The sequence below is a fragment of the Halomonas sp. LES1 genome (assembly GCF_031846005.1).
Taxonomy (GTDB): domain Bacteria; phylum Pseudomonadota; class Gammaproteobacteria; order Pseudomonadales; family Halomonadaceae; genus Halomonas.
The window spans coordinates 169,929-227,066 of record NZ_JAVRGC010000005.1 but is presented as its reverse complement, the minus strand read 5'-3'; the positions used below and the strand labels follow the sequence as shown (position 1 = coordinate 227,066).

Below are 57,138 nucleotides of genomic sequence, written 5' to 3'. Positions count from 1 at the left end.
AGGTCTCCCCATGCGACTGCACAGCTCTCTTTCCTCTCTCACCCTTACCTTCACCACGATCGCGCTCGTTACCCTAACAGCCTCGACAGGCAGCGTGGCCATGGCGGACGAACAGGTGCCGGATGAAAGACTCATGGCCGAGGACCTGCGCGCCCCGACGCGGGTGGTCACCCTGGGCACCGGCACCCCCAACATCGTCGAGGGGCGTGCCGGCACCGCCACCGCGGTCATCGTCAACCAGGATGAGGTCTATCTGTTCGATGCCGGCTCCGGTTTCATGGAAACCCTGGCCGGCTTCCTCGACGAGGAAAGTCGTGACATTTTCCCGATGTCGCCCTCCTACCCGGAGTTCATGTATCCAACTTTCCTCAATAAATTGTTTCTGACCCATCTTGATTCCGATCATATCCTCGGCATCCCCGAGCTGCTGCTGCGTGGCTGGGTACTCGAGCGTAACGAGCCGGTACGCATCTGGGGGCCTGCCGGCACACGCACCGTGGTCGATGGCGCAGTAGCGGCCTATCAGCCAGACATCCAGCACCGCCTGGGAAGCTTGCCGATCGGCAAGGAAGCACCCTACTCCGGTCTCGTAGAGGAGCTCGCCTCGGAACCGGGCCTCGTCTATCAGGATCGCTATGTCACCATCACCGCTTTCGACGTGGACCACGGTACCTGGGAGTCGGGTGAAGCCTTCGGCTATCGCATCGAGGCGCCGGATAAAACCATTGTCATCTCAGGTGATACCCGCCCGACACCAAACTTGATCGAACATGCTCAGGGCGCCGACATCCTGCTACACGAAGTGATGTCAACGACCGGCCTAGAAACTCTGCCACAAGAGTGGCAAGAGTATATGCAGGATGCGCACACCACTACCCAGCAGCTCGCCAATATTGCTGATGAAATCGATCCAGAGCTTCTGGTGATGATCCACCCCCTCTTCCTCGGCGCATCGGAGGCGACTCTCACTCAGGAGATGACGGATGCTTACGAGGGGAACTTCGCGCTGGCTAACGACGGCGACGTCTTCGAGTGATGAAGAGAGCGACAACCATGACACGACATATTTCTCTAGCTGGATGGCTCGGCAAGCGCGCGATGGTCACGCTACTTGTCGGTCTCTCCGCCTCACCGGTCTTCGCCGAGGAAGGTGTGGAGATTCTGCGCGAACGCTGCGCGGCCTGTCACACCGAAACCACCACCGCCGAGGAGTCGGCATACTTCTCACGCATCTCCGATCAGCGCAAGACGCCGGAAGGCTGGCAAATGACGATCAATCGCATGATCCATCTGCGCGGCATAGAAATTCCTGAGGAGGAGAAGCGATCCCTGGTTCAGTACCTGGCGGACACCCAGGGCCTGGCCCCCGATGAAACCGAAGGCTTCCGCTACCTGCTCGAGCAGGACAATAACCGGGTGGAGGCCGGCATCGACCCTGACCTGGAGCAGATGTGCGCCCGCTGCCACTCGGCGGCGCGGGTCGGCCTGCAGCGCCGTACCGAGCAGGAGTGGCAGTATCTGGTCAATTTTCATATGGGCCAGTTCCCCACCACCGAGTTACATGCCATGGCTCGCGATCGCGAGTGGTATCGACTGGCCCATGACGAGCTAGCCCCCGAACTGGCTGAGCGCTACGGGCTGAAGAGCGAAGCTTGGGAGGAGTGGCTGAGCCAGGAAAAGCCCCTGTTGAACGGCAGCTGGCGTGTGCTCGGTTTCATCCCTGGCAAGGGCGAATATGATGGCCGCATGACTGCCACTCCCGATGAAGACGGCAACGGATTTATGCTGCAGATGAAGGGCCGCTACGCAGACGGTTCGCCGCTCGAGGGCGAAGGCCATGCACGCGTCTTTACCGGTTACGAGTGGCGCGGCACGCTGATGCTGGACGATGTCGAGATGCGTCAGGTGCTGGCGGCCGATGCCGAAGGAGAAACGCTGCGTGGCCGAATGTTCCTGGCCGACAGCCGTCGACTGGGCGGTGAAATGAATGCTTACAAGGATCATGGTGGCGCCGAAATACTGGGGATTCAGCCGGGATACCTGCGCCTCGGTGATAGCGGCGAGGTGACCCTGATCGGCCAGCACCTGAGCGGTGAGGTCTCTCTAGGTGAGGGTGTTCGCGTCGAGGAGGTGCTTGAGCGCAGCGATGATCGTATTCGGATGCGGATCAGCGCAGCACCCGAGGGCTCACCTGGAGCGCGCGACGTGACCGTGGGTGAGGCGACAGGCGACAGCATCTTGGCGGTCTATGATTGTCTGGCGCGGCTGGAGGTCGAGCCGACCAATGCACTGGCACGCGTCGGCGGCAACGGCGGCCAGCTCGACAAGATGCGCGTAGCCTTCCGAGCGGTGGGCTATGCCGCCGGTGCGGATGGCGAGGTAGGCACCGATGACGACCTACGCCTGGGCTATATGCCGGCCGACTGGTCGATCATCCCCGCCGACGAGGCGGCCGCACATGAACAGGATGCCGAGTATGCCGGTACCATCGATGCCCACGGCATCTTCACCCCCGGCGATGCCGGCCCCAACCCGGAACGCCCCAAGTCGGCCAACAATGTCGGACGCCTGAAAGCTGTAGCGACGGTGGATGACGGAACGGACCAGCTCTCCGGAGAAAGTCGGCTGCTGGTAGCAGTGCAGGACTACGTGCAGCGCGTGCTCGACTGAACCTCCTGTATTCAGGCCTTGAAGTGGTGCCACTCCGGGTGGCACCTAGGCGACAACCGACATTCGATAATAACGAGGTGAATATGGGTGCCATGCAACTTGTCGAACCCAACCTGCATCGGGTCGACGTTCAGTCGAGACAGATGCTCTTCCATGTGCCCAGCAGCAGCCTTTTCGAACTGGATGCTCTCAGCCGCGACCTGCTGGCACTCTTCGACCAGCATGACAAGGTCGATCGATCCACTCTCGCCACTCTGGAGGCCTACCACCAAGCCGAAGCCATCGAAGAGACCTTGGACGAGTTGAAGTTGCTTGAGGTCATTCAGGAACCCGGAACACCGGTACAGATCAACCCCAAGCCGCAGAAAGTGACCCGCTTTCCCCTGACCACCGTAGTGCTCAACGTCAACACTGGTTGTAACCTGAGCTGTACCTACTGCTACAAGGAGGACCTGACGACTCCTTCTCAGGGTCAAAAGATGGGCTATGACACCGCCATACGCTCCATCGAAATGCTACTGAGCGAATCGCCGGACCAGCCTCGCTACAACGTGGTCTTCTTCGGCGGTGAACCACTCTCCAACATGCCACTGATTCGCGACGTAGTGGCCTACTGCGAGCAGCGCTTCGCCGAGCTCGATGCCGAAGTGGATTTTACCCTGACCACTAACGCGACCATGCTTAACGAAACGCTGGTGGACTGGCTGGATGCTCACCGCTTCGGACTGACCATCTCCATGGACGGTCCCAAGGCATTGCATGACAAGAACCGCATTACCGTGGGTGGCCAGGGCACCTACGATGTAGTCCGCGGCAAGGTAGAGATGCTGCTGTCCCGCTATCGTTCCCGGCCAGTGGGTTGTCGCGTCACCCTGACCCGTGGGGTTACCGACGTGGAGCGCATCTTCGAACACCTTCATCACGAGCTGGGCTTCGCCGAGGTCGGCTTCGGCCCGGTGACCTCCGGCGATATCGCTGCCTACAACCTTACCGAAGAAGAGCTGGCCAAGGTCTTTACAGGCATGAAGCGCCTCGGTGAGCGCTATTACGAAGCCGCTCGCGAGGGTCGCAGCCTGGGTTTCGGCAATATGCACCAGCTGCTGAGCGACATGCATGAGGGCAACAAGAAGCTACTGCCCTGCGGTGCTGGAGTGGGCCTTCTTGCGGTTGACCATGAAGGGGGACTAAATCTCTGCCACCGCTTCACCGGATCGGACCTGCCACTTTTCGGCGACGTCAACCAGGGTATCGACAAGCCGCGACTGGCGGAGTTTGTCGAACAGCGTCTCGATCGCAGCGGCACAGGCTGCGAGACCTGTCATATACGTAACCTCTGTTCTGGCGGTTGCTATCACGAGAGCTATGCCAAGTACGGAGACCCGACACGTCCTACCTATCATTACTGCGACCTGATGCGAGACTGGGTGGACTTCGGCATTCATACCTATTCCCGCATCATGATCGATAACCCGGGTTTCTTCGATTCGCACGTGTCGCCCAGAAGGAGTGCCTGACCCATGAAGCACCTCAAATCGTTCAACAAGAAGGCCGTGCAACTTCAGAGGGCAGTATCACCCGAAGAGGTTGAGGACGTGGTGGCCATGCAGACCATCGTCGGCTGTACCGCGACGGCTGACCCGGGTTGGGAAATCGACGCCTTCGGCGGCCTGAGCTCTCTCTGCCAGCCGATGGAGTCGGACCTCTACGGCTGTGCCGATGCCTGTTGGTGGCCGGCGCAGGTACCGGACACGATGAGTACTTATCCGGATTGGGGTAACGGTGTCGACAAGGCCAACGAGGATTGGCGCAAGATCGACGGCATCTTCGAAGACGAACAATAACGGAGCAACGTCACGATGAGATCCTCACTCCTGCTTTCTTCCCTGGCAACGATCGGGGGGCTAATGCTGGCCGGCATCGGTGCGAGCGCTGCCGCGGACACGACATCCTCGAAAGACCCAGCGGCACGGGACTATCGGGAATACTTGCTGACCGTCACCCGGCCCAATCAGCTGCAGGTCATCGACATGGCCAGCAACAGCTTGCTGCGGAGCTGCGACATTCCCGGTCCATTCGGCTCAGGCATCATGGTGCCCGCTACGGACGGCAAGACCGCCTACGTGATCACCAATATCTGGGAGGATGTCGTCGGCATCGATATCCGCAACTGCGAGATCACCTTTCATGCCGCACAGTCCAGCGGCAATGAAACCGTCAAGTCTTTCCAGTCGGTGGCCGTCAGCCAGGACGGCCAGGAGCTCTATACCGTGCAGAATCCGGTCCGGCTGATGAGCGATCATTATGAGGTGCTCGAACCGCGCCTGGCTGTCTTCGAGATCGCCGACGGGATCGGCGCCCAGCCGGTACGCACCTTCCCCGTGGACCGCCGCATCACCAAGATCGCCGCCACCGGCACGGGAGAGGTGATTCTCGGTGGCGGCGACCTCCAGGCCATCAACCCCGAGACCGGCGAGATTCGCCTGCTCGAGCCGCTACAGAACTGGGATCGCGGTGAACAATGGATGACGCCGGATGCCTTCGCCATGCACACCCAAGGCAGCCAGGCCAATGAATACATCATGCCTTACAGTACTGCCCGCTTCACCGACGATGAGCAGGATATGGCAACCGCCGAGTGGTGGTGGGGCATCAGCCGGGTCGACCTGGAAACCGCGGAGTCCGAACGCATGGAAATCGCGCCACTTACGGAGGTGATCATGAACTTCGTCACCGACCCGACCGATGACAACACCCTCTATGGTGTTTTTAATTCCGTATCGAAAATCGATATTGCGGCCAAGACCATCGTCAAGGAACAGCCGCTCGATCACACCTACTACACGGTCAACGTCTCACGAGATGGCAATACCGTCTACGCGGGGGGTACCAGCAGTGATATCTCCGTGCACGATGCTGAGACTCTCGAGCAGATAGCCAGCATTCAATTACCCGGAGATATGTCCACTTCCGACATGCGAGTGGCAATAATCCACGATACAGCCCCATAATCAATCCAGCCAAGAAAAGCAGTATGTCACAGGGCACAACCATGGTGGGCCCAGCGGCCAAATGTAGAGGAAATCATTAGTGCTACACTGGTTGACCCGAGCCATCCACAGCCACGATCGCCCTGCCCTGGAGCAGGGCTTTCGCTGGCTATACGGCTTTATTTCGCCGCATCGACTGGCGATCGCCGGGCTGCTGACGCTGTCGCTGCTGGCCTCGCTTCTGGTGCTACTGCAGCCCTGGTTGACCAAGCTGTTGATCGATGCCGGCCTGCTGGCCGGAAGCTACCACACCCTGGTGATGATGGCCGGCCTGATGATTCTCACCGGTGTGGCCAGCACGCTGCTCTCGGGTATCAACCGCTACCTGCACACACGACTCTCCGGGCGTATCCTGTTCACACTGCGCAGCGATCTCTACCGCCATCTGCTTACGCTATCACCGCGCTTCTTCGGTGAGCGCCGCACCGGCGATCTGTTGTCGCGCCTGGACGGCGATGTGGCCGAGATCCAGCGTTTCGCGGTGAACAGCCTATTCTCGGCGCTCAGCAGCCTGCTCGGCCTTATCGGTGCCGTCACGTTGATGATATTGCTCTCCTGGAAGCTGGCACTGCTGATTTTGATACTGGTGCCGCTGGAAGGGATCTGGCTGCACTGGATGCGGCGCAAGGTCGAGCACCAGACGCGCGGCCTGCGCGAGCGCTCGGCCGACCTGTCGAGCTTTCTGGTCGAAACCCTGCCCGCCGCCAAGTTCATCCAGGCAAGCGGCCAGTCGGAGCGCGAGCGTCATCGCCTGGATGGCCTCAACGACCGCTATCTGGGCCAACTGCTGGGCCTGCAGATCACCGAGTTTTTCACGCAGGCCATTCCCTCCACCCTGACCTCGCTGACACGCGCGGCGGCCTTCTTGATCGGTGGCTGGTGGGTAATCGAGGGCCAGTGGCAGCTTGGCTCGCTGATCGCCTTCTCGACGTATCTGGGCATGGCCACCGGGCCGGTCAATAGCCTGATGGGATTATACGTGGCCATCCAGCGCATGAGCGTCAGCCTGACCCGGGTCAACGAGGTCCGCCAGCAGCATCCCGATGTGCGATCGCCGTTACAGCCACGCCCTCTGCCGTCTCCGCTGCGAGGCGAGATCACGCTGGATGCCGTGCGCTTTGGCTATCCCGACCGCTCGCGGCCGGTGCTTGACGGTGTCAGCGCCGTGCTACCCGCCGGCACCAAGATCGCCATCAGTGGTGCCTCGGGAGCGGGGAAATCGACACTGATCGATCTGTTGCAGCGTCATTTTGATCCTCAAGCCGGGCGGCTATGCCTGGACGGCACCGATATCGCCACCCTGGATTTGTCCGCCCTGCGTCGCACCATCGCCGTGGTCAGTCAGGATATCGTGCTGTTTCGCGGCTCTCTGGCCGACAATCTGCGCTACGCCTCACCCGAGGCCAGCTATGATGATATTGCGCAGGCCGCCCACGCCGCCCGTCTAGATGAACTGGTCGAACGTCTACCGGCAGGGCTTGATTCTCCGCTTGGCGAACGCGGCCAACAGCTCTCCGGCGGCCAGCGTCAGCGCATTGCCATTGCCCGAGCCCTTTTACAGGATCCCGCCATCCTGGTGCTCGACGAGGCGACCTCGGCGGTGGACGCGGCCACCGAGGCAGAAGTGATCGCCGCCGTCGACCAACTCTTCGCCGGACGCACCCAGATCCTGATCAGCCATCATGCCAGCGCACTGGCCGGTGCCGACTGGCACTTCCGGCTTGCCGAAGGCCAGCTTACGCCGTGCCACGTCACAGAGGTGCTGGATGCGAGCTGACGGCTGCGTGCATATCGGTGTTATCGACAGCGGCCTGGCAACTGCGTTGGGGGCACACTGCGAGGGCTGCGCTGGCTTCGAGATCCATGATCACGCCCTGTGGCAAACCGCGCCCGGAGAAGATCTTCTGGGGCACGGCACCCGGGTCGCCGAGATTCTTGTCGATCAGGTGCCCAGCGTCAGGCTCTGGATGGCTCAGGTTTTCCAGACACGAGCCATCACCACACCCACCCAGGTGGCCGCCGCTATCGACTGGCTGGTGGCACAGCGGGTCGAGCTGATCAACCTCAGCCTCGGCCTGCACCGTGATAGCGAAGTGCTGCGCCAGGCCTGCTATCGAGCGCTACGCGCAGGGACCCTGCTGTGTGCCGCCAGTCCAGCCCGCGGTGAGCCCACATTTCCCGCCTGCTACCCTGGGGTGTTTCGCATGACCGGTGACGCGCGATGCGCTCGGGATGAAATCTCTCACCTGGACACCGCCTACGCCGACTTTGGCGCCTGTGTGCTGCCGATCAATGGCGAGCGTCGCCATGCCGGTGCCAGCCTGGGCTGTGCCCATCTCAGCGCTCGAATAGCCAACTACCTGAGCGCAGGCGGCGAGCGTCGACCGAGCCGGGTGCGCGACTGGCTGATGGCCGAAGCCAGCTACCGAGGCCCCGAACAGCGGCGAGCGGGAGAAGGCCAATGACGGCACATGTTGCCATTTTGGGGGGTGGACCGGCGGGAAGCACGGTCGCGCTGGGGCTGGTTGGCTTGGGTTATAGCGTCACACTGATTCAGCGCCCGCGCCCCTTCGACGCCATCGAGGGCATTTCCGAACGGGCCCTGCAAGGCCTTGCACATGCCGGCTTCGATAAAGCCTTGACGGTGCCTGAAGCACCTTCGCCGCGCCAGGTAGCCTGGAACTCGGCGACCAGTAGCGCCAATGTTGAGCGACTAGTGGAGCGCAGGGCCTTCGACCGGGCCCTACTTCAGGACGCCGCGACCCAGGGGGTTAGCGTGATCGACGCCCAGGTCAAGGAACTACAGCCGACCGCGAACGGTTATCGGATATCGTGGTTAACCCATCGCGGGATAGCGAGTCTCAATGCCGACTTCCTGGTAGAGGCTCGAGGACGAACCGCTCCGGGGGCAGGGGCCGTAGCAGCGCGTGGGCCGAACAGCGTGACTCTTCTACAACGCCTCCAGGGTGCAAGCGGCCCGGCCGCCTCGGCGGCCCTCAGCCTACCCGACGGCTGGGCCTGGCTGGCGCGACGCCCCGGTGGCGAGTGCCATGTGCAGATCACCCTGGACCCAACCGTCACACGCCTGCCGCCTCGGCACGCCATGGCGGATTGGATGAGTACCCGACTGACCAGCCTGGCCCAACAAGCCCCGGCACTGACCGAACCCTTCCTAGGCCTCACGAAGCCCTCCGACACACCCCGGGCAAGAGGCAGCACCTCGATCCTGCAGGGTGACTGCGTCGGATCGCGCTATCTGCGAGTGGGAGACGCCGCCATGGCGGTGGATCCGCTCTCCGGCAACGGTATCTTCCAGTCACTGTCGTCGGCGCTGCAGGCGCCGGCGGTAATCAATACGCTGCTGCGATATCCCTCCCGTGAGCCCCTGGCGCGTGAGTTTCATCAGTCACGCCTAGACGGGCTCTTCTATCGCTTTGCGCGCATCGGCCGCGACTTCTATGCCCAGGAACATCAGTGGGCCGAACAGCCCTTCTGGCAGGCCCGGTGCCACTGGCCGGATGCCGAGCCCTTGCATCGGGAAGTCACTCCCGATCAGGTATACATCGCACGACGACCGGTGGTGGCAGAGGGAGAGATTCATGAGGCCGAAGTCGTCGTCACCCCCGATCAGCCCCTGGGCCTATGGCACCTCAATGGCGTATACCTGGCCCCGCTGCTGCGGCGACTAAGAGCGACGCCCGACCTTCCTGCCGAACGAGTCATCGCAGACGCCCTGGGCGACCGTATCCCCGATGACGCTCCACGCAAGCTGGCGCTGTGGATGCGGTCGCAAGGGTGGCTAACCTATAGGTAAGGCGTCCGGGTACACATGAGCCGAGCCATGCCCACGAACTGGTGCACTTTTCGCACCCGCTCACCGTTGGACATCAACACGAACTGGTGCACTTTTCGCACCCGCTCACCGTTGGACATCAACTCGTATTTGCAAGCCTGGAGGCGATCAGTCGTGGTCTGCGGGCATCATGAATTGCGCGGTCCCGTCGGGCCGTAGTCGAAATCAGCGACAGCCGGGCCGAAAGCCTTCAACCCCTCCGGAGCGTCTTTCGGGTCGAGGTGCAGAACCAGAAAAGCGCCGTGCTCGGAAGATTCGATATGCGCGAGCGCATCGTCGAGTTCTTCATGAGTGGATGCGTGGTATGAACGCATCGTTGTCTGCGCGTCGAAGATCTTCGGCAGGTGTCCGTAGTCCCAGGCGGCGACATCGTTATAGGTGCGATCCATCCCGAGTATCCAGCGTTCGATCGTGTAACCGGCGTTGTCGATCAACACGATAATCGGCCGCTGATCGTGGCGCAGAATTGTCGACAGTTCCTGTGCGGTGAACTGGAACGAACCGTCGCCGATGAACAGCAGATGTCGACGGTTAGGCTCCGCGAGCATGCTGCCGAACAGCGCGGGGAGCGTGTAGCCGATAGCACCCCAGATATTCGACGCCACGAACGCCGTGTTTGCGGGCAGGCGCTGGCCGGAAAGCCCGATATTCGACGTTCCGGCCTCGGCGATCACAATGTCGTCAGGACGCAGAAACTGGGCCATGCGCGGCCATAGCCATGAGTGGGTCAACGGATCGCTTGCGTTGCCCGGCTCCTGCTGGGGCGATACGGCGGTTGATGTATCGGCAAGAGTGTTTGTCTCTGAGTGCTCAGGAAAGGTGTCGACGAGGTGCGCGAGTAGTTCGGAACCGACGACGCCTTCGTAGTAGTCGGGGCCGACCGTCACGCGGTGATTGCGAATATCCACGACCGACTCGAACGGCAGCTGCGCGGTAAAGTTACCAGAATTACTCTCGATGAACCGCGGCGATGTCGTGATGAGAAAATCCGAAGACTCAATCCGCTCACGCACATCGGCGGAAGAGGCCTCACCCGCGTAGGTGCCAAGAAACAAGGGGCTGTTCTCATCGAGCAGCGCCTTGGCCGTCGGCAACTGCGCATACGGGATGTTGGCGCGACCAGCGAGTATACGCAGACCCTCGATCAGGTCGTGACGATCTGCGTCCATGTCGGTAAGGATCGCGGGACGTTTTGCAGACGCGAGTTTATCCTGCACATGAGCAAGCGCCGCCGCGAGCCGCTCGGGATCGCTGGCCGGCATGCGCACGTCAAAGGGCGTGTCTGGCGCCTCGATCTTTAGGTGCGATACGTCGGACGGGATCTGGATATGCACCGGGCGCTGCTTGCGCAGGCACAAATGCAGTGCCCGGTCGATTTCCTCGACCGCATTTATCGAATCGATATGGACAGCGGTCGCGGTGAACGGCGCCATGCTCAAAAGCATGTTGTCGAAGTTGCCGTCCGCCAACGAATGATGGAGCCGAAATCGATTCTGAGTCGCAAACAAGGGCGGCGCGCCACTGATCGAGAAAACCGGCAGGTGCTCGGAGTTCGCTCCGGCAATACCGCATAGCGCGCTGAGCTCTCCGACGCCATAGGTTGTCATCAACGCGCCGATTCCGCGGCGCCGAGCATAACCGTCCGCGGCATAGGCAGCATTCAGTTCATTGCATACCCCGACGAACCGGATGCCGTCCATATCTTCGAGTTGTTCCAGCAGATTGAGGTTGAAATCGCCAGGCACCCCAATCACTTCGGTCACTCCAGCCTGACGCAACCGTGTAAAAAGAAATTCTCCGACTGTGGTTTGCATATCCCGCTCCTATGACGTTAGGTGGTCTAGCTGTAGGGTCCCGCAAATCGTCAACGAGAACCAGGTGATCTGCGGTCGATTCTCTCACGGTTAAGAACATGCATAAGCGACTATTCCACGGCCGCCTGGGCCACTTCAAGAACCTGAACGAACAGGCCAGTCAGCTCGTCGGGAAAGCACCGGCGAAAGGTGGCAAAGACCAACAGGCTGCTAGAGCCCACCCGGGGGGTCGATGGTGGCACCTTCTTTAGCCTCCTCGATGGCCGCCATCACCCGATCGACTTCCGGCACCCGATGGGCCAGCGCCAGTGCCAGCTGGGCCAGGAAGTGACTCTCCTCGCCTTCCGGCAGTTCGTCCAGGGTGGTTGCCAGGTGCTCGTAGACCCGCTCGAGGTCGGCGAAGGGCAGTGTGGTATCAGTCATGATCATTCTCCTCCCAGGGCAGTGGTCACGGCGGCGTCAAGCTCGGCGGGGTCGAGGGATATCCAGCGGGCCACCACATGACGGTCGGGACGAACCAGATAGGCGCTGCCTGGCCTGGCGCCATAGCCGGCAAACAGGCTGCCATCCACATCGACCAGAGTCTGCTCATCACCCGGTGAGCGTGTGAGTCGCAGCAGGGTAATATCGATGCCGCGTGACCTGAGGCACTCCAGCTGTTGCTGCAGCGCCGGCTCCACCCGCCCCTCTTCACTGAAGTGAAGCAGATTGAAGCCGCTGCCCAGGTGATCGAGCATAAAGTCGTTATCACCCAGGCGGCGATTGATCAGCGGCGCGCCAGGAATGGGGCCGGCCTCGAAGGCGGGATCATCGGCCAGGGTCAGCGGGCTCTCCGCGTAGGTATAGGGTGTCACCTGACGCGGGTTGGCGAAGCCGCTGGCGTAGTCGTTGTGGTAGGCCAGCGCCAGGGCGGCATCGCGCATCAGCGCATAGCCGCGCGTCGGAGGCGTCATGAAGCGCGTGCTCTTGCCGGCATTGGCGAACACGTCCAGGGTCGCGCCACGGCGCTCCGGGCTATAGCTGTCGAGCAGGGCCTCCGGGGCCTGCCCCTTGAGCACAGAGGCCAGCTTCCAGCCGGCATTGGCGGCATCCGCCAGGCCATTGTTAAGGCCGCGCACGCCGAAGATCGGCACCAAGTGAGCACTGTCGCCGATGAACAGCACGCGCCCATGCCGATAGTCATCCAGAGCCAGGGTGTAGGCCTTGTAGAGGCTCCACCACTCCAGCTCCCAGTCCCCCTCCTCGTCCATCACGTCACACACGATCAACTCGACCTTCTCCCGAATCCGTTCCTCGCGAACCGCATCGTCGGAGTCCTCCCCCGGCGCCAACTGGTAGTCGATGCGCCAGATATCATCGGGTTGCTTGTGGACCAGGATGGTGGTGTCGGGCATCGCCCTGGAGTGGAAGAAGGCGCGACGCTCGGTCGGAAAGTCGGACTTCAGACGCACGTCGGCGATGACATAGCGGCCCTCGTAGGCCTGGCCATGCAGGGAGAGACCGAGGGACTCGCGAATCCGGCTGCGTCCGCCATCGGCCGCCAATAGATAGTCACACTGCAGCCGATAGGTACCCTCGGGCGTGGTCACCTCCAGAGTGACACCATCATCACCCTGACTCACGTAGGTCAGCCTGCTCTGCCAGCGCATCTCGATCAGCTCGCTGGCGTGAGCCTCGTCGATCAGAAACTGCTCGATGTACTGCTGCTGCAGATTGACCATCGGGTAGTAACGCTCCTGATCGGAGTGCGGCATGCGGAAGCGATAGATCTCGCGGTCGCGGAAGTAGGTGCGCCCCTGGGTCCAGCCCAGCCCCTTCCGCTCGAAGGGTGCATCGACGCCAAGCTGCTGCAGGATCTCGAGGCTGTGGCGAGAGATGCAGATGGCGCGAGAGCCGTCGTTGACGGTGTCCTTGTCATCCAGCACCACGGAGGCGATACCGTGGCGGGCCAGCTCCAGGGCGGCGGTCACACCCACCGGCCCGGCACCAACGATGGCCACCGGGTGGCGCACGGCCTCGCCCTCCAGTTCGGGTGGGCATACAAAGGGAAAATGCGGGTAGTCGAAGTAGAGCGAGTCGGTTTCTAAGCGTCCGGCGGGGCGCATGGACATCTCCTTTGGGGCTTCGGGTTCTTGTGGTCTGATCTGGACGCAGCTTATCCCCGTGCTACCCTCTGCTCATGTCCCAAAAAAAAGGGGACAATCGACGCCTTTACTTCGACCAAGGTAGAAGCCGACATGCCCACTGGCTTGCTCGACAACCGGGACTCGGACTGGCCGGAGCTCATGGCCATCCTGGCCGACTGCGTGGCCCGGCTTGGCGATGAAGCATTCGGTGATCATCTGACCACCCTGCTCCGCAGGAGCCTGGGCGTGGAGCAGTGCATCCTGTTCGCCTATACCCGCAACGACACCATGTCGTATCTGCTGGTGGATAACAGCCGTTATCCCAAGGTAGCCGGGCGGCTGGCCCGCCTCTATGCCGGCGGGCTGTTTCGTCAGGACCCCAACTACCCTCGGCTTCGCCAGCTGCTTCGGGCAGGCGACGGACAAGCGAATGCCGAACTGATCAGCATGCCCGAGGAGATGTCGCCAGCCTACCGGAGCCACCTGTTCGCCTTCCCGGACCTGGCCGACAAGGCCTCCATCATGATCCCTGCCCTCGATACCCTCTACTACCTGAACCTCTACCGAGACCTGGCCCGCGGGCCCTTCAGCCGCCAGGAGCTGGAGGACTTGCAGAGCCTGACGCCGCTGATTGCCAGCCTGATCCGGCGCCACTACCGCCAGGCCCGCCCGGCTACTCTCCCAGCCCGACACGAGGACGCGGAGGCCCTTCAGGCACTCTCCAAGCGAGAACGTGAGCTCTGTCTTCTCCTCCTGCACGGCCATACCCTCAAGACCGCCGCCGCCGAGCTCGACATCGCCCCCTCCACCGCCGACACCTTCCGCAAGCGCGCCTACGCCAAGCTCGGCGTGCGCTCCAAGGCCGGGCTGCTGGCGCTGTGCAGATACCAGTGATCCGCCAATACCCACCTCAGCCAGTGCAGAACACCGCCTGCATTGTTGGCCCAGGATTAGCGTAAACCAAGGAGCATCAAAGATGCCCCGAGGGCCTCCCCGGGGCAAATGAATCGGAATAGCACATTACAGGCCGCTGTTATGGTAGCCACCACGGTGGCTACCGGGCTGGATCAAAAACGGTACATCACCATGCCCTGAAGACGTACGGCGTCGCCATCGTCACCATTGGCGATTTCTCGAGTCTGTCGGCTTACCTCGACGCCATAACTGATGTTACGAACCGGCGACCAGATGTAGTTCAGATGCAAGTCGGTGAATGTTTCATTGGCAACGTCGGCATTGGCAACACCGGCGTCGATGGCGTCGTCCAGATCGGCGGTAGCGTAGCCATAGCCCAGGTTGATATGGCCCGGTCCTGCCGCCACCCGCACACCGGCCGTCCCGCCGGTCAGGGTGATGGGCTCGACATCGCCGGTGGCCGGATCGACATAGGCCGGCGCCCCGGGGGCCTCCTCCATGTAGCCGCCGATCCCGTCGCCATGGGTCACGCTACCCCGCAGCGTCAAGGCCGATGTCAGGTGATATTCCGCCTCCAGATTGACGCCCCAACCAAGGGCACTGTCATCGAGGAGGGCACCGTCCTCCACTTCCAGCTGCCGGACCAGCCCCGACACGCCATAATTGAGGTTGCCGGCCTTGCCCATGTAACGCAGGGTCAGATCGGGCAGGGCTTCCTTGCTTGCGGCATGGGAGATATAACCGCCACGGGGGGTGAAACCGTCTGCCACGGTGCCGCCCAGATTGCCGGGATCTTCCAGGGCTACCGAGAAACCACCGGTGGTATAACGCAGCTGCCCCTGACGCGCACTTTGCGGCAAGCCAGCCTGCCGCTTGAAGTCGATGGTGCGGTTCATGCCAAGGATAAAGCCAAAGTTGCTGGTGGTCTGGCCTGCAGTAATGCCGTTCCATGTACCATAGGCATGTCGCAGTCGAAACTCCTCGCGATCCCCGCCACCGCCAAAGAAGTCGCCCTCGATCACGGTCTTCAACTCTCCTCTGTCTGTCGGGGTTGAAGTGGCGAAGGCAATACGGCTCTGCTTGGCGTGGAGCTGAGTATGCCCCGTGATGTCAGCTCGCGGATCGTCATCCAGCGGAATGGCCGCGTTGGCTCCCGCCGGCGGCAGCTCGGCATCAACGTCATATATCATATCCAACCTGGCATAACCATAGACACTGACGGTAGTATCATTTACTTCAAACTCATAAGCTTGAGCCAGAAGTGGCGTAGCCAAGGCAAAAGTGGTGAGAGCAAATGACTTAACTCCTTTAAACACAATAGAGGATTTCAATTTATTAATTTCCTATATTTTAAACATTAAGATGCTTCATCACACGCCATATAACACGCATGACATTTCCCCGTTCTTGGGATTCGTTATGATGCAGGAGCCCGGATGATCAAATGATCAATAGGGGTTACCCGCTGCTGGCAGCCAGAGAACTTCTACGGAACTCATTCGTGGGTCTAGTTTTGCCGACCCCGGGTGACTGATTACCCGGGAATCGACACCGACATGAGTACTTCCTCGAGCATTGTCGGCAAAGTAGGCCGATAATATATTTATTGGAGCCTTCTATTACTTTTCGGTTAACGCTGCTTCGGGAATCTCCAGCCCGATCTCCCGATAATAACGCTCGGCACCCGCATGCAGTGGCGTGTTGATATCGAGGAAGACATCGTCGAGGGTGATGTTTTTCAGCACCGGAATCTGTGCGGCGCGGGCCTCGAGCCCCTCCCAGAAGGCCTTGGTCATGGCGTAGACAGCCTCTTCCGAGACGTCCTTGTTGGCCACCAGGCCGACGGTGACGCCGATCGTGCGGATCTCCCCCTCGTTGACAAGATTGTCGCCATAGGCGCCGGCGGGGATCACGCCAATCCGATAGCCGGGTCGGTCGAAGAGCGGCTGCAGCGCCGGATCCTCCAGCTTGTCGTCGGGAATGCCGAGCAGGCGAATCTCGTTGGTCAGGGTGATCTGCGAGATCGCGGGGCTGGGTGGCAGGGTCGGGTTGAAGTAGACGTCGATATGGCCATCCTGGAAGCTCTGTGACGCGGCGTCCCAGCCCAGACTGACCACATCGTAGTCCTCTTCCGGCTTGAGGCCGGTCAACCCCTCGATATAGAGCCTCGCGGTCTGATAGGCCGCACCGCCCGGGGGCCCCAGGAACACCTTCTTGCCCTCGATATCATCGAAACCCTCGATGCCCGAGTCGGCGAAGGTGGCGACGTGGTAGTAGCCCATGGGGAAGTTGAAGACGGTGCGCAGATTGCCCGCCAAGGCCCCCACCCCCCTGGCCTCGCTGTAGGGCCCGGTCTCCGTCGCCATCATGTGGTACAGGTTCGGCGAGGACATGAAGAAGTCGGAGCGTCCCTGGGCCGTTTCCACGGCGTGGCGAGTGGCGGCTCCCGTGGCATTGACCTGGATGGCGTACTCCTCGACCTGGTCGTTGACGATGGTGGCAAAGGTATTCATGACGATATACGGGGAGGTCCCAGGCCCCAGCGTCGACATGCGCAGGTTCTCGGCGGCGCTGGCCGCGCCGCCGGTCAGCAGCGTCGAGCAGAGAAGGCCGGTTGTCATGAAACGCTTGAGATCGGCAGTGACGTGTCTATGCAGCATTGTTGTTCTCCAGTTCAGGGTAAAGAGGGTGCGCCGCCCGGCGCATCCATGGCGCTCAAGGGCCAAGCGTTGTCGTCTGCTTCGTGGGGTCACGCTTTCCTAAGCGATGGAGGAGCTCTGCCATCACGGCCATCGCCAGCACCGCAAGTTGCAGGAGGAGACCCGGCAGCACCAGGAGAATGGCCCCGACCATGCCCGCCACGGCCCAGCGCCCTCCCCGGCCGGCAAACAGCGCCAACATCCAGATGGCGGCAGCGAGACGGAGCAAGGCCCAGGTAAACTCGACGACCGAGAAGTCGGCGATCAGCAGCAGTGAAGGGCTATAGACAAAGGCAAAGGGCACCAGGAAGCCCATCAGAGCCAGGCGCAAGGCAGAGACGCTGATGCCCATCGGATTGGCATCGGCGATCGATGCGGCCGCATAGCCGGCCAGCGCCACCGGGGGGGTGATCGCCGACATCACCGCGAAGTAGACCACGAACATATGCGCCGCCACGGTGGGCACGCCCAGCGCCTCCACGGCGGGGCCCATGACCAGGATGATGATCAGGTAGGCCGGCACCGTGGGCATGCCCATGCCCAGCATCAGGCAGGCCATCGCCATGACGATCAGCGACATCAGCAGCGAGCCGTCCGACAGCGCCTGCGCCGCCGAGGCGAAGCGCAGCCCCAGACCAGTGAGGTTCATCACGCCAACGACGATGCCCACCGCGGCCACGGCAACCAGCACCTGGGCACTGGCATTGGCTGCCCCGACCACCGCCGCTCGCAGCGCGGTGAGGGAGCGCGCCTGACGATTGAGAGCGAAGCCCAGTACCAGCGCGGCGACAATGGCCCAGAACCCGGCCATGGCGGGCGACGAGCCGAGGATGAGCATGGCGACGATCATGCCCAGCGGCACCAAAAACACCGATAGCATCAGCCAGTCGCGCGCGACCATGCGCGGCAGCAATGAACGATCGGGGCGCTCGATGCCCTGACGCTTCGCCTCCACCGAGATGCAGGCGAACAGGCTGCCGTAATAGAGCAGGGCGGGAATCAGCGCCGCCAGGCAGATGTAGAGATAGGGGATGCCGGTGAGGTCGGCCATGATGAAGGCCACGGCGCCCATGATCGGCGGCATGATCTGCCCGCCGCTCGAAGCCGCGGCTTCGACGGCACCGGCGAAGCGGCCGGTGAAGCCGGTGCGCTTGATCATCGGAATGGTGACGACTCCGGTACCCACGACGTTGGCGACCGCGCTGCCGGATACCGAGCCGAACAGGGCGCTGGCCAGCACCGCGGCGTGTGCCGCACCGCCGCGCAGCCAGCCAAGTCCGCGCATGGCAAGCTTCAGCAGCACGTCGCCCGCTCCCAGCGCCTCGAGCAGAGTACCGAAGATGATGAACACGATAATGGTGCCCACCACCACGGCCAGCGGTCGGCCGAAGACGCCATCGAAGCTGTACCACAGCGTCAGCATCAAGCTATCGACTCCTACCCCGGCGTGGCCCAGCATGCCACCGGCATACTCGCCGAACAGCGCATAGACGATCGCCACCAGGCAGACCAGCACCAGCGGCAGCCCCACCGCGCGGCGGGTCATCTCCAGCACCACCACCAGAGCGCCCACACCCAGCACCACGTCCACGGGTACCAGAAAGTAGAGGCCGAACTCCAGCGAATTGGCGATCATGGCATAGCGTACCAGCGCCGCCACGAAGACCGCCGTCAGCGCCAGGTCGAGCAGCAGGCGTGCGAGGTGCTTCGTCGTGCTGGGGCGAGTCAGCAGCAGCAGGATACCGAGGCCGAGACCTCCGACACGCGCCAGCGTCTCGTTATAGATGCCGAAGCGTGCGGTATAGAGGGCACCGGCGACCAGCGTCAGGGCGAAAAGCAGAAACAGTGCTTGCCTGAGCCAGCGGGCCAGTTGAAAGAAGCGGTTGGGATGGGTTGCGGTCATCGAGGGCTCCTTCATCCGAACTGTTGTCCGGATGGTTTGTTGTGGCTGCAACTTTAGGTCCCCCCGACCGCCCTCGCCCAGAGGCAGGTTTCACCTCGTGAAATAAATGGCCCGAGTCACTCTGGTAAGACGACTAAAGTCGCATGATTCGTGTGGAGCCTCCCGCAGCAAAAAGCTACTCAGTAAAGGCCCTGATCATGGAAGGCCTCCGCCAACACCGCCGCCGCCTCGCGGAGTCGCGCCGCAAAGCGGACCTCTACCCCTTTCTCAGGATGTGCCGTGTTTATCCAGACCAGGCTAAGACAGGCCTGCACATCCCCCATGACGATGACCGGCACGGCGATCGCGTCAAACTCCTCCTCGCTAGCCGAGGGTAGTGGAAACACCGTAGGATCCCGCTGGGCATAGCCACGCTGCTGCACCACACTACGCAGCCTGTCGATATAGCCCTTGTCCGCGGCCAACAACGCCTCCTCTCCCCCCTTCTTCTTGAGCTTGTCGAGGATCGTGCCGAGCCGACGCTCGTCACAGAAGCCCAGATAGGCACGCCCCATGGCCGACTTCAGCATGCTGGGCCGATAACCAACCACTTCACGATTGAGCACGATGGCGGTGCGCCGGCGGGAGGTTTCGATGATCGCCATGCCCTCTCCATCGAAGATGGCGATATCGGAGGGCCAGATGAGCTCCTCCTGAAGCTGCTCGAGAACCGGCGCGGCAAGCTGCGCCACCGCATCATGGACGCTGACATGTTCGCCCAGATCGTGCAGCCGATAGGTAAGTCGATAGCGATTGTCACCCAGGCCACGGTAGACCCAGCCCTCATGTTCGAGCGTGGCGAGAATGCGCAGAATGGTAGCCCGGTCCATGCCGGTCGCGTGATGAAGCTCGCCCAGAGTGACCGGGCCACTGGCCTGATCGATGGCGTTGACAACGGTCAGGCCTCGGGCAAGAGAGCGAATCCGCTTGGTCATAAGTCGCCTCGTCTTTTTACTGTGTGAAAGCCTCTGTTGCGGCAGCTCATCTGTCAATGGAGTGTATGGATCATTCTTTATTGCCAGCGCCGTGGCCGGTGCTTCACCCAGCACAGCCTTCTGGCGCCCTTACCAGCGCAGGCGGACCCACTCATGCATCAAAAGACTCCCAACATTCTCTTTATCATGGCCGACCAGCTACGGGCTGATTATCTCTCTTGCAACGGCCATCCCCACATCCATACGCCCCATATCGATGCCTTGGCGGCGCGCGGCGTCAACTTCACCAAGGCCTACTGCCAGGCTCCGGTGTGCGGCCCCTCGCGGATGTCCTTCTACACCGGCCGCTACGCCATCAGCCACGGCGCCAGCTATAACAACGTTCCTCTGCGCGTCGACGAGCGAACCATCGGTGACTATCTGCGACCCCAGGGCTACCGCACCGCCCTGGTGGGCAAGACCCATATGCGCCGAGATGAAGAGGGCATGTCTCGCCTGGGACTCGACCCCGACTCCTCTCGGGGCGTATTGATCAGCCAGTGCGGCTTCGAACCCTACGAACGAGACGACGGCCTGCATCCCGATCAGTCGGCCGACCCTGACCTGCCCTACAACCGCTATCTGCGCGAGCATGGCTACGCAGGCGACAACCCTTGGCACAGCGCCGCCAACTCGGCAGAAGGCCAAGGCGGCGAGTTACTGAGCGGCTGGTACATGCGCCACTCTCACCTGCCCGCCCGTGTCAGGGAGGAGCACTCCGAGACCGCCTACACGACCATGCGCGCCATGGATTTCATCACCGAGGCCGGCGACTCTCCCTGGTGCCTGCACCTCAGCTATATCAAACCCCACTGGCCCTACATGGCGCCGGCCCCCTACCACGCCATGTACGGGCAGAAAGATATACTGCCGGCGGTACGCTCGGAGCAGGAGCGCGAGCAACCCCATCCGGTGCTCGAGGCCTTCATGAATCACCCGGAGTCGCTGGAATTTTCCCGCGTGGAGGTACGTGAACGGGTGATCCCCGCCTATATGGGACTGATCTCTCAGCTCGATGATCATATCGGTCGACTGATGGCCTTCCTGGAAGAGCGCGGCCAGCTCGACAATACCCTGATCGTCTTTACCTCCGACCACGGTGATTACCTGGGTGACCATTGGCTGGGGGAGAAGGAGATGTTCCACGAGCCCAGCTCACGAATTCCAATGATCGTGGTGGACCCTTCACCCCAGGCCGATGCCACTCGTGGCACGGTCTCTGACCGGCTGGTGGAAGCCATCGACCTGGTGCCCACCTTTATCGACTACGGCGGTGGCGACAGCCGCGCCCACGACCATGTACTGGAGGGTTACTCGTTGCAGCCCCTGCTGCGGGGGGAGGAGATCAGCAGGTGGCGCACCCACGCCTTCAGCGAAGCCGACTTCGCCTGGCGGCCAGCCCGGCTGACCCTGTCGCTGGCGCCTGATCAGGCCAGGGCCTTCATGGTGACCGACGGTCGCTGGAAGTATGTGCATTACGAGCACCACCGTCCTCAGCTGTTCGACCTGAAGTCGGACCCCGACGAGCTGCATGACCTGGCCGGAGAGCGCCGCCACGACGAGACACTGCAGTCGCTGCAGGACGCTCTCGGTGACTGGGCGAGAAAGCGCAATAGCCGTATCACCGTCAGCAATCAGCGGGTCTGCGAACAGACAGGCATGGCACACAAGCGCGGCTACCTGTTCGGTGTCTGGTAAATGCTCCGTGCCGAGAGCCGAGCGCGTCGGACGACTCGTATCATCTTGGCCCCCTTGGATTACCGCAGACCCCAGCCAGGGATTGGCTAGCTCATTTTGAGGTGTCGCTTATGGCGTCCAGACTCTCGCGCTGCCTGCCCTTCCTCCACTGGGGCCGGTCCCTCGACCGCCGGATGCTGGGCGCCGACCTGATGGCCGGCCTCACCGGTGCCATCCTGGTGCTGCCCCAGGGCGTTGCCTATGCCTTCATCGCCGGCCTGCCACCGGAGGTCGGCCTCTATACCGCCATCGTCGCCGCCATCGTCGCCGCGCTGTTTGGCAGCTCCTGGCATATGGTGTCCGGCCCCACTGCCGCGCTGTCCATCGTGTTGGCCAGCGTGGTCGGCGGCCTCGGCCCCCTGGAGCCATCGCAATACCTTGCTGCCGCCCTGACCGTCACCCTGCTGGTCGGCTTGATCCAGCTGGCCATGGGCCTGCTGCGCCTTGGCAGCCTGGTGAGCTTCATCTCCCATACGGTGGTGATCGGCTTCACGGCGGGGGCGGCGATTCTGATCGCGGCCAGCCAGCTGAAGCATCTCCTCGGGCTCTCCGTCGCTGGTGGCCAGGGCTTTCTGACCGATCTGTCAGCCTTGGTGCAGGCGCTCCCGGAGACCAATCCCTATGCGCTGGCCATCGGCCTGATCTCGCTGCTGACCTCCCTCCTGATACGGCGGCTCAACCGGCGCTGGCCCCATCTGCTGCTGGGTCTGGCCGCCGGCAGCCTGGCTTGTCTACTGCTCGACGGTGAAGCCCATGGGGTCGCCCTGGTCGGCGCGCTGCCCGGCACCCTGCCGCCACTGACGCTGCCCGAGCTGTCGCCGGACAGCCTGCGGACCCTGACCTCGGGGGCCTTTGCCATCGCCCTGTTAGGCCTGATCGAGGCGGTGTCGATCGCACGCGCCATCGCCCTGCGCTCGCACCAGGTAATCGATGGCAACCAGGAGTTCATCGGCCAGGGGCTGTCCAACATCGTTGGCGGCCTCTTCTCCTGCTATGCCAGCTCGGGTTCCTTCACTCGCTCCGGCGCCAACTACGATGCCGGGGCGCGCACCCCATTGGCCGCCATATTCGCCGCCGTGCTGCTGGCGCTGATCCTGGTGCTGGCCCCGGGCATCACCGCCTATCTGCCACTGCCCGCCATGGCCGGGGGCATCCTGCTGATCGCCTGGAACCTGATCGATGCTTCCCATATCGGCCAACTGGTACGCGCCAGCCGCCATGAAGCACTGATCCTGACGACGACCATTGCCGCTACCCTGCTCGTCGCACTGGAGTTCGCCATCTACATCGGGGTGCTGCTTTCGCTGGTGCTCTACCTGAAGCGCACCTCACGCCCGACCATCCTGGAAGTGGCACCCCGCCAGGACCACCCCCGCCGTCATATTCGCAACGTCCAGCGCTACGCGCTCCCCCAGTGTCCCCAGCTGAAGATCCTGCGCATCGACGGCTCACTGTTCTTCGGTGCCAGCGACCATGTGCAGCGCCGCCTTCGGGCGCTCAGCTCCGAAGCTGGCGCACGGGTACTGATCATCGGCAAGGGCATCAACTTCATCGACACCTCCGGCATCGAGATGCTGCTTCAGGAGATTCGTCGCCTTCATCAGCAGGGCGGCGAGCTGGTGATCAGCTCGCTCAAGGGCAATGTGCTGGATGAACTGCGCCGCCGAGGTGACCTGCAGAGGATCGGCGAGGAGCGCTGCTTCGAGACGCCCAGTGCGGCGATCGCGGCCATGGCCCCGGCGCTGGATCGAGCCGTCTGCGGGACATGCCACCAGCGTATCTTCACCGAGTGTGGCCAGGAAACGGACAACCGCATTCCAGTCACGGTGGTCTAATCGTCAATAAAGAGTGCCCAAGTCACTGCAGGATTCATCTCATGGGGCTGCGTGCTCAGGCCGACTCCTTCCCAGGATCATATACCTGACAGCACGGCAGGCCGGGGGTATTCAAAGACGGGGATTCTGGGGCTGTGTTGACGGGATTGAATGCCAGAGCCGAAAAGCCCCGGCAACACGCCAGGGCTCTGTATGTGACGATAATAATCTCTGATGGTCGAGCTCTATACTGGTATCACCCTTGCTCAACAAGATCGTCTTCGGTAAGCCCCTCCTCTTCGCCAGCCTCCTCCAGCTGCTCGTAGAAGTGCTCCAGGGCAGCCTCACCATCCACGCCCTTCTCAGCCACCGCTTCGGCCCACTGTTCGGGTAGGTCCTCGACCAGGGTCATGAAGCGATCAACCTCCTCCTGAGGCAGCTCGATGAAGGTATTGCCCATCTCCTCGGCAAAGGCCATGCCGCGCCCGTCAACGACGTCCATCATGAAGCCGAACAGTCGCGATAGCCGCTCGCCGGAGACCGACAGCAGCGCCTCGCGATCCTCTTCTGGGAGCGAGGCCAGGGTGTCGGGGTTCATTACCAGCGAGAAGCTGCCGCGATAGAAGCCGCCGGGCATCAGCACGGTGTTGGGCAGCACCTCGGAGAGCCTGAAGCTCTTGAGCCCTTCCTGGGTCAGCATGGCGCCATCGACCACGCCTTGGGAAGCCGCTTCATAAGTATTGCCCGGCGGCAGGGCAACCCCCGTCAGGCCCAGGGCCTCGGAGACATCCGCCATGACGCCGCCGCCGATGCGTACCCGATTGCCGGGCAGTTCATCCAGACGCTCGATGGGCTCTTCGAGAAAGAGCGTGCCGGGCCCGTGGACACCGAGCCCGATGACCTCGACGCCTCGATGCTCGTTGAGATCGGCAAAGTACTCCTGGTGCGTTCGCCAATAGGCCACCGAGGCAGCCTCCGAAGAGAAGTCCTTGAAGGTAGGAAACTCGGGGAGCTTGGTCAGCTCGAAACGTCCCGGCATCAGACCATGAAAGAGCCAGGTAACATCGGCAACGCCATCGGCAATCAGCTCCATCTGCGCGCCAGGAGGCCCCATGTCATGGACCACATTGACGCTCACCCGGCCGTCGGTAGCCTCCTCTATCCAACTGCCCCAAGTCGGCCAGACGATTGAGTTGACCCCGTGGTTAGGACCTGCCCAGGTGCTGATCTGCAGCTCGGTGGCCGCCGCACTCTGGAAGATGCCCAGCGTCAGGACGGTAGCGGTGGTCAGGGTTGTCAGTTTTTTCATTATTAGTTTCCTTCTATGCTTACCTTGGAGATAAATTACGTCTCAAGGAGCGCTCGAGAATAGCCAGTCGTTTAGAGAGAGAGCACCAGACGCTTGCCCTTGGCACGTGAACAGCAAGCCATCATGCGATCACTAGCGTCGCGCTCGGCACGACTGAGCACCAGGTCACGGTGATCGATATCACCCTCGGTAACCGCTACTTCGCAGCTACCACACAGGCCCTCACAGCAGTCGCTAGGCACATCCACACCGGCCGCTGTCAGCGCCTCCAGCAGAGTCTGGTCGTTGCCGACCCGTACCGTCAGATCGGAGTCCGCCAGCACTGCCTCGAAGGCATGCTCATTCTCGGGATCAAGAATGCTGGAGCGGGCAGTAAAATGCTCAATATGCAGTGTACCCTCGGGCCAGTTCACCGCCAGTGCCTCAAGCGCCTCCAGCATGCGCTCGGGCCCACAGGAGTAGACATGCTCCCCCTCGGATAGGCCGGCCAGCACTCCTGGCAGGTCGAGGCGGCAGCCCTCGTCACCGGCATGGACGGTCAGCGCTTCGCCATGGTCACGCTCGACTCGTTCCAGGAAGGCCATGGTCCGTCGCCCGGCGCCGCAATAATGGAGCGCATAGGGCTTGCCGAGCGCCTTGAGCCGATCGGCCATGGCAAGAATCGGTGTGATGCCGATACCACCGGCAATCAGCGTATAACGTGTGGCTGTCTCGTCCAGATGGAAGTGGTTCTTGGGGCCGGCAATATGCAGCACATCGCCCGGTTTCACCGTATCGTGGAAATGAATCGAGCCACCACGCCCCTCGGGCTCGCGAAGAATGGCAAAAGACAGGCGACTACGATCGCCGCGCTCTCCACACAGCGAGTAGTAGCGGCGCCACTTACCCGAGACTAACTCGATATGTGCGCCGGGAGACCAGTCGGGAAGCTCACGCCCATGTGGATCGACCACATCGATTCGAATCACCGCATCAGCTTCACGGGCCACCTCGGAGACCACGACTCGACGCAGAATATCATCCTTGATAGGAGCGCCAATATGGAAGTGCGTGGGATTCTCCAGCACCGAGCGAGTAAGACGCTCAGGGTTCTGGGCTGGCTCCCACTCCACCCATAGCGACGTCGGACCGCGAAACGAGGTGTTGGGCAGATACTCGAACGTCTGGTCTTCGACCAGCTGCATGTGCGGTAGGCGACGGACAAACTCATCGAGGATGATCCGCATCTCCATGCGAGCGATGTTCTTGCCCATGCACTGGTGCGCGCCATAGCCGAATGTAAGGTGCTCGGCCGCGTTGTGACGATAGATATCGATCTCGTCGGGATTCTCCCAGTGACGTGGATCACGATTGGCCGATGCCTGCACGATCAGCAACTTGCCACCCTTGGGAATCTTTACACCGCCGACTTCCGTGTCCTCTGTTGCGATGCGCCGCCAGGCGACGACGGAGCCCGCGACACGCAGGCACTCCTCTATCGCGCTGGGAATCAGGGTGGGGTTTTCGCAGATATCATTCCATGCCTCTCGGTTCGACAGCAGAGTCCGAAAGGCGTTGGCCGTAGCAAAGGCCGTCGTTTCGTGTGCCGCCACCAATATCGCCATCATCATCGAGCGCAGATAGCTCTCCGGTACGATGTCGGGATGCGTTTCATGCATGCGGATCGAGTCATACATCCAGCCTTCACCGGTGGGATCGGCACGCATGCGGTCGAGGATCTCCTGTGCCGTCTTCCAGAACTGGCCGACATCCTCGGCAATCTGCAACTGCTGCTGTGGAGAGGGGCGACCCCAGGTATTGATCGTATGCGCAACCGAGAATTTACGCAGTTCCTTGGCATCCTCGTTAGGCACTCCGAGGAAGCGCAGCGCAACGGTCATGGGGATTTCGCGAAACATCTCGCCAACCAGATCTGCACGACCCTTGTCGATGAAGCGATCCATATAGTCACGCACCAGCTCGCGTACCCATCCCTCGTGTTTTTCGAGATTCTCGGGCAGGAAGGCATCCATCAGCAGGCGGCGCCGTTCCATGTGGTCCGGTTCATCCTCATTGACCATGGTACGACGCATCGCGTAACCGTAGCCCTCGAGGATTTTTGCCGCCTCCGGTGGTGCTGGGGTGAGCTTCTCCAGCGCAATGGAGGGAGAGAATGTCAGATTGTCACGGAAAACAGCCTTGACGTCCTCGTAACGGCTTACCACCCAGTACCCCAGCTTGGGGCTCCAGAATACCGGCTCCTGATCCCGGGACCAACGCAGGGCCTCGGCCGGATCGAGTTGATAGGGGCGATCGAAGGGATCGAAATTACCCGCCTCGGCGGAAACCGGGCATCCATTGGGCGCCGTGGTGCTCGACCGATCAAAAGGGCACCCCCCCATGCCGGCCGGTGAAGGTGCAGAAGAGGAAGCTGGGCGCATGATCCGCTCCATAAGATTTAATGTTTTACTTTTATCGCACATCTTGTAGTGTTTATCGAACAGATGAAACATAGACGCTCGAGATAACGGCGTCAATCCCGCTTCTGGCAGAGCACACACGTCTTCAGGGAGGAGTCGCGACATGTCCACGACGCTACAGACGCTAGACAGGGGGCTGAGGGCCCTTAGGATCATTGCCGAACATGACGGAACGGTAAGCGTCGCCACGCTGGCAGAGGCTCTCGATGTGCATCGCGCCATCGCCTACCGCATCGTGGCGACCCTCGAGGGGCATGGGTTGGTCGTTCGCGGCGAGGAGGGGGGGCTAAGACTGGGGGCGGGCGTGGCCCTGCTGGCAGCTCACTTCGAGCCCCAACTGCGGCGAGTGGCGCAGCCTCTGCTGGAACAGCTTGCCCACCAGACCCGTGCTACCGCCTTCGTCTCCGTGGCCGAGGGCGATGAGGCTGTCGTGATGCTGGTGGCCGAGCCGGATGAAGGCCTGCTGCGAGTCGGTTACCGGCTGGGTAGTCGCCACCCACTGTCTCAGGGGGCGGCTGGCATCGCCATCCTCGCGGGCCGACCGCCGCGGCCGAATGACAGTGAGGCGCTCCGGGAATCGCGCCAACAGGGGTACAGTATGACGAAGGGGCAGCTCCAGAAGGGAGCGGTAGGCGTGGCCAGTCCGATAGTCACCCGTAGAGCCGGTGCCGGGGTGGAAAGCTCCGTGGGTGTCGTTGCGATGGAGGACCTGGATATCGAGCGGGCAGCGACTGCCGTTATGGCATGCGCGCGTCGGCTCGCCGAGCTGATGGAAGGCTAGAAAGGGCGAAGCCTCGATCACTCGAGGCTTGAGGGTTCATTTCCTGGTCGCAACTCCCTATTGGGCAGCGCGGCTGTCGAACGCTTCGGCATTGGGGCAGAAGCCGCGGCACTCCTCCAGATCGGCGCCGCCCCGCATGGCCTTCCAGCACCGGCCAACGACCGGGCAGCCGTTGCAGGTGGCGCGCATCGCACCATAGTCCGGATCGGTGGCCAGCTCTGCCTCCTGAAGGCCGAAGCGCTGCATCAGCACCGGCATCAGGGTCCTGGCCGGCTTGAAACCGAGAGGCTGTCCGCTCTGGAGCTGACGCGCCATCTCCCGCTCGAAATGGGCATCGAGAGGCAAGTCCAGATCCTCGAGCATCTCGTTGTAGGCATGCGAGGCCTCATGCTGCATTTCCTGGACCAGCTTTGGCGTGGTGGCTCGGTAGCAGCTGTCCACGAGGCGAGCCCACCAGGCTTGTTTGGGAACGTCGTGACGGGTGGCGGTTGTCGGGCTCATGGCATCGCTCCTGTTATAGCTTTGTCGGATCTGGCTTCGTATGGGAACAGTATCGCGAACGATGGGGGCACTCGCCTTGACCCAGGTCATAAAAAGTTTCAAATGAAACTATATGAACAACCGGTGAACCCGACCGCCCTCGGCGCTACACTAGCGGCCGTTCATTCGCCCCAGCCGAGGCCATGCCGATGAGTCACCATCTGCTCTCCGTCGATTCCCTGTCCCGCGACGATGTCGATCACCTGATGCGGGTAGCCGCCCGCATGGAGCCCATCGCCCAGCGACGCCAGGTCACCCGCGTGCTGGAAGGGGCCGTGCTCGGCAATCTCTTCTTCGAGGCCAGCACCCGTACCCGGGTCAGCTTCAATGCCGCCTTCTGTCGCCTCGGCGGCAGCGTCTGCGACACCACCGGCTTCACCTTCTCCTCCATGGCCAAGGGCGAGTCGCTCTACGACACCAGCCGGGTGATGAGCGGCTACTGCGATGCCATCGTGATGCGTCATCCGGAGCTTGGATCGGTGGCCGAGTTCGCCGCCGCCACCCATGTGCCGGTGATCAACGGCGGCGACGGGCCCGGCGAACACCCCAGCCAGGCCCTGCTCGACCTCTACACCATCGACAAGGAGTTCGCCCGGCTGGGCAAGTCGCTTGCCGGTGCCCATGTGCTGATGACCGGTGACCTGAAGTACGGGCGCACCGTCCACTCGCTGATCAAGCTGCTGTCCCTCTACGCCCCCATGCGCATCACCCTGGTGGCGCCGCCGGGACTGGAGATGCCCAGACAGCTGATCGACCTGGTGACCTCCCGGGGCCACCGCGTCGAGCAGCGCGACAGCCTGGCCCAGGAGTATGCCGATGTGGACGTGGTCTATACCACGCGCATCCAGAAGGAGCGCTTTACCGCCGAGATGAGCGAGGGCTTCTGCCTGTCACGCGACTTCACCGTGGACCGTGCCTTCCTCGACACTCGCTGTGGGCGCGACACCCTGGTGATGCACCCGCTGCCCCGGGACAGCCGCCCCGAGGCCAACGATCTCGATGTCGACCTCAACGGCGACCCACGCCTGGCGGTCTTCCGCCAGACCGACAACGGCATCCCGGTACGCATGGCGATCTTCGCCACCCTGCTCGAGGTGGACGAGCTGATCGAGCGGGAGCTGCGGCCGGTGCGCTGGTTCGTGCCGCCTCGCCTGGGCGTTGACGACCCGGCGCTGTAGGCAACGCGCGGAGTCGTTGCCCTCGCCTATGCTGAGGGGTAATCCCTTCCCCTTGGCGGCAAGAGGCACCACGACATGAACCTGCAACGCGCCTACCGGCTACTGGCCCTCTTCTATACCGTGCTGCTGCTGGTCGGGGGCATTGCCCTGCTGGCCGGCGGCGGCAGTGCCCTATCGCTGGTTCACCTCGCACTCGGGGCCCTGGCGGTCGTGGGGCTATGGGGGTATACCCTCAACCGTGGCTTCATGAGCCCGAGCCTGTGGCGACCCCTGGCGGCGGTGCTGGCGGTGGTGTCCCTGATCCAGCTGTGGGCGGTGTTCAGCCTCTCGCTCTCCGGTGAAATGCTCACCTGGATGCTGGCCAGCACGATCTTCTCGCTGCTGCTGGTGGTGATCCTCTATCGTTACGGCGACCGCGACCAGGCCCACTGGGCCACGCCCGAGGAGCTGGAAGCCGCCCGGCGGCTGGAGGCGATGCTGGAGGAGGGGGAGGGCCCGCTGCAGGCCGAGAGTCGTGATGGTGAACGCGAGTCTCGGGTCACGGTGGTCAAGACCGGCGATGCGTACCACGCCAGCGTGACGCGCCGTCGCCACGCCGAGCGCGAGGCCTTCGAGGAGCGCTTCCGCCACCCCGCCACGCTGGTATTCTTCCTGGAAAAGTTCGCCGGTGTGTCGGTAGGAGACTTCAAGCGGCCCGACCCCGCCTGAAGCCTTAGCGCTGCGTCAGACCGTCCCGGGGCAGCCCCTCACGGGCGACGAACCAGCGTTCGAGGATCAGTACCGCGCTGATGCCGTCGACACCTTCGTCACGCCAGCTGCCCCGATGGCCACGCTCCCGGGCGATCGCCTTGGCCTCGCCGGTGGAGCCGCGCTCATCGACCATCTCGCAGGGCACCCCGTAACGCCCGAACAGGCGCTTGCCGAACTTGCGGGCACGGGTGCTCATCTCCTGCTCCTCACCCGCCGCCGTGAGCGGCAGGCCCACCACGAAGAGGTCGGGCTGCCACTCCTCGACCAGCCGCCCCACCTGTCTCCAGTCGGGAATGCCCTCCCGGGCCGGCAAGGGGTCCAGCTCCCGGGCGCTGCCCAGCAGCTCGTTGCCCACCGCCACACCGATGCGGCGAGTGCCGAAGTCGAAGCCCAGGATCAGGCGTTCGCCTGGCCTGGCCATCAACGACCTCCTGCCATCAGGGGACTGCTCATGAGTGTCCCGCCTCTCGGGTCATGAGGTTGAGGTCGACACCGAGAATACCCGCGGCGGCATTCAGTCGCTGCTCCGGTGGCACCTCGAAGAGGATATCGCTGCGCCCCTCCACGGTCAGCCAGGCATTGTCGAGCAACTCGGCCTCGAGCTGGCCCGACTCCCACCCGGCGCAGCCCAGGCACACCAGGAAATGTTCGGGGCCACGACCGGCGGCCAGCGCCTGGAGCATGTCCATGGAGGTGGTCAGGGCAACCTCATCGGTGACCTGAATGCTGGAGTCCCACTCATCGCTGGCGCCGCGATGCAGAATGAAGCCACGATCCTTGTGCACCGGACCACCGAAGTAGACCGGTGCGTTGCGATGCGGGCTCTCCTCGCCGCCGAGGTCGAGCTGCTCGAACAGCGCTTCCAGCGTCAGCTCGAGGGGGCGGTTGACGATCACCCCCATGGTGCCCTTCTCATCATGGTCACACAGATAGCCGAGCGTGCCGGCGAAATTGGGATCTTCCTGGTGTGGCATCGCCAGCAGGAAGTGATCTTTCAGGCCGAAGTTTTCCACGGATTGCATGAGACTCCCCGGCGGTTCTAACGCACGCCGTAATTGTTGCCTTGACCGAACCGCCAGACGCGAGTGATGGAGAGCGTGTCCAGGTTGCCCATGCCCGCATCGAAGGGGCGATAGGGGGCGGCACCATGAACGGTATCCAGCGCCGCCTGGTCGAGTTCGGGATGTCCCGACGATTGTACCACCTCCGCCTGGCGCAACTCGCCACCACGACCGACCACCACCCGTATGCGCAGCTGGCCCTGAAGATGACGCGGTGCCGGATGCACACGGTTGCCATAGGCCTCGACTCGACGCGTCCAGTCGTCGATATAGCGTGCCTCGGCGGCGCGCTGGGCGGCCTGACGAGGGGCCGCACTGTCGAGGCCCGGGGAGGTCGGCGCCAGGCCCTGCTCGCGGATGCTGCGAGTGGCATCGGCGAGCAGATCACGGCCCGAGGCGGTCGGCGTCGCCACTCGAGGCTCGGCCTCGGCAGCCGCCGTCTGAGGGGCCTCACGGGGTGTCGGCGGCATCGGGCTCTCGGCCTCGGATTCCGCCACCGATGGCGCCTCCTCGACTGGCGGTGCCTCGGGGGTGACCCGCTCGGCCGACTCGGGTGGTGCCGGCGTGGCGGGGTCGACATCCCTGGCCCCCTGCTGCGCCGTTGCCGGGGCCACCACCGGGGCCGCACGCGACTCGGCAGGCGCCTCCTCCTGCTGGGTGCCGGCGGCCTGCTGGCCGGTTTCGGCGATGGCCTCGGCGTTTACCGGCGCCTCGGCGGGGCGAGTCACCAACACCACGTCGAGACTCGAGCGCTCGGGAGGAGGAGGAGCGGCGAACTGCCAGCTCGCCACCACGCCGATCAGCGCCAGGTGCAGCAGCAGCGCCAGTGACCAGGCCAGCCAGCGCCGGTAGGAGCGGGTGACCGGGGCATACTGGATGGGGTCGCCGACGGCAAGCGTCATGACGGCTCGCGCCTCAGCCTCGCGCCGCCGCCAGGCGACGCTCGATGGCATCCATCAGCAGGCCGGCGATATCGGTACCACGCTGGTCGTCGATCTCGCGCACACAGGTGGGGCTGGTCACGTTGATCTCGGTGATGTAGTCACCGATCACATCGAGCCCCACGAACATCAGCCCCTTCTCGCGAATCATCGGCTGCACCTGGCCAACCAGCCAGTGATCACGCTCGGTGAGCTCGCGACTGACTCCGTTGCCGCCGGCGGCCAGGTTGCCGCGGGTCTCGCCCGCCATCGGTACCCGGGCCAGGCCATAGGGTACCGGCTCACCATCCACCAGCAGGATGCGGGTGTCACCATCCTTGATCTCGGGCAGGTAGCGCTGGGCCATGATCTGGCGCCGACCGCGCTCGGTGAGGGTCTCGATCACCGCCCCCAGGTTGCGCCCCTCGGGGCCGACATGAAAGATCCCGCTGCCGCCCATGCCGTCCAGCGGCTTGAGAATGACATCCTGATGCTCGGCATGAAAGGCGCGCAGCTCGGTCTCGCTGCAGGAGACCAGGGTCGGCGCACAGCACTGGGGGAACTGCTGAGCGAAGAGCTTCTCGTTGCACTCGAGCAGCGCCCGGGTGGGGTTGACCACCAGCACCCCCTCGCGCTCGGCGAAGCCGAGCAGATGCACCGCATTGAGGAAGTCGGTATCCACCGGCGGGTCCTGGCGCATCAGGATCACATCCAGCTCGGCCAGGGGACGCGGCGAGGGCTCGCCCAGGTCATACCAGTGACCGGGGTCGCGATGCACCTCGAGGTCGCGCATGCGCCCGAAGGCTCGCCCATCACGCAGAAAGAGATCACCGGGTTCGAGATAGTGCAGCGAGGCACCGCGATCCCGGGCGGCCCACAGCAGGGCCAGGGAGGTGTCCTTCTTGTAGGTGATGTCCGCGATGGGGTCCATCACCACGCCGATCTTCAGCGCACGTTCGCTCATGGGGTCGGATTCCGGTCGAGAGTATGAATAGGGCCAGTATGCCGGCTACTCGCCGCTGGGCGCCAGCCGGATGCCGGTAGGCTCCAGGGTGATCAGCCGACGCTTGTAGAGCCGGCCGATGGCCTGCCTGAAGGCGTTCTTGCTGACTCCCAGACGCGCCTTGATCTCGGCGGCATCGCTCTTGTCACCCAGCGGCAGGTAGCCACCGCTCTCACGCAGCGCCTTGAGCACCGTCTCACCTACCACGTCCAGGCGCGCCTCGCCCGGGGGCAGCAGCGAGAGGTCCAGGCGGTTGTCCTCGCGCAGCCGCTTCACGTAGCCGGTCAGGCGCTGGCCACGCCGCAGCGGTCGAGTCAGGTCATCGCGATAGAGCACGCCCCAGAAACGGTGGTTGACCACCGCCTTGAGGCCGAGGTCGGTCTGCTCGGCGACCACCAGGGTCACCTCGTCGCCGGCGCGAAGCCCCTCGGCCTCGTCGGCGACGAAGCGCTCGAGCTTCTGGGAGGCGACCGGCCGCCCCTGCTGGTCCTCGTAGATGCGGACCAGCACTCGCTTGCCGACACTGGGTTGGAAGCGCTGCTCACCATAGGGCAGCAACAGATCGCGGGGCTGCCCCCAGTCGAGGAAGGCACCGGTATCGTTGACCGTCACCACCGGCAGATAGGCCACCTCGCCCACGCTGGCCCTGGGCTCGCGCGCACGGCGCATGGGCTCCCGACGAGGAGTACCAGCGCGGGCAGAACGGCGATCACGGGAGTCGGGCATAAGAACGGTTTCCGCAGGAAGTGTTATTACTATTATGCTGCCGTGGTACCGAGATACAAAGGCATCATACTCACAGCCCGATAACTAATAACATGGGAGCCCATATGTCGACTCAGATTATCCTGCCGCGCCTGATGCAGGTCGGCGACAACGCCAGCCAAGAACTGCCTGCCGTGCTGGCTAGCCTCGGCTGCCGGCGTCCACTGATCATCACCGACAAGATGATGGTGCAGCTCGGCTATATCAGTCAGCTTCAAGACATGCTGGCCGAACACAAGATTACGGCAGATGTCTTCGACGCCACCGTGCCGGAGCCCACCGTCGGCTCGATTCAGGCCGGCGTGGAGATGGCACGCAACGGCGACTACGACGGCCTGATCGCCCTGGGCGGCGGCAGCCCCATCGACAGCGCCAAGGCCATCGCGATACTCGCCAGGCACGGCGGCGAAATGCGCGACTACAAGTTTCCCCGCCAGGTCAACGAAGCGGGCCTGCCGATCATCGCCATCCCCACCACCGCGGGTACCGGCTCCGAGGTAACACGCTTCACCATCATCACCGACGAAACCAGCGATGAGAAGATGCTCTGCGTGGGCCTGGGCTTCATGCCGATCGCCGCACTGGTCGACTACCGCCTCACCCTGAGCCTACCGCCACGTACCACCGCCGACACCGGCATCGATGCGCTGACCCACGCCATGGAAGCCTACGTCAGCCAGAAGCGTAACCCCTACAGCGACAGCCAGGCGCTCTCGGCGATGCGGCTGATCGGCCCGAACCTGCGCCTGGCCTATCATAACGGCGATGATCAACAGGCCCGCGAAGCCATGATGCTGGGTTCCACCCTGGCTGGTGTGGCGTTTTCCAACGCCTCGGTGGCCCTGGTGCATGGCATGAGCCGCCCCATCGGCGCCCACTTCCATGTGCCCCACGGGCTCTCCAACGCCATGTTGCTGCCCAGCGTCACTGCCTTCTCGATTCCCGCCGCGCCTGAGCGCTACGCCGACTGCGCCCGTGCCATCGGCGTGGCCGACGAACAGGACGGCGACGAGGCAGCCAATCACAAGCTGCTCGACGAGCTCAAGGCCCTCAATGAAGAGCTGCAGGTGCCTACGCCCGAGCGGTTCGGTATCGAGCGAGAGCACTTCTTCGAACTGATGCCAGAAATGGCCGAACAGGCACTGGCCTCCGGCTCCCCCGGCAATAATCCCCGCGTGCCCGACGCCGACGAGATCATCGAGATCTACCGGCAGCTGTGGTCCGACGCCTGAACCCGGGTACCCCTGCGACGCCGGTGCCACATCCATGCCACAGGACCGGCATCCATGGCATTTTTCAGCCGCCTCATGCAGGGTGTGCACGCTCATAGATCGATAAAGGGAGTTCCCATGATTGCCACACGCACCACTCGTCACCGTCTCATCGCCGGGGCGCTGTCTGCAGGCATGTTCGCCCTGTTCACGCCGCTCACCGCACAGGCCGAGCCTGAGCAGCCGACTCTCGATGAAGTCCGCTTCGGCGTGCCGCCCTGGCCCGGCATCACGGTCAAGAGCGAGGTTGCCAGCCAGCTGCTCGAAGCGCTTGGCTACACCACGCGCCAGCGCGAACTGGCGGTCAGTGTGATCCTCAACGCCCTGGTGGAGCGTGATCTCGATGTCTATCTGGCCGGTTGGTATCCGCAGGAGCGCGATATGCTGGCCCCGCTGCTCGAGGAGGGCTCGATCATCGAGATCGTCGACAACGTGCCCTCGGCCATCACCGGCATCGCCGTCACCGACGACGCCTGGCAGGCCGGCGTGCGCAGCATCACCGACCTGGACAAGCATGCCGATCGCTTCGATAGCCGCATCTACGGCATCGAGGCCGGCTCGGGGATCAATGATGCCGTGCTCAAGGTGATCGATGAAGACCGCTTCGGTCTCGGCGACTGGCACCTCCAGGAGTCCAGCGCCTCGGCGATGCTCGCCCAGGTGGGCCAGAAGATCGACGCCGACGAGTGGGCCGCCTTCATCGGTTGGCAGCCGCACTGGATGAACGTCGCCTATGACATGCACTACCTGGAAGACGCCGACGACTCCGGCGCCGCTCAGCTGGAAGGCCACGTGGCCACGGTCGTACGCTCCGACCTTGCCGAGCAGGACCCCAACCTGGCGCGCTTCTTCGAGCAGTTCGTGGTGGGCAGCGATATCCAGAGCGAATGGGTCAACGCCTACTCTCGTGATGAGCGCCGCGCCGACGATGTCGCCAGCGAGTGGATCGCCGAGCACCAGGATGTCGTCGCCGAATGGCTCGACGGCGTCACCACCCAGGACGGCGAACCTGCCATGGACACGATGAGCGCCCAGTTTCAGTAAGTCAGCCCCGCCCCGGCACCTTCCCGGTGCCGGGCTATTGAGCGCCTTATCGCATAACAGCCGCCGCTTTCAACGCACTCACGGCAGAGGAAATGGCCGCCTGGCTTGCACCCGATCAATATTTGCCCATCTCAGTCTTTCGTAACATAGGATCACACATCCGACGGTGCTAAATTAGCCGAAGTCGCCTCAGAAAAATGAAAGCTGCCTGCATGCAACGCGGAGAAGGTAGCCAAAGCAGAACATATATCATGGCTGCAATCGACTAAAGCGGCCATGCCGGCAAAGGCAGCCAGCATATTCACCAGTGTTATGCTGCATGCGCGGCGATTGGTGTTATGTAGCTGAGCAAAACTTAATGTTCGGTTATTTCAATGGCTTAGGTGAGCTGCTAGCGCGTAGCAGAACATTCTTGAACGCGCGTGCTCGTTCAAGTGGAATATCGAGCATGCTATATAATACAGCTGTTAACTATAATTTATTGGAGTTTAGGATGTTAGATCCAGAAACGGGCTTTACGTCTGACGTTATTACTGACGTAAATAGATTTGTCGGTCGCGCGGATTTGATTAGATCTTGCATGCAGGCTCTAAACTCGCCAACAAGTCTAATCGCCATTTATGGTAAACGAGGCGTAGGTAAATCATCACTTTTTCGTCAAATTCAGCAAATGGCTCTTGGCGATTACACTTTGGCCGAAAATGCGGGTTTGAAACATGAAATTCCGCTCAAGACACGGAAATATCTAACTGTCTTCTATACATGCGACTCACTGATAAATTCCGGCGAAAGCCTACTTTCCAGATTGATCAACGACCAAGATGATGAAGATGGTCTTCTTCGGTTGGTGCCAGATGATGGAAAAGAGATCGTTGAGTTTACAAGAGCAAAAGAAGTATCTGCTGGCGCAGATTTGAAGGTCGTGAATTGGGGCGCAAAGGGCATTGAGTCTACAAAATATGCTAAAGTTGTGCCTGATGATACAGTTCAAACATTCAGGAATTTTTTATCGTCTATCGTTCAGCACCAGGTTAAGAAAAGGATGGGGAGAGATGGACTTCTTATTCTTTTAGATGAATTTGATGTTTTGAGTGATAAAAAGGGATTGGGCTCCCTAATTAAATCCCTTAGCTCCAAAGATGTGAAATTTGGGATTTGTGGCATAGGGCAAGATTTAACCGATGTTATTGAAGATCATGCGTCAGTTGAACGCTTGCTCGAACAGGGTGCCATTCACGTAAGACCTATGCCAAACACGGAAGCAATAGCTGTTATCGACAAAGCTGAAGAGCTATATAGCGGAGACCTAACTTTCGACGTCGACGTAAAGAGAGAAATAGCGGAAGTTTCTCAGGGCTACCCCTATTTTGTTCAAATGATTGGCAAGTCATGCGTAACAAAAGCATCCCAGAAGGGTGTTTCCGTCATTAGTCAAGATATTTACCGCGAGGTGCTTGGCGATATCCGCAATGGAGTTGCGTTCCCAACTTTGGAGAGCGCATATCAGAAAGCGATAGGCACGTCCGAGAACAGGCAAATGCTGTTGCACCTCTTGGCCGAACAGTCAGAGCAAACCACTTTGTTCCATGAGGATGTCGGTAGAATTTTTATAAAGCATGCCAGGAAAGATGCCGAGGATTTTGATGTTGACTATTTGGATCAAAATTTACCGAGGCTTCTTGATAGAAAGTTTGGCCCAGTTCTTAGGCGTATTCCCGAAGGACAGGGTATATATGAATTCATTAATCCAGTATTTCGACTATATGTGCGCCTGAGAGCATTATAGTTAACAAGTGCAGACAAGGGACGCTCCTGACGTCACGCCCCTGCTGCAAGCATTACAACAGAAATTCCTAAACGTCTGCTTCTGGCCGGGCCTCGCCCAACCAATCTTCACAAGTCCCCGAAGCGGTACTGCAGCAGCGACAACGCCACCACCGGAGCTGTCTCGGTACGCAGGATGCGCGGGCCAAGGGAGAGCGGCTCGAAGCCAGCCTCGCGGGCGGCCGTGACCTCGGCCTCGGCCAGCCCGCCCTCGGGACCGATCAGCAGGGCCACGCCGTCGGGGGATGGCTCGCTCTCCAGCCCTCCGCCGGTCGCCGGATGCAGCACCAGGCGCAGCGCCTCGTCGCGCCCGGCCAGCCAGTCGGCCAGGGCGAGGGGTGGGTGCACCGGCGGCACCACGGCGCGTCCACACTGCTCGCAGGCGCTGGCCGCCACGCCCTGCCAGTGGGCGAGTTTCTTCGCCTCGCGCTCACCCTTCAGGCGCACATCACCATGCTCGGTATAGAGCGGTGTGATGGCGACCACGCCGAGCTCCACGGCCTTCTGGATGGCGTAGTCCATGCGATCCCCCTTGGAGATCGCCTGACCCAGGTGCACCGTCAACGGCGACTCACAGGCTCCGGTGGTCACCGACTCGACGCGCGCGACCACCCGCTTGCGTGAGGCCTCCACCAGCACCGCACTGGCTTCGAGGCCCGCGCCGTCGAACAGCCGCAGCGTGGCCCCTTCACCCAGGCGCAACACCCGCGCCACATGGCGGGCTGGCCCCTCGGGCAGAACGACGTCGCCGCCGACACGCAGGTCGGCGGCGACGTGGATACGCGGCGATCTCTTGGTCATCACCTCAGGGTCACTCGCGCTGCATCACTGGGTTGCCGGCGCGTCCTGGCCCTGCTCGGCCGCACGCTGCTTCTTGCGGGCGTAGATCGCCTCGAAGTTGACCGGCGACAGCATCAGCGGCGGGAAGCCACCACGATTGACCAGGTTATCGATGCATTCACGGGCATAGGGGAAGAGCACATTGGGGCAGAAGGCGCCCAGGGTGTGGTCGAGCTGCTCGCCCTCGATGCCGGTAATGCGGAACAGGCCGGCCTGCTCGAGCTCCGCCAGGAAGGAGGTCGTGCCCTCCTCGCTGTGGGTCACCTGGGCGGTGACCTTGATCGTCACCTCGTAGAGGCCGTCACCCACCTGGGTGCTGGTGGTATCCAGGTTCAGGCCCACCTTGGGCTTGAAGGGCTGCTGGAAGACCGCCGGCGAGTTGGGTGCCTCGAAGGAGATGTCCTTGACGTAGATGCGCTGCACGGCGAACTGCAGCTGCGGCTTGTCCTGTTGGTCCTGCTGGCCGGCGGCCTGGCCGTCGGCGCTCTGGTTATTCTCTTCCGCCATGGGAAAGGTCCTTTTATACGGTAAACAAAGACTACTTCTTGACCACGGGCAGACCATCGGCCTGCCACTGCATCATGCCGCCCTTGAGCTTGAGCACTCGAGAGTAACCGGCCTTGGAGAGTTTGGCCACGGCCGCCCCGGCAGACTGGCCGTGCTTGCAGACCACGATGATCGGCTTCTCCTTGACCTTCTCGAGTTCGTTCATGCGCTCGTCGAGGCGACTCTGAGGAATATTGCGGGCACCGGCGATATGGCCAGCCTTGAAGTCACCCGACTCCCGGGTGTCCAGCACCACCGCATCCTCGCGGTTGATCAGCTGGGTCGCCTCACCGGAGGTCACGCCGCTGGCGGCACTGTTACGCGCCTCGTAGAGGATCCAGGCGGTCAGCACCAGGAGGAAGGCGCCCACCAGCAGCGGGTGGTTCTGCACGAATTCAAACAGCTGATCGATCATGGGTACGAATAACTCTCGTCTCGGTGCTCGTAAACAACACGTAAATAAACAGGGGCGCTGGGGCGCGCCCGGGCGCCTAGTATACACGAGGTCGGCGCCGACGAATCAGGCCGCCCCGGGGGAACCGCCGCAGCCGTTGGCCGCGGGGAGCCATGACGCACGATGCCGCCTGCGATATGATGCCGCAAGACACTTCCTACCGCGACCCCGAACGCCCCGCATCGCCCCCTGGGCCTTGGTATCGGCATGCACGAGAGGCCCCAGCCGCCCGGGCCGGGTCGCGCCTTTCACGCTTCGAGGACATTCGCCATGACCACCAACGCCCCGCGCCCCGTCGCCCTGATCATCCTCGACGGCTACGGCCACAATCCCGACCCGGCCAACAACGCCGTGGAAGCCGCCGATACCCCGGTCATGGATCGCCTGTGGGCCGAGCATCCCCACACCCTGATCCATACCGATGGCCGCCATGTCGGACTCCCCGATGGCCAGATGGGCAACTCCGAGGTGGGCCACATGAATCTCGGCGCGGGCCGAGTCGTCTACCAGGACTTCACGCGCATCACCAAGGCCATCGAGGAGGGCGACCTGGATACCATCGAGGTCCTCACCGCGCCCATCGACGCGGCCGTGGCCGCGGGGCGTGCGGTCCATCTGCTGGGCCTGCTCTCGCCGGGGGGCGTACACAGCCACGAGGAACATATCCTCGCCGCCGCCGAGCTGGCGGCCCGTCGCGGCGCCACACGCATCTTCGTGCACGCCTTCCTGGATGGCCGCGACATGCCGCCCCAGAGCGCCTTGGCCTCCATCGAGCACGCCAATGCGCGTCTCGCCGAGCTGGTCGGCGCCGACAATGGCTTCGTGGCCTCGATCATCGGCCGCTACTTCGCCATGGATCGTGACAACCGCTGGGAGCGCGTCGAAAAGGCCTACCGCCTGCTCACCGAGGGCGAAGGCGAGCATATCGTCGCCAGTGCCGAGGCGGGCCTGCGCGCCGCCTACGAGCGCGGCGAGACCGACGAGTTCGTGGCCGCCACCAGCGTACGCCCGGCCGGGGAAGCGATCACCCTCGAGACGGGCGATGCCGCCCTGTTCATGAACTTCCGTGCCGACCGCGCCCGGGAGCTGACCCGGGCCTTCGTCGACGAGAGCTTCGAGGGCTTCGACCGCCGTGTACATCCGCGGCTCGCCGCCGAGGGCCTGGTGAGCCTGACCCGCTACGCCGCCGATATCCCGGCGCCGGCGGCCTTCCCGCCGGTGGATCTTCACAACACCCTGGGCGAGGTGATCGAGAGCCGTGGCCTGACCCAGCTGCGCATCGCCGAGACCGAGAAGTACCCCCACGTCACCTTCTTCTTCTCCGGCGGTCGCGAGGCCGAGTACCGTGGCGAGGAGCGCATCCTGGTGCCCTCTCCCCGGGACGTGAAGACCTATGACGAGAAACCCGAGATGAGCGCCCACGAGGTCACCGACCGCCTGGTGGAAGCGATCGACTCCGGCCGCTTCGACCTGATCGTCTGCAACTACGCCAATGGCGACATGGTCGGCCACACCGGTGACTTCGACGCCGCGGTCAAGGCCATCGAGACCGTCGATGGCTGCGTGGGCCGTGTGGTGGAGGCGATCCAGCGCGCCGGCGGTGCCTGCCTGGTCACCGCCGACCACGGCAACGCCGAACAGATGATCAATCCCGAGACCGGCGCCCCCCAGACCGCCCATACCACCTTCCAGGTGCCGCTGATCTATGTCGGCGAGCGCCCGGCTCGATTCCACGACGACGGCAGCCTGTGCGATATCGCCCCGACCCTGCTGACGATGATGGAGCAGCCGGCCCCCGAGGAGATGAGTGGACGCGCCCTGCTCGAGCTCGACTGAGCGGCAGGATGTTCAGGAGCGCCACCCTCCCGGGCACCCTGCTGCTGACGCTGCTCCTGACTGGGCCGCTGGCGGCCCAGCCCAGCGAGGAGGCGGTACAGGAGCGCCTTGACGCCATCGGCGAGGCCATCGAGGAGGCCGACCGGCGCCTGGCATCCACCCGCCAGGCGCGCGACGCGGCGGCTCGCCAGCTGGAGGAGATCGAGACCTCGCTGGCCACCACCCATCGCCGCCTCGATGAGCTCCAGGCCGAGCGACGCGAGCTGGGCACCGAGATGGAGACCCTGCAGTCGCGCCGCGACGAGCTCGACGCCGAGCGTAGCGCCCAGCTCGAGGCCATCCATGCCCAGCTCGATGCGCTCTATCGCCTGGGCCATTCGCCCCAGCTGAAGCTGCTGCTCAATCAGGACGATCCGGCACGACTGGACCGACTGCAGCACTACCTGAACCACCTTGCCCGCGCCCGACGAGCCCGCCTCGACGAGCTCGCACGCCTCGACGCGGCCCTGGCCGAGACCCGAGGCGAGCTCGAGACCCGCGGCGACCGCCTCGACGCCCTCGCCGCCGAGCTGACCGCCCGCAGCGCCGAGCTGGCCGAACAGATGCACGAACGCTCGAATCTGGTCGCGGAGCTGGAGAGCCGCCACAGCGGCGAGGCCGCCCGGCTCGCCTCCCTGGAGCAGGATCGCGAGCGCGCCGAGCAGGTGCTGCGCGACGTTCAGGAGCAGCTGGCCCGCCTGCAGCGCCCGCCCCCCTCCACCGCCATCGAACGCACCCGCGGCGAGCTTCCCTGGCCGGCCCAGGGCAACCTCGCCTCGCGCTTCGGCGCCGGCGATGCCGTCCATCGCAACGGCATTCTCATCCTGGCCGCCGAGGGCAGCCCGGTACGCGCCGTGCATGCCGGCCGGGTGGTCTTCGCCGACTGGCTGCGTGGCTTCGGCAATCTGCTGATCATCGACCATGGCGACGGCGTGATGACGCTCCACGCCCACCTGCAGCACTTTACCGCCCAGGTCGGCCGGCCGGTCTCGCGGGGCGAAACGATCGGCGCCGTGGGCAGGAGCGGGGGCCATCGCCGCCCCGCTCTCTATTTCGAGGTGCGTCGCGCCGGTACCCCCATCGATCCCCAGTCGTGGATCGCCCGCCGCTGAACGCCGCTTTCCATGCAGGCCGGCGGCGGGCTATGCTGGTCGCTCACCGTTCCGGAACAGCGGAGTTCGCATGACCCCAGCGCTTTCCCTGCCGGGCAGGCTCTCTCGCTCCTGCTCGCCTCGACGCCTGCTGGCCGGGCTGCTGCCCCTGGCCCTGCTGACGCTACCGCTGACGGCGACCGCCCAGGTCGCCGATGATGAGCTGCCGATCGCCGAGATCCAGACCTTCGCCGAGGTGTTCGAGCGCATCAAGCGCGCCTATGTGGAGGAGGTCGATGACGCCAGCCTGCTGCGCAACGCCATGCGTGGCATGCTCAGCGAGCTCGATCCACACTCCTCCTATCTCGATAGCGAGGCCTTCCAGAGCCTGCGCGAGTCGACCCAGGGGGAGTTCGGCGGTATCGGTATCGAGGTGGGCATGGAGGATGGCCAGCTGACGGTGATCACGCCCATCGACGACACCCCCGCCTCGCGGGCCGGCCTGCAGGCACGCGACCAGATCCTGCGCATCGACGACACGCCTACCGAGGGTCTGTCGCTGCAGGAGGCGGTCGAGCTGATGCGCGGTGATCCGGGCAGCGAGATCGAGCTGACCATCCTGCGCCAGGGCGAAAGCTCGCCACGCCGCATCCCGCTGACACGCGAGAATATCCGCACCGAGAGCGTGAAGAGCGAACTGCTGACCCCCGGCTTCGGCTATCTGCGCATCAGCCAGTTCCAGACCCGTACCGGCGAGCAGGTGAGCGAACACATCCGCCAGCTGAAGCGCGACGGAGAACTGGACGGGCTGGTGCTCGACCTGCGCAACAACCCCGGCGGGGTCCTGCAGGCCGCCGTCGCGGTGGCCGACGCCTTCCTGGAAGAGGGGCTGATCGTCTACACCGAGGGGCGTCTGCCGGATACCGAAATGCGTTTCTCGGCCAATGCCACAACGGCGGCTCCCGACGTTCCGCTGGTGGTGCTGATCAACGGCGGCAGCGCCTCGGCGGCGGAGATCGTCGCCGGCGCCCTTCAGGACCAGAAGCGTGGCGTGGTGATGGGCACCGAGAGCTTCGGCAAGGGCTCGGTCCAGCAGATCATGCCGCTGGGCAACGGCGAGGGGCTCAAGCTCACCACCGCGCTCTACTTCACGCCCGGTGGGCGCTCCATCCAGGCCCAGGGCATCGAACCCGACGTCAGGGTGGTGCGCGGGCGCGTGGAGGTCACCGAGAATGGCCGCGGGGTTCGCGAGGCCGACCTGGAGGGCCATCTCGGCGCGCAGGAGGCCCCGCGGGAGAGGACCGAGCAGAGCGAGCGGCTACGTGAGGATTACCAGCTCAGCGAGGCCCTCAACCTGCTCAAGGCCCTCGATGTGGTCCGCCAGCGCGACCGCTGAGCCAGGCGGTTCAGCGGCAACTGACAGGCAGGCGACCGCGCTGGCCGGTGGCCTGCTGCAGCAGCAACCGCTTGAGCGGAACGAGGCGGTCCACGCTACCCATCCCCAGATTGCGCCCCAGGGTCAGCGCCGGATGGCGCGCCCCGAACAGCAGTCGGAACCCATCCATCAGCGCCAGCATGCCGGCGTTATCACCGCGCCGCCGCCGTGCATAGCGTGCCAGGGTCCGCTCATCACCCAGCCCCATGCCTCGTCGACGGGCCGCCAGCAGCTCCTCGGCCAGCACAGCGGCATCCATCAAACCGAGGTTGACCCCCTGGCCGGCCAGGGGGTGAATGCCATGGGCGGCATCACCCACCAGGGCAAAACCGGGCAGGGTATAGCGCTTGGCATGGCGCTGTACCAGCGGGAAACCGGTCGCCTCGTCGAGCACCGTTACCGCGCCCAGCCGATGATCGATGGCCGCCGCCAGCGCTTCCCCCAGGTCATCACGCGGGAGTCCCGCCAGGCGTTCGGCCTCGGCGGGAGAGGTAGACCAGACGATGGAGCAGTGATGCTCCCGCTCCTCTACCGCCAGGGGCAGGAAGGCCAGTGGACCCGTCGGCAGGAAGGCCTGCCGCGCCACCTCGCCGTGGGGCCTCTCGATACGCACCGTGGTCACCAGGCCGACATGTCCGGTCTCACGCTCGCTGAGCGCAATGCCCGCCATGTCGCGTAGCGGGGAGCGGACACCATCCGCGGCCACCACCAGGGGAGCGCTCAGCCGGCGACCATCGGCCAGCACGATACACCGCCCCTCGACACCGCCCTCCAGCCCCTCGACCCGTGCCCCCAGGCAGAGGCGTACCGAAGGCAGCGCCTCCAGCCGTCGCTCCAGCGCCGCCAGGGTGACATCGTTCTCGACGATATGTCCGAGCACCGGCAGGCCGGCCTGGTCGGCGGAGAAGTTGACCTCACCGCTCCCTTCGGCGTCCCAGACCTGCATATGGCGGTAGGGGCTGATGCGTCGTGATGCCATCCATGCCCAGGCGCCCACCCCCTCCAGCAGCCGCTGCGAGACCGGCGTCAGCGCGCTGACCCGGCGCGCCGGCTGCCCTCGCCCCACGGTGTCGGCATCCAGCAGCGCGGGCCTGGCATCCACCAGGGCCACCTCGACCCCGGCCTCGCCGAGCAGCACCGCCAGGGCGGCCCCCACCATGCCTCCGCCAACGATCACCACCTCATGGTGGCCATCGGCCGAGCGACTCGCTCCCCCATCTCCCGTGACACTCATGCCTTCGCCTCTTCTCGACTCTTCACATTTCTCGCCGGCGCGATTCATCGCTCCAGCCCCATGGCGCGGCGCGCCAGCGCACGCCTCAGGGGACCGGCGAGGTTGAGGCCGACCAGACCGGCGGCACGGGCATGACCCAGCAGCCGACTGTCGATGCCGAACAACCGTATCAGACCGTCACTGAAGCGGGTCACGCTGTGGCGGTCGCCAGCGCGGCGGGCCTCGAAGGCCTGCAGCACCTCGGTATCTCCGACCGAGCGACCGTGCGCCAGCCCCGCCTCCAGCGACGCCACCAGATCCATCACCCCACGCAGCGCCAGGTTGAAGCCCTGACCGGCCACCGGATGCAGGGAGTGGGCCGCGTTTCCCATCACTGCCAGTCCGGGCCGCGTGGTCTCGCGCGCGGTCACCAGGCTCAGCGGATAGGTATGACGGCTGCCCACACGCCGGAAGCGCCCCCCCCGGTCACCGAAGGCCGTCTGCAGTTCGGCCAGGAAGTCACCCTCCGACAGGTTCAGGCGTCGCCGCTCGTCTCCCGCAGCGTGGGTCCACACCAGCTCCATGGTCTGGCCCTGGAGCGGCAGCAGGGCAATGGGGCCTTCGCGCGTAAAGCGCTCCCAGGCGACACCCTGATGACACCGGCTCATCTCGACACTGGCGATCAACGCCACCTGTTCATAGGAGCGCACCTCGCTGGCGATCCCCAGGCGCTCCTTGAGGCCCGAGCGCCCGCCATCGGCCAGCACCGTGAGCCCCGCCTGCAGATTGGTGCCGGAGGCTAGCCCCAGGTGGTAGCCCTCCGCCGTCGGCTCGATCGTCTCGACGCGATCCGGGCAGTGCCAGGCCAACGGCAGTCCGGTGAGATGCTGATGCAGGACACGACCCAGCCAGGCGTTGGGCACCACATGGCCCAGCGCCTCGACCCCCAGCTCCCGAGCATCGAGGCGGGTGGCCCCGAAGTGGCCTCGTTCGCTGACATGGATGCGGCGAATGGCGGTGGCCTGCTCGGCTATCGTCTGCCATACCCCCATCTCGGTGAAGTGCAGCGCGGTGCCGAGGGAGATCGCACTGGCCCGGGCATCGAAGCTGGGCTGCCAGGGTGCCGCGGCCAGGTCGAGGATAGGCGACGCCTCGATCACCGCAACCGAGAGACCGTGCCGCTCGATCAGCGGCATCAATGCACAGGCCAGGCTGGCACCCACCAGACCGCCACCCACGATGGCGATATCCACCGCCTCTGTTGTCGGGAGTGTCACTTCGGGACTCATCGCGCCACCTCAGACGAGTGATTCATAATGTAAATTACATAACTAATAATACCGCTCAACTTGGCACGCTCAATTCTCAGCCATCAGCGCCTCTATCTCCGCAACTGACTTGGGCACGGAAGCGGTCAACACCCGATGTCCTTCATCGGTCACCGCGACATCATCCTCGATACGGATGCCGATGCCGCGGAAGGCTTCGGGAATGTCGTCGTCATCGGGCACGTAGAGCCCCGGCTCCACGGTGAGTACCATGCCCGGCACCAGCGGCCGGGGCTGGCCATCGCGACGGTAGGCACCCACATCGTGGACATCGAGACCCAGCCAGTGCGAGGTGGAGTGGAGGTAGAAGCGCCGGTAGCTCTCATCGTCGATACGCGCCTGGACACTGCCCTCGAGCAGCCCCAGCCGGATCAGGCCGGCGGTAAGCCCGCGCACCACCTCGGCATGAATCACCGCCAGGGTCGTGCCGGGGCGCACCGCGTCCACCGCGCGCTCCTGAGCCTCGAGCACCACCTCATAGAGGGCCCGCTGGGCGTCACTGAAGCGGCCGTTGACCGGAAAGGTACGGGTGATGTCACCGGCATAGAGGTCGAATTCGGCGCCGGCATCGATCAATACCAGGTCGCCCTCCTCGAGGAGGGCGCGATTCTCGATGTAGTGCAGCACACAGGCATTGGCGCCACCACCGACGATGGTGGCATAGGCCGAACCACTCCCCCCCTGCCAGCGGAACTCGTGCTCCAGCTCCGCCTGCAGCTGATACTCTGCCATCCCGGGACGCACCGCACGCATGGCGCGCAGATGGCCACGCGCCGAGATCTCGGCGGCATGACCCAGCAGGGCAAGCTCCGCCTGACTCTTGATCAGTCGCGCCTCGTGAAGCAGCGGGGTCACATCGGCAATGGCCTGGGGTGGACACACCCCCTGACGCTGGCGAGCCACCAGGTCCGCACGCACCCCCTCGGCCAGTCCCCGCGCCTCGGCGCTGTCCAGCGCCAGGTAGAGCGTACGCCGCCCATCGAGCAGTGCCGCCAGGCGCTCGCTGCGCTCGGCATTCTCGAAGGCCTGGTCGACACCATGCTCGCGAATGGCGCCCTCGGCCCCCAGGCGGATACCGGTCCAGGCCTCCAGCGCCGGGTCGCGATCCTGGCAGAACAGCACGCTCTCCCCTTCGGCTCGCCCCGGCAACAGTAGCAGCAGGGCGTCGGGCTCGGGAAAGCCGGTGAGATAATGGAAGTCGCTGTCCTGGCGAAAGGGGAACTCGCTGTCACGCGAGCGAGTAACCAGAGAGGCACCAGGCAGCAGCACGGCGGCATCGCCAGGCAGTGCCGCCATCAGCGCCTGACGGCGCTGACGATACTCGGCGTTGGCAATGGGTGCCGGGCGCGACAGGGTCTCGGGCAACGTCTCGGACAACATGGCAGCTCCTTGGCGGCGGTGGGGTGTGATGGGCTGCTCAGTGACGCGTGGTGGATTCGGCATCCTCGACCTGAGGCTTGCCCGGGTGCTGCTCGGTGTAGAGCAGCATGGCGGCCATGCGGACATGCTCCACCAGGGCAAAGAGATCATTCTCGTTTTCGGCACTCTCCTCGAGGTCGGCCGGCATGGCGGCGATCCCCTCCAAGTCCTCCAGCGCCTCGCGTAGCGCCGTTGACCATCTCTCGCGAGGCTCCTCCCCGGCATCCTGGACGACCTCCAGAAAGCCCTGGGTCCACTCCTTGAGCCCGCGGGCGCGCTCGGCCAGGGAGAAGAGCTCATCGGGCAGCAGTGGTTCATAACCGAGCTCGCTACCGGAGAGGGCATCCAGGGTCTGGCGGCGCCAGGCCAGGAAACGCTCGGCGGATGGCTCGTCACGCGGCTGCTCGACGCCAAGCACCTCACACACCTCCTCCAGCCAGACGGCGGGGTCGATATCGTGCATGGCAAGTCGGGCGCACAGTCGTCCGTCGCTGAAGGCCGGCGACTGCATGCTGCCGTGAAGCAGGAAGAGGTCGGCGATAGTGGAGAAATCCTGGCGTTCATCGATCAGTGACATGGAAGCTCCATGGTGGCGGGGTGTACGGAAGAGGGGCGGCAATCGTCACCGCGCGTTGACCCCTCGAGAAGGGCTCTCTTATAGTGACGGGCCATGCGGTACTGACTGGATGTTAACGCATCGGCCCCCGGTGGCGCGCGGCCAGCGTGACCTGCGGGGTCGAGCCGGAGCCCCCCGATGAGTGATGCGACACGGCCGACCGCCGAAATTACCCTCCTGGGACGTAGCTACGTCATTGCCTGCCCCCCCGAGGAAGAAGCCAAGCTGGAGCGTGCGGCCCGCTACCTGGATCGCGCGATGACCGGCATCCACTCCCAGAACAATCTACTGGGCAACGAGCGCATCGCCGTCATGGCGGCACTCAACATCACCCATGAGCTGCTGGAGGCGCTGGAGAGTCGGCGTGAAGGGGAGCGCAGCCTGGACGCCCTGAGCGAACGCCTGGAGCGTGCCCTGGCCGATACCAAGCCACGCTGACCCTGAACCGGGAATCCATTGGCCGCCCTCCACCGGCTCTGGTACGATGGGGTTGTTCCCTGGGGTGTTTGCCAGTCGTTATCGTCCCTCGAGCCTATGCGCAGTACCCAGGGGGCCAAATGCTAGCCGAACCCGTGTGCATGTCCGTGCGTCGGAAAGCCTGACGGTTCGGCTGCGGCCACCCACCTTGAACCAATGGGTTCAAGGGCCAGAACGACAGCGGCACTCTGGGGAACCTCGTCCACATGAACCATCTCATGCCGACACCCGCCGCACCTCTTTCCTTGACCAGCTTCAACGGCTCACGTCGCGAGCTGCGTCAACAGCTGCGCCGTCGCCGCCGCGCCCTGAGCGCCGAGCAGCGCCGACTGGCCAGCGAACATCTGTGTCGCCGACTGCGACGCCTGCCCGAGGTACAGCGTGCCCGTCGCGTGGCGCTCTACCTGCCCAACGACGGCGAGATCGACCCCACTCCGCTGATCGGCTGGCTACGGCAGCGTGGCGCTCGTGTCTACCTTCCGGTACTCAAGCCCCTGTCACACAACCTGCTTTGGTTCGTGCACTACCATGCGAACACACCCATGATCCGCAATCGCTTTGGCATCGCCGAGCCCGCCACTCGCCATGGGGCCCATCGTGCGCGTCGAATGCCCGCCTGGACCCTCGACCTGATCCTGTTGCCACTGGTGGGCTTCGATGATGCCGGCCAGCGCATGGGCATGGGGGGCGGCTTCTATGATCGCACCCTGGCCTTTACCCGCCGACCGGGGCCACGGCCACGGCTGATTGGCCTGGCCCATGACTGTCAACGGGTCGACTCGCTGCCGGTGGCCTCGTGGGACGTGCCGCTCGATGCCATCGCAAGCGACGTCCGACTGGTACGCCCCTGATACACCCGCCTGGAAACGCCAACGGGCCGACGCCTCTCGGCATCGGCCCGTTGACAATCTGGCAGGGGCTCGACAGCTCGTGATCAGTTGCCGACCAGCGCCTGGGCATAGCCGGTTGCCACGACGCCAATACCGAACAACAGCACCAGGGCCCTGACCACATCGGGCTTGCGCTTCATCTTAGACTCCGGGTAGCAGGATTTAAACGTCGGCGACTATAAGCCGATGCAACCATCAAGACAACCGCCCTGACTCAACGTTCACCTCATGAAACTTCCGCCTGGCGAGGTCCACTGAGCGAGTCAGCACTCACTTCCTCCCAGCACGCCTCCTCACGCCATGAAGAGCCGATAGGCGGCGTTGTCGGACTCCTTCCAGTAGCGGTAGCCAATGGCGTCGAAATACTCCTCGACATGGGAGCGATCGCCATTGGGCACCTGCATGCCTACCAGCACCCGGCCATAGGCGGCACCGTGATTCCGGTAATGAAACAGCGAGATATTCCAGTCATGGGGCAGGTGGGTGAGGAAGTTCATCAGCGCGCCCGGACGCTCCGGAAACTCGAATCGGTAGACCTCCTCATCGAACTGCTGCTTGGGTCGACCGCCCCCCAGATGGCGAATATGAAGCTTGGCCAGCTCGTTATCGGTGAGATCCTCCACCGCATAACCGGCATCGCGAAGCCTGTCGATCACCGCCTGACGATCCTCTCCGCCGGGCTTCACCTGCACGCCGACGAAGATATGCGCATGTTCCGGATCCGCATAGCGGTAGTTGAACTCGGTGACCATGCGTTTGCCGATGGTCTTGCAGAACTTCTTGAAGCTGCCCGGCCGCTCGGAGATGGTCACGGCCAGGATCGCCTCGCGCTGCTCACCGAGCTCGGTGCGTTCGGCGATATGCTGGAGGCGGTCGAAGTTGGTATTGGCGCCGGAGTTGATGCACAGCAGCGTCTGCCCCTCGACGCCGGTCTGCTGGATATACTTCTTGAGCCCCGCCAGGGAGAGCGCGCCGGACGTCTCGGAGACCGCTCGGGTCTCCTCGAAGATATCCTTGACCGCCGCGCACATCTCGTCGGTATTGACGGTAATGACCTCGTCGACCAGCTCGCGGGCGATATCGAAGGGCACCTTGCCGACCTGGGCCACGGCCACCCCCTCGGCAAACACCCCCACCTGATCGAGGGTAACCCGCTTGCCCGCCTCGAGTGCCGCCTTGAAGCAGGCACTATCCTCGGCCTCGACACCGATCACCTTGATATCCGGGCGCAGATACTTGACGTAGGCGGCCACGCCGGCAATCAGGCCGCCGCCGCCCACCGGCACGAAGATAGCATCCAACGCACCGGCCTGCTGACGCAGGATCTCCACGGCGATGGTGCCCTGTCCCGCCACCACATCGATATCGTCGAAGGGCGGGATATAGGTATAACCATGCTCCTCGATCAGGGCCTGGGCATGTTCGGCCGCCTCGGCAAAGGCATCCCCCTTGAGCACCACCTTGGCCCCGCGGGCACGCACCGCCTGTACCTTGATATCGGGCGTGATACGCGGCATCACGATGGTCGCCTTGACGCCCATCTGCTTCGCCGCCATCGCCAGACCCTGGGCATGATTGCCAGCCGAGGCCGCGATCACGCCCTTGGCCTTCTGCTCCTCGCTGAGCAGGGCCATCTTGTTGTAGGCGCCGCGAATCTTGAAGGAGTAAACCGGCTGCAGGTCCTCACGCTTGATCAGAATGGTGTTGTTGAAGCGACGGGAGAGAAAGGGGGCCGGCGAGATGGGGGTTTCCCGAGCGGCTTCATAGACCCGGGCCTGGAGAATCTTCTTGACGGTAGCTTCGAGCATCCTGGTATCCAGCGGCGTGACGCGTGAGGGCGCAGCATGAATGCTGCGCTGCGAGGAACCCTTATTGGTAGCATTTTCGCGGGCCCAGCGTCCAGCATTGACCATCGGCAGACAGTGGCGATTGGCCTATAATATCGACCCTTTCTCGCCGACCCCCTCAGGAGAACGCCCCATGAACCAGGATGAGCTCAAGGATGCCGTCGCGGCGGCCGCCATCGATGAGGTGCGCCCCCACCTGCATCGCGACACCGTGCTCGGTATCGGCACCGGCTCCACCGCCAACCGCTTCATCGACCGCCTGGCCGAATTGCGTCACGACTTTGCCGGTGCCGTGGCCAGCTCCGAAGCCAGCGCCGAGCGACTGCGCAGCCATGGCATCGAGGTATTCGAGCTCAACTCCGTGGGCACGGTGCCCTTCTATATCGACGGTGCCGACGAAGTCAACGCTCACTTACATATGATCAAGGGCGGTGGCGCGGCGCTGACTCGCGAGAAGGTCGTGGCCGCCTGTGCCGAGACATTTGTGTGCATCGCCGACGCCTCCAAGCGGGTCGAGCGCCTGGGTGCCTTTCCGCTGCCGGTGGAGGTGATTCCCATGGCCCGCTCCTACGTGGCCCGGGAACTCGTCAAGCTGGGTGCCGACCCGGTCTATCGGGAGGGGGTGGTCACCGATAACGGCAACCAGATCATCGACTGCTACGATTTCATGATCGACGACCCGCAGGCCATGGAGGCACGCATCAACGCCATCGTGGGGGTGGTCACCAATGGTCTGTTCGCGGCCCGCGGTGCCGACGTGCTGCTGCTGGGAACCACCCAGGGTGTGGAACGCCTCTCCCCCGCCTGACAGGCCTCGAGGCGAAGTGAGTACTCACTTCCCCGCTAGCAGTCTGTCCAGCCCCTTCAGGGTCTTTGCCAGGGCCCCACGGTTGGCGGCCACCACATCGCGCCCCGCTTCGCCGAGGCGGCGGCGCTCGGCCGGGTCGGCAAAGAGCGCGATCAGCGCCTCGGCAAGCGCCTCTTCATCGGGCGTCTCCACCAGGGCATCGGCGCCGCGCAGGGCCTCTGCCACATCCATGAAGTTGGCCAGCTCGGGGCCGGTAAGCACCGGTACGCCAAGAGCCGCAGGCTCGAGCAGATTGTGACCACCCACCGGCACCAGGCTTCCGCCGACAAAGGCCAGGTCCGCCGCGCCATAGAGCACGGTGAGCTCCCCCATGGTGTCGGCCAGATAGACCGAAGTAGCCTGCCCGGGCCATTCGCCTCGAGAGCGCCGAGCCGGCACCTGGCCGTGGGACTCGCACAGGCTCGCTACCTCATCGAAGCGCTGCGGATGGCGCGGCACCAGTACCAGCAGGGCCTCGGGAGAGTGCTCCCGCAGCAGGGCGTGAGCGGCCAGCAGGTGCGACTCCTCGCCCGCGTGGGTAGAGCCGGCCACCCAGACCCGGGGCCGCCCCAGCAGCTGACGCAAGCGCTCACTTACCTGTCGGGCGCCATCTTCCAGGGCGATATCAAACTTCAGCGAGCCCACTACGGTGGTACGCCGCGGCGCCATGCCGAGCTCGGCAAAGCGCGCGGCGTCTTCACTGGACTTGGCGGCCAGCCAGTCGACACAGCCCAGCGCCTCACGCATCAACGGACGCAGCCGCCGATAGCCTCCCAGGGCGCGCGCAGAGAGCCGGCCATTGACCACCGCCACCGGTATCTCGCGATGGCGGCAGGCGTGAAGCAGGTTGGGCCACAGCTCGGTCTCGAAGAACAGCGCCAGCTCGGGCCGCAGGCGCTCGACGAAGCGCGACGCGGCGCGCGGGAAGTCCAGGGACACGAAGTGATGACTCAGCCGACCATCCTGCCGCCCCTGGGCCAGCGCACGGACGCGCTCGGCGCCGGTGGCGGTCATGGTAGTCACGGTCAGGGAATGGCCGGGGTAGCGTGCGAGCAGCTCCTCGATCAACGGCCTGGCCGCCTGGACCTCCCCCACCGAGGCGCAGTGCAGCCATAACATACGCGTTTCGGGAGGCGTCTCGGGAATGCGCCCCAGGCGCAATGGCCTGGGGTCAGTGAGTCCATGCTCACGGCGCAGACGCTGCCATAGCAGGGGAGCCGCCAGATGCAGCGCCGCGGAGTAGGCCTGCCGGGGCCAGCCCATCAGCTCTCGCGGTCGAGGATGGTGGAGATCATCGCCGTGGTGGAGACGCCATCCTCGAAGCCCAGTACTCGCACCTCACCTCCGGCGTCGCGCACGGCCTGGCCGCCGGCGATCTGGTCGGGGCGGTAGTCGCCACCCTTGACCAGCACGTCGGGCAGCACCGACTCGATCAACCGCTGTGGAGTCTCCTCGCCAAAGGAGACGACCCAGTCCACGGCACCCAGGCCGGCAAGCACCTGCATGCGACGCGCCAGGGGGTTGATGGGCCGCTTGGGGCCCTTGAGGCGCGCGATGGAGGCGTCATCGTTGACCGCCACGACCAGCCGATCACCGAGCCGGCGGGCCTGCTCCAGATAGGCCACATGGCCGGCATGAAGGATGTCGAAGCAGCCGTTGGTCATCACGACCCTTTCGCCACGCGCCTGGGCGGCCCGCACCGCGTCGATGAGCGTCGGCTCCTCGATCACTCCGAACTCGGCCAGCTTGTCGCCATGCAGGGCGGTGTAGAGCTCGGCGATGGAGAGGGTCGCGGTTCCCGGCTTTGCCACCACCAGGCCGGCGGCCAGATTGGCCAGGGTCATCGCCTCGGGGAAACCATGCCCGGCCGCCAGGGCGAGACCCAGCACGCCGATCACGGTATCGCCGGCACCGGTGACGTCATAGACCTCTCGCGCCCGAGTGGGCAGGTGAAGCGGGTCGTGCCCCTCACGAATCAGGGTGATCCCCTTCTCGCTGCGGGTGATAAGCAGCGCCTCCAGTTCGAGCTCGGCACGCAGGGCCTCGCCTCGCTCGGCCAGTTCGGCATCGTCACGGCAGTGACCCACCACCGCCTCGAACTCCGCCAGGTTGGGGGTGATGACGCTGGCGCCACGATAGCGCGAGAAATCACGCCCCTTGGGATCCACCAGCACCCGCTTGCCACTGGCCCGCACCAGGCGAATCAGCTCCTCGACGCGGTTGAGCGTCCCCTTGCCGTAGTCGGAGAGGATCACCAGATCACAGTCCGGCAACGCCGCCTCCACCCGCTCCAGCAGCCCGGAGGTGTCCGCCTCTCCCAGCCCCTCCTCGAAGTCGAGGCGGATCAACTGCTGGTTGCGGCTCATCACGCGAAGCTTGGTGATCGTTGGCACACCCGGGCTGCGCTGGAAGTGAGTGCTCACTCCGGCATCTTCCAGGCGACTCACCAGGCGGTCCGCGTTATCGTCATCACCCACCAGGCCGGAGAGCGCGGCATGGGCGCCCAAGGAGGAGATATTGAGTGCCACGTTGGCGGCGCCCCCTGGGCGGTCCTCGCTCTCCTCGACACGCACCACCGGCACCGGCGCCTCGGGCGAAATACGCGAGGTACCGCCGTGCCAGTAGCGGTCGAGCATGACATCCCCCACCACCAGTAGACGGGAGTGCTCCAGGGCGGTCAGATCAAGTCTCATCGTCGGCAAGCGTCCTTTCCGTGGAGTGGTCAGCGGCATACTGCAGTGCTGCCTTGAGGCGCTCGATCACATCATCGGCGCGAATCAGCGACATGGCATCGGGATGCCGCACTCGCTGGCCCCAGGATAGATCCTCGACCTCCTTGTGCAGGTAGGTGCGCACCGCCTGAGGGTAGCGATTGACCACGAAGTCGCGCCAGCGGTAGGGCGCGGCACGATCAGGATTGGTGGTGGCATAGAGCCCCACCGTCGGCGTATTCAGCGCGTTGGCCATATGCACGGGGCCCGAGTCCGGAGCGATGACGGCTTCGGCGGCATCGATCAGCGCCAGCAGCCCCTTGAGTGAGGTGTTGCCGATGGCATCGATCACCGCCTCGGCCGGGCAGAGGGCCTGGATACGCTCCCCTACCTCCCGCTCCTGAGTGCTGCCCCCTCCAGTCAGCACGGTACGCAGGCCATGCTGCTCCCAGGCGTGCTGGACCACGGCGGCATACCCCTCGGCAGACCAGTTGCGGAAGTTGCGCAGCCGTGGGTTGGCACATGGGCTCATCAGCAGATAACGGGTATCGCCGGTAAGGGAGCGCGCCTCGTCGTGGGCCGCCGGGGGAATCGCCAGATTCCACTCGAGACTCGGCTCCTCGATCCCCATCAGTCGGGCGAAGTCGAGAAAGGACTCGAGCACATGGGCGCGTGGATGAGGCGCAAGCTGACGGTGGGTGAACCAGTGTTGAGCATCCTTGGCGCGGGCCTTGTCGTAGCCCACTCGCACGTCGGCCTTGAGCCCAAGTGACAACACGCTGGCTCGCAGGGCCTGCTGCATATGCAGCAGCACATCGAAGCGGGTATCAGACAGCTCGCGCCACAGGGCGCGCATGCCTGCCAGGCCGCTGGCCTTGTCATAGACCACGAACTCGACCCCGGAGAGGCCCGCCAGTAGACTGTGCTCGGCCTTGCCGACGATCCAGGTGATGCGCGCGTCGGGCCACTGGCGTTGCAGGGCGCGAACCGTCGGCACCAGATTACAGACATCACCCAGGGCGGAGAGTCGCAGCACGCCGATATGGCGGGGTT

General features: G+C 63.7%; 49 protein-coding genes and 1 other RNA gene (1 of these 50 cut by a window edge). 24 read left to right on the top strand and 26 right to left on the bottom strand.

Annotated features, from left to right (window positions below; translation table 11 throughout):
- The first annotated feature begins 10 nt into the window (after positions 1–10).
- From RM463_RS12775 to RM463_RS12740, 8 genes are all read left to right on the top strand, one after another.
- Entirely contained in the window at positions 11–1,036 is a 1,026-nt protein-coding gene (locus RM463_RS12775) for an MBL fold metallo-hydrolase (protein ID WP_311430219.1), read from the top strand.
- A gap of 17 nt (positions 1,037–1,053) precedes the next feature.
- Positions 1,054–2,670 (top strand): quinohemoprotein amine dehydrogenase subunit alpha, encoded by a 1,617-nt coding sequence (gene peaA / locus RM463_RS12770; RefSeq protein ID WP_311430218.1) that lies wholly within the window; start codon positions 1,054–1,056, stop codon positions 2,668–2,670.
- Positions 2,671–2,753: 83 nt separating this feature from the next.
- On the top strand, positions 2,754–4,184 hold the full coding sequence (gene peaB, locus RM463_RS12765) for a quinohemoprotein amine dehydrogenase maturation protein (protein WP_311430217.1): 1,431 nt from the start codon (positions 2,754–2,756) through the stop codon (positions 4,182–4,184).
- A gap of 3 nt (positions 4,185–4,187) precedes the next feature.
- Entirely contained in the window at positions 4,188–4,511 is a 324-nt protein-coding gene (qhpC, locus tag RM463_RS12760; protein WP_311430216.1) for a quinohemoprotein amine dehydrogenase subunit gamma, read from the top strand.
- Positions 4,512–4,574: 63 nt separating this feature from the next.
- Positions 4,575–5,678 (top strand): quinohemoprotein amine dehydrogenase subunit beta, encoded by a 1,104-nt coding sequence (peaD, locus tag RM463_RS12755; protein ID WP_311430215.1) that lies wholly within the window; start codon positions 4,575–4,577, stop codon positions 5,676–5,678.
- A gap of 79 nt (positions 5,679–5,757) precedes the next feature.
- On the top strand, positions 5,758–7,494 hold the full coding sequence (locus tag RM463_RS12750; RefSeq protein WP_311430214.1) for an ABC transporter ATP-binding protein: 1,737 nt from the start codon (positions 5,758–5,760) through the stop codon (positions 7,492–7,494).
- Positions 7,484–8,182 carry a S8 family serine peptidase gene (locus tag RM463_RS12745; RefSeq protein ID WP_311430213.1) on the top strand — a complete coding sequence of 233 codons (699 nt, stop codon included), beginning with the start codon at positions 7,484–7,486 and terminating at the stop codon, positions 8,180–8,182. Before RM463_RS12750 ends, RM463_RS12745 begins: the two co-directional genes overlap by 11 nt.
- Positions 8,183–8,658: 476 nt before the next feature.
- Positions 8,659–9,531, top strand: coding sequence for a hypothetical protein (locus RM463_RS12740; protein WP_311430212.1), 873 nt, complete (start codon positions 8,659–8,661; stop codon positions 9,529–9,531).
- Between the two features lie 167 nt (positions 9,532–9,698).
- On the opposite strand, the gene RM463_RS12735 is transcribed toward RM463_RS12740, so the two are convergent.
- The 3 genes from RM463_RS12735 to RM463_RS12725 form a co-directional block, all read right to left on the bottom strand.
- A complete protein-coding gene (locus RM463_RS12735; RefSeq protein ID WP_311430211.1) occupies positions 9,699–11,384 on the bottom strand; it encodes a thiamine pyrophosphate-binding protein in 1,686 nt (561 codons plus the stop codon).
- A gap of 210 nt (positions 11,385–11,594) precedes the next feature.
- Positions 11,595–11,807 carry a hypothetical protein gene (locus tag RM463_RS12730; RefSeq protein WP_195688806.1) on the bottom strand — a complete coding sequence of 71 codons (213 nt, stop codon included), beginning with the start codon at positions 11,805–11,807 and terminating at the stop codon, positions 11,595–11,597.
- Positions 11,808–11,809: 2 nt separating this feature from the next.
- A complete protein-coding gene (locus tag RM463_RS12725) occupies positions 11,810–13,489 on the bottom strand; it encodes an FAD-dependent monooxygenase (RefSeq protein WP_311430210.1) in 1,680 nt (559 codons plus the stop codon).
- A 132-nt stretch (positions 13,490–13,621) separates the two neighbouring features.
- On the opposite strand from RM463_RS12725, the gene RM463_RS12720 reads away from it, so the two are divergent.
- The gene (locus RM463_RS12720) at positions 13,622–14,404 is read left to right on the top strand and encodes a helix-turn-helix transcriptional regulator (RefSeq protein ID WP_311430209.1); all 783 of its coding nucleotides are present in this window, start codon (positions 13,622–13,624) and stop codon (positions 14,402–14,404) included.
- A gap of 173 nt (positions 14,405–14,577) precedes the next feature.
- On the opposite strand, the gene RM463_RS12715 is transcribed toward RM463_RS12720, so the two are convergent.
- The 4 genes from RM463_RS12715 to RM463_RS12700 all read right to left on the bottom strand — a co-directional run bounded on the left by RM463_RS12715 (position 14,578) and on the right by RM463_RS12700 (position 20,001).
- Positions 14,578–15,756 (bottom strand): DcaP family trimeric outer membrane transporter, encoded by a 1,179-nt coding sequence (locus RM463_RS12715; protein ID WP_311430208.1) that lies wholly within the window; start codon positions 15,754–15,756, stop codon positions 14,578–14,580.
- A 288-nt stretch (positions 15,757–16,044) separates the two neighbouring features.
- The gene (locus tag RM463_RS12710; protein WP_311430207.1) at positions 16,045–17,085 is read right to left on the bottom strand and encodes a TAXI family TRAP transporter solute-binding subunit; all 1,041 of its coding nucleotides are present in this window, start codon (positions 17,083–17,085) and stop codon (positions 16,045–16,047) included.
- A gap of 55 nt (positions 17,086–17,140) precedes the next feature.
- The gene (locus RM463_RS12705; protein ID WP_311430206.1) at positions 17,141–19,027 is read right to left on the bottom strand and encodes a TRAP transporter fused permease subunit; all 1,887 of its coding nucleotides are present in this window, start codon (positions 19,025–19,027) and stop codon (positions 17,141–17,143) included.
- 179 nt (positions 19,028–19,206) lie between these two features.
- Positions 19,207–20,001, bottom strand: a complete 795-nt coding sequence (locus tag RM463_RS12700) for a helix-turn-helix domain-containing protein (protein ID WP_311430205.1) — start codon at positions 19,999–20,001, stop codon at positions 19,207–19,209.
- 153 nt (positions 20,002–20,154) lie between these two features.
- Here RM463_RS12700 and RM463_RS12695 point away from each other — a divergent pair, with 153 nt between their 5' ends.
- Positions 20,155–21,738, top strand: a complete 1,584-nt coding sequence (locus RM463_RS12695; RefSeq protein WP_311430204.1) for an alkaline phosphatase family protein — start codon at positions 20,155–20,157, stop codon at positions 21,736–21,738.
- A gap of 110 nt (positions 21,739–21,848) precedes the next feature.
- Positions 21,849–23,612, top strand: coding sequence for a SulP family inorganic anion transporter (locus tag RM463_RS12690; protein WP_311430203.1), 1,764 nt, complete (start codon positions 21,849–21,851; stop codon positions 23,610–23,612).
- A 235-nt stretch (positions 23,613–23,847) separates the two neighbouring features.
- On the opposite strand, the gene RM463_RS12685 is transcribed toward RM463_RS12690, so the two are convergent.
- Positions 23,848–24,900 carry a TRAP transporter substrate-binding protein gene (locus RM463_RS12685; RefSeq protein WP_311430202.1) on the bottom strand — a complete coding sequence of 351 codons (1,053 nt, stop codon included), beginning with the start codon at positions 24,898–24,900 and terminating at the stop codon, positions 23,848–23,850.
- A 71-nt stretch (positions 24,901–24,971) separates the two neighbouring features.
- Positions 24,972–27,464 carry a cytochrome P450/oxidoreductase gene (locus RM463_RS12680; protein WP_311430228.1) on the bottom strand — a complete coding sequence of 831 codons (2,493 nt, stop codon included), beginning with the start codon at positions 27,462–27,464 and terminating at the stop codon, positions 24,972–24,974.
- On the opposite strand from RM463_RS12680, the gene RM463_RS12675 reads away from it, so the two are divergent.
- Positions 27,463–28,140, top strand: coding sequence for a helix-turn-helix domain-containing protein (locus RM463_RS12675; RefSeq protein ID WP_311430201.1), 678 nt, complete (start codon positions 27,463–27,465; stop codon positions 28,138–28,140). The two genes, RM463_RS12680 and RM463_RS12675, sit on opposite strands and share 2 nt — an antisense overlap.
- 57 nt (positions 28,141–28,197) lie before the next feature.
- On the opposite strand, the gene RM463_RS12670 is transcribed toward RM463_RS12675, so the two are convergent.
- On the bottom strand, positions 28,198–28,641 hold the full coding sequence (locus RM463_RS12670) for a hypothetical protein (protein WP_311430200.1): 444 nt from the start codon (positions 28,639–28,641) through the stop codon (positions 28,198–28,200).
- 188 nt (positions 28,642–28,829) lie between these two features.
- On the opposite strand from RM463_RS12670, the gene RM463_RS12665 reads away from it, so the two are divergent.
- Positions 28,830–29,858: an aspartate carbamoyltransferase gene (locus RM463_RS12665; RefSeq protein ID WP_311430199.1), complete on the top strand. Its 1,029-nt coding sequence runs from the start codon at positions 28,830–28,832 to the stop codon at positions 29,856–29,858.
- Between the two features lie 75 nt (positions 29,859–29,933).
- Positions 29,934–30,566 carry a hypothetical protein gene (locus RM463_RS12660; protein WP_311430198.1) on the top strand — a complete coding sequence of 211 codons (633 nt, stop codon included), beginning with the start codon at positions 29,934–29,936 and terminating at the stop codon, positions 30,564–30,566.
- Between the two features lie 4 nt (positions 30,567–30,570).
- On the opposite strand, the gene ruvX is transcribed toward RM463_RS12660, so the two are convergent.
- The 5 genes from ruvX to RM463_RS12635 are packed head-to-tail and all read right to left on the bottom strand — an operon-like array spanning position 30,571 to position 34,261.
- The gene (gene ruvX, locus RM463_RS12655) at positions 30,571–31,029 is read right to left on the bottom strand and encodes a Holliday junction resolvase RuvX (protein WP_311430197.1); all 459 of its coding nucleotides are present in this window, start codon (positions 31,027–31,029) and stop codon (positions 30,571–30,573) included.
- Between the two features lie 28 nt (positions 31,030–31,057).
- A complete protein-coding gene (locus RM463_RS12650) occupies positions 31,058–31,630 on the bottom strand; it encodes a YqgE/AlgH family protein (RefSeq protein WP_195688787.1) in 573 nt (190 codons plus the stop codon).
- Positions 31,631–31,647: 17 nt separating this feature from the next.
- The gene (locus RM463_RS12645; protein WP_311430196.1) at positions 31,648–32,571 is read right to left on the bottom strand and encodes a TonB family protein; all 924 of its coding nucleotides are present in this window, start codon (positions 32,569–32,571) and stop codon (positions 31,648–31,650) included.
- Positions 32,572–32,584: 13 nt separating this feature from the next.
- Complete coding sequence (gshB, locus tag RM463_RS12640; RefSeq protein WP_195688785.1) at positions 32,585–33,553, bottom strand: glutathione synthase; 969 nt, start codon at positions 33,551–33,553, stop codon at positions 32,585–32,587.
- Positions 33,554–33,598: 45 nt separating this feature from the next.
- Positions 33,599–34,261 (bottom strand): S1-like domain-containing RNA-binding protein, encoded by a 663-nt coding sequence (locus RM463_RS12635; protein ID WP_311430195.1) that lies wholly within the window; start codon positions 34,259–34,261, stop codon positions 33,599–33,601.
- A 161-nt stretch (positions 34,262–34,422) separates the two neighbouring features.
- Here RM463_RS12635 and RM463_RS12630 point away from each other — a divergent pair, with 161 nt between their 5' ends.
- The 3 genes from RM463_RS12630 to RM463_RS12620 all read left to right on the top strand — a co-directional run bounded on the left by RM463_RS12630 (position 34,423) and on the right by RM463_RS12620 (position 38,458).
- Entirely contained in the window at positions 34,423–35,589 is a 1,167-nt protein-coding gene (locus RM463_RS12630) for an iron-containing alcohol dehydrogenase (protein ID WP_311430194.1), read from the top strand.
- A gap of 117 nt (positions 35,590–35,706) precedes the next feature.
- On the top strand, positions 35,707–36,672 hold the full coding sequence (locus RM463_RS12625; RefSeq protein WP_311430193.1) for an ABC transporter substrate-binding protein: 966 nt from the start codon (positions 35,707–35,709) through the stop codon (positions 36,670–36,672).
- Positions 36,673–37,165: 493 nt separating this feature from the next.
- Positions 37,166–38,458: an AAA family ATPase gene (locus tag RM463_RS12620; protein WP_311430192.1), complete on the top strand. Its 1,293-nt coding sequence runs from the start codon at positions 37,166–37,168 to the stop codon at positions 38,456–38,458.
- Positions 38,459–38,565: 107 nt separating this feature from the next.
- Here the strand turns inward: RM463_RS12620 and RM463_RS12615 are convergent, their stop codons facing one another.
- From RM463_RS12615 to RM463_RS12605, 3 genes are read right to left on the bottom strand one after another with little or no spacing between them, the layout of a single operon-like run.
- Positions 38,566–39,297, bottom strand: a complete 732-nt coding sequence (locus tag RM463_RS12615) for a 16S rRNA (uracil(1498)-N(3))-methyltransferase (protein WP_311430227.1) — start codon at positions 39,295–39,297, stop codon at positions 38,566–38,568.
- 24 nt (positions 39,298–39,321) lie between these two features.
- Positions 39,322–39,843, bottom strand: a complete 522-nt coding sequence (gene secB / locus RM463_RS12610; protein ID WP_311430191.1) for a protein-export chaperone SecB — start codon at positions 39,841–39,843, stop codon at positions 39,322–39,324.
- A gap of 31 nt (positions 39,844–39,874) precedes the next feature.
- Positions 39,875–40,297: a rhodanese-like domain-containing protein gene (locus RM463_RS12605; protein ID WP_195688722.1), complete on the bottom strand. Its 423-nt coding sequence runs from the start codon at positions 40,295–40,297 to the stop codon at positions 39,875–39,877.
- A gap of 309 nt (positions 40,298–40,606) precedes the next feature.
- Here RM463_RS12605 and gpmI point away from each other — a divergent pair, with 309 nt between their 5' ends.
- The 3 genes from gpmI (at position 40,607) to RM463_RS12590 (ending at position 44,698) form a co-directional block, all read left to right on the top strand.
- Positions 40,607–42,172, top strand: a complete 1,566-nt coding sequence (gene gpmI / locus RM463_RS12600) for a 2,3-bisphosphoglycerate-independent phosphoglycerate mutase (RefSeq protein WP_195688721.1) — start codon at positions 40,607–40,609, stop codon at positions 42,170–42,172.
- A gap of 8 nt (positions 42,173–42,180) precedes the next feature.
- On the top strand, positions 42,181–43,323 hold the full coding sequence (locus RM463_RS12595; protein ID WP_311430190.1) for a peptidoglycan DD-metalloendopeptidase family protein: 1,143 nt from the start codon (positions 42,181–42,183) through the stop codon (positions 43,321–43,323).
- Between the two features lie 70 nt (positions 43,324–43,393).
- A complete protein-coding gene (locus RM463_RS12590) occupies positions 43,394–44,698 on the top strand; it encodes a S41 family peptidase (protein WP_195688719.1) in 1,305 nt (434 codons plus the stop codon).
- Between the two features lie 10 nt (positions 44,699–44,708).
- Here the strand turns inward: RM463_RS12590 and RM463_RS12585 are convergent, their stop codons facing one another.
- The 4 genes from RM463_RS12585 to RM463_RS12570 form a co-directional block, all read right to left on the bottom strand.
- Positions 44,709–45,971 (bottom strand): UbiH/UbiF/VisC/COQ6 family ubiquinone biosynthesis hydroxylase, encoded by a 1,263-nt coding sequence (locus RM463_RS12585; RefSeq protein WP_195688718.1) that lies wholly within the window; start codon positions 45,969–45,971, stop codon positions 44,709–44,711.
- Between the two features lie 44 nt (positions 45,972–46,015).
- On the bottom strand, positions 46,016–47,239 hold the full coding sequence (gene ubiH, locus RM463_RS12580; protein ID WP_195688717.1) for a 2-octaprenyl-6-methoxyphenyl hydroxylase: 1,224 nt from the start codon (positions 47,237–47,239) through the stop codon (positions 46,016–46,018).
- A gap of 69 nt (positions 47,240–47,308) precedes the next feature.
- Positions 47,309–48,658, bottom strand: coding sequence for a Xaa-Pro aminopeptidase (pepP, locus tag RM463_RS12575; RefSeq protein WP_195688716.1), 1,350 nt, complete (start codon positions 48,656–48,658; stop codon positions 47,309–47,311).
- A gap of 37 nt (positions 48,659–48,695) precedes the next feature.
- The gene (locus RM463_RS12570; protein WP_195688715.1) at positions 48,696–49,274 is read right to left on the bottom strand and encodes a UPF0149 family protein; all 579 of its coding nucleotides are present in this window, start codon (positions 49,272–49,274) and stop codon (positions 48,696–48,698) included.
- A gap of 177 nt (positions 49,275–49,451) precedes the next feature.
- On the opposite strand from RM463_RS12570, the gene RM463_RS12565 reads away from it, so the two are divergent.
- The 3 genes from RM463_RS12565 to RM463_RS12555 all read left to right on the top strand — a co-directional run bounded on the left by RM463_RS12565 (position 49,452) and on the right by RM463_RS12555 (position 50,641).
- On the top strand, positions 49,452–49,751 hold the full coding sequence (locus tag RM463_RS12565; RefSeq protein WP_195688714.1) for a cell division protein ZapA: 300 nt from the start codon (positions 49,452–49,454) through the stop codon (positions 49,749–49,751).
- A 53-nt stretch (positions 49,752–49,804) separates the two neighbouring features.
- A non-coding RNA gene (gene ssrS / locus RM463_RS12560) (6S RNA) lies at positions 49,805–49,989 on the top strand.
- Between the two features lie 7 nt (positions 49,990–49,996).
- The gene (locus RM463_RS12555; RefSeq protein ID WP_195688713.1) at positions 49,997–50,641 is read left to right on the top strand and encodes a 5-formyltetrahydrofolate cyclo-ligase; all 645 of its coding nucleotides are present in this window, start codon (positions 49,997–49,999) and stop codon (positions 50,639–50,641) included.
- Between the two features lie 332 nt (positions 50,642–50,973).
- Here the strand turns inward: RM463_RS12555 and ilvA are convergent, their stop codons facing one another.
- Entirely contained in the window at positions 50,974–52,593 is a 1,620-nt protein-coding gene (gene ilvA, locus RM463_RS12550; protein ID WP_195688712.1) for a threonine ammonia-lyase, biosynthetic, read from the bottom strand.
- Positions 52,594–52,660: 67 nt separating this feature from the next.
- Between ilvA and rpiA the strand changes: the two genes are divergently transcribed.
- The gene (gene rpiA / locus RM463_RS12545) at positions 52,661–53,335 is read left to right on the top strand and encodes a ribose-5-phosphate isomerase RpiA (protein ID WP_195688711.1); all 675 of its coding nucleotides are present in this window, start codon (positions 52,661–52,663) and stop codon (positions 53,333–53,335) included.
- Between the two features lie 24 nt (positions 53,336–53,359).
- Here rpiA and waaA read toward each other — a convergent pair whose 3' ends face one another.
- The 3 genes in view from waaA to RM463_RS12530 are tightly spaced (each overlapping or abutting the next) and all read right to left on the bottom strand, a layout consistent with a single transcriptional unit that may run on beyond the window.
- Positions 53,360–54,637, bottom strand: coding sequence for a lipid IV(A) 3-deoxy-D-manno-octulosonic acid transferase (gene waaA / locus RM463_RS12540; protein WP_195688710.1), 1,278 nt, complete (start codon positions 54,635–54,637; stop codon positions 53,360–53,362).
- The gene (gene hldE, locus RM463_RS12535; protein WP_311430189.1) at positions 54,637–56,067 is read right to left on the bottom strand and encodes a bifunctional D-glycero-beta-D-manno-heptose-7-phosphate kinase/D-glycero-beta-D-manno-heptose 1-phosphate adenylyltransferase HldE; all 1,431 of its coding nucleotides are present in this window, start codon (positions 56,065–56,067) and stop codon (positions 54,637–54,639) included. The genes waaA and hldE overlap by 1 nt, the downstream gene beginning before the upstream one ends.
- A protein-coding gene (locus RM463_RS12530) for a glycosyltransferase family 9 protein (protein WP_195688708.1) crosses the window boundary here: on the bottom strand, positions 56,057–57,138 show its 3' portion. Its footprint extends 22 nt past the window's final position; 1,082 of the gene's 1,104 nt are visible here — the last part of the coding sequence; its start codon lies off the right edge, out of view — the gene reads right to left on this strand; its stop codon occupies positions 56,057–56,059. The genes hldE and RM463_RS12530 overlap by 11 nt, the downstream gene beginning before the upstream one ends.

What these genes read in the sequence shown, in the direction of transcription:
- RM463_RS12565 (WP_195688714.1), top strand. Translation starts at nt 49,452, where the DNA reads ATGAGTGATGCGACACGGCCGACCGCCGAAATTACCCTCCTGGGACGT.
- RM463_RS12735 (WP_311430211.1), bottom strand. Translation starts at nt 11,384, where the DNA reads ATGCAAACCACAGTCGGAGAATTTCTTTTTACACGGTTGCGTCAGGCT.
- RM463_RS12695 (WP_311430204.1), top strand. Translation starts at nt 20,155, where the DNA reads ATGCATCAAAAGACTCCCAACATTCTCTTTATCATGGCCGACCAGCTA.
- rpiA (WP_195688711.1), top strand. Translation starts at nt 52,661, where the DNA reads ATGAACCAGGATGAGCTCAAGGATGCCGTCGCGGCGGCCGCCATCGAT.
- RM463_RS12635 (WP_311430195.1), bottom strand. Translation starts at nt 34,261, where the DNA reads ATGCGCCGTGCGCGCGAGCCCAGGGCCAGCGTGGGCGAGGTGGCCTAT.
- RM463_RS12775 (WP_311430219.1), top strand. Translation starts at nt 11, where the DNA reads ATGCGACTGCACAGCTCTCTTTCCTCTCTCACCCTTACCTTCACCACG.
- RM463_RS12730 (WP_195688806.1), bottom strand. Translation starts at nt 11,807, where the DNA reads ATGACTGATACCACACTGCCCTTCGCCGACCTCGAGCGGGTCTACGAG.
- RM463_RS12595 (WP_311430190.1), top strand. Translation starts at nt 42,181, where the DNA reads ATGTTCAGGAGCGCCACCCTCCCGGGCACCCTGCTGCTGACGCTGCTC.
- secB (WP_311430191.1), bottom strand. Translation starts at nt 39,843, where the DNA reads ATGGCGGAAGAGAATAACCAGAGCGCCGACGGCCAGGCCGCCGGCCAG.
- RM463_RS12570 (WP_195688715.1), bottom strand. Translation starts at nt 49,274, where the DNA reads ATGTCACTGATCGATGAACGCCAGGATTTCTCCACTATCGCCGACCTC.
- ubiH (WP_195688717.1), bottom strand. Translation starts at nt 47,239, where the DNA reads ATGAGTCCCGAAGTGACACTCCCGACAACAGAGGCGGTGGATATCGCC.
- RM463_RS12650 (WP_195688787.1), bottom strand. Translation starts at nt 31,630, where the DNA reads ATGCAATCCGTGGAAAACTTCGGCCTGAAAGATCACTTCCTGCTGGCG.
- RM463_RS12690 (WP_311430203.1), top strand. Translation starts at nt 21,849, where the DNA reads ATGGCGTCCAGACTCTCGCGCTGCCTGCCCTTCCTCCACTGGGGCCGG.
- gpmI (WP_195688721.1), top strand. Translation starts at nt 40,607, where the DNA reads ATGACCACCAACGCCCCGCGCCCCGTCGCCCTGATCATCCTCGACGGC.
- RM463_RS12745 (WP_311430213.1), top strand. Translation starts at nt 7,484, where the DNA reads ATGCGAGCTGACGGCTGCGTGCATATCGGTGTTATCGACAGCGGCCTG.
- ilvA (WP_195688712.1), bottom strand. Translation starts at nt 52,593, where the DNA reads ATGGTCAATGCTGGACGCTGGGCCCGCGAAAATGCTACCAATAAGGGT.
- peaD (WP_311430215.1), top strand. Translation starts at nt 4,575, where the DNA reads ATGCTGGCCGGCATCGGTGCGAGCGCTGCCGCGGACACGACATCCTCG.
- RM463_RS12680 (WP_311430228.1), bottom strand. Translation starts at nt 27,464, where the DNA reads ATGTCGCGACTCCTCCCTGAAGACGTGTGTGCTCTGCCAGAAGCGGGA.
- RM463_RS12615 (WP_311430227.1), bottom strand. Translation starts at nt 39,297, where the DNA reads ATGACCAAGAGATCGCCGCGTATCCACGTCGCCGCCGACCTGCGTGTC.
- RM463_RS12625 (WP_311430193.1), top strand. Translation starts at nt 35,707, where the DNA reads ATGATTGCCACACGCACCACTCGTCACCGTCTCATCGCCGGGGCGCTG.
- RM463_RS12590 (WP_195688719.1), top strand. Translation starts at nt 43,394, where the DNA reads ATGACCCCAGCGCTTTCCCTGCCGGGCAGGCTCTCTCGCTCCTGCTCG.
- RM463_RS12660 (WP_311430198.1), top strand. Translation starts at nt 29,934, where the DNA reads ATGAACCTGCAACGCGCCTACCGGCTACTGGCCCTCTTCTATACCGTG.
- RM463_RS12720 (WP_311430209.1), top strand. Translation starts at nt 13,622, where the DNA reads ATGCCCACTGGCTTGCTCGACAACCGGGACTCGGACTGGCCGGAGCTC.
- peaA (WP_311430218.1), top strand. Translation starts at nt 1,054, where the DNA reads ATGACACGACATATTTCTCTAGCTGGATGGCTCGGCAAGCGCGCGATG.
- RM463_RS12605 (WP_195688722.1), bottom strand. Translation starts at nt 40,297, where the DNA reads ATGATCGATCAGCTGTTTGAATTCGTGCAGAACCACCCGCTGCTGGTG.
- RM463_RS12620 (WP_311430192.1), top strand. Translation starts at nt 37,166, where the DNA reads ATGTTAGATCCAGAAACGGGCTTTACGTCTGACGTTATTACTGACGTA.
- RM463_RS12670 (WP_311430200.1), bottom strand. Translation starts at nt 28,641, where the DNA reads ATGAGCCCGACAACCGCCACCCGTCACGACGTTCCCAAACAAGCCTGG.
- RM463_RS12700 (WP_311430205.1), bottom strand. Translation starts at nt 20,001, where the DNA reads ATGACCAAGCGGATTCGCTCTCTTGCCCGAGGCCTGACCGTTGTCAAC.
- hldE (WP_311430189.1), bottom strand. Translation starts at nt 56,067, where the DNA reads ATGAGACTTGATCTGACCGCCCTGGAGCACTCCCGTCTACTGGTGGTG.
- RM463_RS12555 (WP_195688713.1), top strand. Translation starts at nt 49,997, where the DNA reads ATGAACCATCTCATGCCGACACCCGCCGCACCTCTTTCCTTGACCAGC.
- ruvX (WP_311430197.1), bottom strand. Translation starts at nt 31,029, where the DNA reads ATGGCCAGGCCAGGCGAACGCCTGATCCTGGGCTTCGACTTCGGCACT.
- RM463_RS12685 (WP_311430202.1), bottom strand. Translation starts at nt 24,900, where the DNA reads ATGAAAAAACTGACAACCCTGACCACCGCTACCGTCCTGACGCTGGGC.
- RM463_RS12585 (WP_195688718.1), bottom strand. Translation starts at nt 45,971, where the DNA reads ATGAGTGTCACGGGAGATGGGGGAGCGAGTCGCTCGGCCGATGGCCAC.
- RM463_RS12710 (WP_311430207.1), bottom strand. Translation starts at nt 17,085, where the DNA reads ATGCTGCATAGACACGTCACTGCCGATCTCAAGCGTTTCATGACAACC.
- peaB (WP_311430217.1), top strand. Translation starts at nt 2,754, where the DNA reads ATGGGTGCCATGCAACTTGTCGAACCCAACCTGCATCGGGTCGACGTT.
- RM463_RS12665 (WP_311430199.1), top strand. Translation starts at nt 28,830, where the DNA reads ATGAGTCACCATCTGCTCTCCGTCGATTCCCTGTCCCGCGACGATGTC.
- gshB (WP_195688785.1), bottom strand. Translation starts at nt 33,553, where the DNA reads ATGAGCGAACGTGCGCTGAAGATCGGCGTGGTGATGGACCCCATCGCG.
- RM463_RS12645 (WP_311430196.1), bottom strand. Translation starts at nt 32,571, where the DNA reads ATGACGCTTGCCGTCGGCGACCCCATCCAGTATGCCCCGGTCACCCGC.
- RM463_RS12675 (WP_311430201.1), top strand. Translation starts at nt 27,463, where the DNA reads ATGTCCACGACGCTACAGACGCTAGACAGGGGGCTGAGGGCCCTTAGG.
- RM463_RS12725 (WP_311430210.1), bottom strand. Translation starts at nt 13,489, where the DNA reads ATGCGCCCCGCCGGACGCTTAGAAACCGACTCGCTCTACTTCGACTAC.
- RM463_RS12630 (WP_311430194.1), top strand. Translation starts at nt 34,423, where the DNA reads ATGTCGACTCAGATTATCCTGCCGCGCCTGATGCAGGTCGGCGACAAC.
- pepP (WP_195688716.1), bottom strand. Translation starts at nt 48,658, where the DNA reads ATGTTGTCCGAGACGTTGCCCGAGACCCTGTCGCGCCCGGCACCCATT.
- waaA (WP_195688710.1), bottom strand. Translation starts at nt 54,637, where the DNA reads ATGGGCTGGCCCCGGCAGGCCTACTCCGCGGCGCTGCATCTGGCGGCT.
- qhpC (WP_311430216.1), top strand. Translation starts at nt 4,188, where the DNA reads ATGAAGCACCTCAAATCGTTCAACAAGAAGGCCGTGCAACTTCAGAGG.
- RM463_RS12705 (WP_311430206.1), bottom strand. Translation starts at nt 19,027, where the DNA reads ATGACCGCAACCCATCCCAACCGCTTCTTTCAACTGGCCCGCTGGCTC.